Genomic DNA, 57,671 nt, shown 5'->3' with positions numbered 1-57,671 from the left:
GGGGCGCGATCCGTGCCGCCTCGCGCCCCTTTAGACATTTATTTGTTGGCAATGACCATGCGGCGCGCATCCTTGGCGATGACACGCATGGGCACGCCACGCTCCTGCAATTCCTTGTAACGGTTCAGGCTGATAATGGCCATGTCGTGCACGCCGGCGTTGGCATCGTTGGTCCACTGCGTGATGAAAGGCTCGATGCTCGGCATGGAAAGTTCGGGCTGCTGTTTCAGGCCAAACGTGAATTCATCCCAGTAATCGACGAGGATCACGGGCCGCTGCAGGTAATACGTCAGCGACTGTTCATAGATGCCGACGGAATAGAGCTTGGTATCGGCCGTCAATTCGGCCTGGATCTGCGGCAGCATGTCGGTGCCTGCACGGTTCTGGCCATACAGTTCGGAGCCGGCGAGGATGCAGTGCGTGGCCAGGAAGCCGGCGCCGGCGATGGTCAGCACGGTCATGTCGCGGCGCAGCTGGCGCGCATGCAGCAAGGCCAGGGCGCCGCCGGCCAGGGCGAAGAATCCGGCCGCCATCAGCCATGGCTGGTAGCCCTTGAGGGCGATCAAGGCGTCCGCGTCGCGCGCGCTGGCCTTGCCAAACGCGATCGGTCCGCCGATCAGGATGGCTGCGCCCAGCACGCACAGCAGGCCGGCGGCCAGCATGCGCTGGCGGCGCGAGGCCGATTCCAGATACAGCCCCACCAGCAATGCCAGCGCCGGGAAGATGGGCACGATATAGCCAGGCAGTTTCGAGGTCGAATAGCTGAAGAAGAAGAAAATGAAGACGGCCCAGACCAGCAGCATCAAGCGGGGCTGGAAGGCGCCTTCCTGGCGCTGGAAGGCGGCGGCCAGGCTTTGCGGCAGCACGCCTATCCATGGCAGCATGCCGGGAATGAGCAGCACCAGGAAGTAGTACCAGGCGCCTTCGCGCTTGTGGCCCTTCATCAGGAAACGCTGGAAATGCTCGTGGATAAAGAAGAAATGCGGCTGTTCTGGATTGCGCAGGGCGACCAGCACGAACCACGGCGTGGCGATGGCAAAGAACACCAGCAAGCCCTTGACCAGGTGCAGCCGCGTCCAGATGCGCCAGTCGCGCGCGCACAGCGAATACAGCACCAGCACGGCGCCCGGCAGCACGATGCCGATCAGGCCCTTGGCCAGCACGGCCAGCGCCATGGCGGCCCAGCAAGCGAGCATCCAGTTGCGCCGCTCAGTTGCCGTGGCGTCGTCGCGCTGGGCGATGAGCAGGCTGCCCAGGGTGAGGGTCATCATGCCCGACAGGCCCATGTCCAGCGAATTGATCTGGCCGGAAGCGAGCCAGAACAGGCTCGACGCCAGCACCAGGCCCGCATACAGGCCCACGCGCGGACCGAAGACCTTCTTGCCCGCGTAGGCCGTCATGCACACGCCGATGATGCCGCACAGGCCCGTCCACAGGCGTGCCTGCCACTCGCCCAGGCCGAAGGCGGCGAAGGTCAGCGCATTCATCCAGGTTTGCAGCGGCGGCTTTTCAAAGTACTTGATGCCGTTCAGGCGCGTGGTGATCCAGTCGCCCGTGACGAACATTTCGCGCGCCATCTCCGCGTAGCGGCCTTCGTCGGGCGGCACCAGGGTGCGCACACCGAGCGCATACAGGGTGACGACGATGAAGATGCCCAGCAGGGACCACATCAGCACCCGCGACGAGTGCAGCTCGTTGATATTGATTTTCATGCGGCCTTGCCTGCTGCCGGGGCCAGGATCAGGGCCAGGGTGACTTTGCGGCCTTCGCCCATGAGGATATTGTAGGTGCGGCAGGCAGCCTGGCTATCCATGCATTCGACGCCGATGCGGCGCATGGTCAGCGCGGCCGTCAGTTTCGGGTGCACGAAGCGCTGGCGCTCGCCCGTGCCGAGGATGACCACATCGGGCGCATCGGCCAGGATTTGCGCGAAATGCGCCTCGTTCAATTGTTCGAAACTGTCCACCTCCCACACCCGTGGCGGCATTTCCGGCATGACGATCAGGCTATAGTTGTACGGCTGGGCATTGATCTCGACGCCGTTTTCGTCATAGCCGGTGACAGTCTGGTATTGTTGGGTGCTGCTGGCGTGGAGTTTCATGGCGATATCGGGGGGGCTGGTCGTGTCGGTTGATCGGTGCGCGCGCGGCCACTTTGCGTGCCGCGGCCAAGGGCGTAAGCATGCCATAAATGACAGAAAAGAGCGACTGAAAAGCAACATCCTTTCCAAATTGCAATGTTCAGGGCCACAGTGGAAATGCCTGCCTGCGCCATGGTAATGCTGCAATATTAAGGGAAGATGAAGATGGCGCCCGGCCAATTGTCAAGCGGATGCGTCAGCGTGGCAGAATCGGCGTCAAATGCTGGGGTTCGCCATGTTTAATTTGATAAAATGGCCTGTTTTCGGCGAGAATGGTTGTTTTCGCCTTGCAGTCTTTCGTATCGCAGTTTCACGGGTTCATAGTTCTGGCGCGGCGACCACGCTGCAAGTTCTGGTCACCGCGCCGCATCACGACAGGGATTTATTTTGCGACCGATTCAGAAATCGAATAAATTGGCGGACGTTTGCTACGACATCCGCGGCCCGGTCCTGGAAAAATCCAGGCAAATGGAAGAAGAAGGCCACAAGATCACCAAGCTCAATATCGGCAACCTGGCCGTATTCGGCTTCGATCCGCCCGACGAGATCGTGCGCGACATGATGCTCAATCTGCAGAACGCGGCCGGCTATACGGATTCGAAAGGCATGTTCGCGCCGCGCAAGGCCGTCATGCACTACACGCAGGGCAAGAATATCGCCGGCGTGACCATCGATGACATTTACCTGGGCAATGGCGCTTCCGAACTGATCGTCATGGCAATGAACGCCTTGCTCAACAGCGGCGACGAAGTGCTGGTGCCGGCGCCCGACTACCCGCTGTGGACGGCCGCCGTCAGCCTGTCGGGCGGCAATCCCGTGCATTATGTGTGCGACGAGGGCAACGAATGGTATCCCGACATCGAGGACATGCGCCGCAAGATCACGCCCAATACCCGCGCCATCGTCGTCATCAACCCGAACAATCCCACCGGCGCGCTGTACCCGGTTTCCGTGCTGCTGCAGATCGTCGAACTGGCGCGCCAGCATCAATTGATCATTTTCGCCGACGAGATCTACGACAAGGTGCTGTACGACGAAGCCGAGCACGTGTCGATCGCCTCGTTGGCCGACGACGTGCTGTTCATCACCATGAATGGCCTGTCGAAAAATTACCGCTCCTGCGGCTACCGTTCCGGCTGGATGGTGGTCTCGGGCGAAAAGCGCCACGCAAAAGATTACATCGAAGGCCTCAACATGCTGGCCTCGATGCGGCTATGCGCCAACGCGCCGGGGCAGTTTGCCATCCAGACGGCGTTAGGCGGCTACCAGAGCATACAAGACCTGGTGGGGCCCGGCGGGCGCCTGTTGAAACAGCGCGACCTGGCGCACAAGCTGCTGACCGATATTCCGGGCGTCACCTGTGTCAAGCCGAAGGCGGCGCTGTACATGTTCCCGCGCCTGGACCCGGAGATCTATCCGATCGCCGACGACCAGCAGTTTGCCTATGAATTACTGGCCGAGGCCAAGGTCCTGATCGTGCAGGGCACGGGCTTCAACTGGATCGCGCCCGACCATTTCCGCGTCGTCTTCCTGCCCAACTCCGATGACCTGACCGAGGCCATGGGGCGCATTGCGCGCTTCCTCGAAGGCTACCGCAAGCGTCATGCCCGGGGCTGAAGCAGTCAATAGCAATACCGATCAACCTGGCGCCGCCCAAGGGGGCGCCACTTAATGAGCAGTCAAGCACAACTATGAAATCCATCAAGATCGGCCTGCTGGGCCTGGGCAATGTCGGTTACGGCACGTTCAGCGTCCTGAAACGCAACCAGGAAGAAATCAAGCGCCGCGCGGGCCGCGGCATTGAAGTGGTCGCCGTCGCCGTGCGCGACGTGGCGCGCGCCGAGGCGCTGGTCGCCGGCGGCTGCAAGGTCGTCAACGACCCGATGCTGATCGTCAACGATCCCGAGATCGACATCGTCGTCGAACTGATCGGCGGCTACGACCTGTCGAAAACCCTGGTGATGCAGGCCATTGCCAACGGCAAGCACGTGGTCACGGCCAACAAGGCCCTGCTGGCCGTGCACGGCAACGAAATCTTCGCCGCCGCCCAGGACAAGGGCGTGATGGTGGCCTTCGAAGCGGCCGTCGCCGGCGGCATCCCCATCATCAAGGCGCTGCGCGAAGGCTTGACGGCCAACCGCATCGAATGGATCGCCGGCATCATCAACGGCACCACCAATTTCATCCTGTCCGAAATGCGCGACAAGGGCCTCGATTTCGCCACCGTGCTGAAACAGGCGCAGGAACTGGGCTATGCGGAAGCCGATCCCACCTTCGACATCGAAGGTGTCGACGCCGCGCACAAGGCCACCATCATGTCGGCCATCGCCTTCGGCATCCCGGTGCAGTTCGACAAGGCCTACGTGGAAGGCATCAGCAACCTCAATGCCATCGACATCCGCTACGCCGAGCAGCTGGGCTACCGCATCAAGCTGCTGGGCATCACCAAGCGCGCCACCGTCAATGGCGTGGAAGGCATCGAGCTGCGCGTGCATCCGACCCTGATCCCGGCCAAGCGCCTGATCGCCAACGTGGAAGGTGCCATGAACGCGGTGCTGGTGCATGGCGACGCCGTCGGCGCCAGCCTGTACTCGGGCCGCGGCGCGGGCGCCGAGCCGACCGCCTCGTCGGTGATCGCCGACCTGGTCGACATCACGCGCCTGGCCACGGCCGACCCGGAACACCGCGTGCCGCACCTGGCGTTCCAGCCGAACGCGATGACCGATATCGCGATCTTGCCGATGTCGGAAATCACCACCAGCTACTACCTGCGCATGCACGTGGCCGACCAGCCGGGCGTGCTGGCCGACCTGACGCGCATCCTGGCCGAGCGCGGCATCTCGATCGACGCCATGCTGCAGAAAGAGCCGGCCGAGGGCGAGACGCACACGGACATCATCATGCTGACGCACCAGACGCAGGAAAAGAACGTCACGGCCGCCATCGAGAAGATGGAAGCCCTCAACAGCGTGGTGGGCACGGTCACCAAGATCCGCCTGGAAAACCTCAGCTGAGCGTTTTCAGCGATCCATGCAGAACGGCGCCCGCGGGCGCCGTTTTTTCATCCGATGATTGTCTTAATGCTGCGGCACTTCGGGGGCGCCGACCGGGCCCACGTCCATGCCGTCGTAGCTGGCCAGCTGGTTTTCCTGGGCAAATGTCATCAGTTCGCCATTGCGCGCGTGCAGGCTGTCGACGCTGTGCACTTCCGCCTTTTCCACGTGCAGCACCCACACGGGCGGTGCCGCCGGATCGTCGAGTTCCGGCTGGTACAGTTCCACCGGACGGTAGCCCTGCAGCGCCAGCAGGGTGGCGGCCTGCTCCAGCGGCTCGGAAGTGGGGTTGGTGAAGTAATAGCCCCACAGCAGCGGCTGGGACAGGTCCCATGGCGCGTTCTCGGCGATATTGGCAAACAGTTCGGTCACATCTTCTTTGGTCATCATGGCGGTGGGCCTTCCTTAAAATCTCAGGGCGCGATCTTAGCATCGACTGGCGCTGCGGCGAAATACACGCCGACTTTCAATCCATGCCCATTCGCCGCCGTCGCCAGTTCCAGGCGCGCGCCGTGCAGGGCCGCGATGTCGCGCACGATGGCCAGGCCCAAGCCGGCGCCGCCCGGGTTGCTCTCGAGCGCCGCGCCGACGCGGTAGAACGGCGTCAACACGCGCTCGCGTTCGGCCGGAGGAATGCCCTTGCCGCTATCCTCCACCTCCAGCACGGCGCCATGTCCGTTTCCTGCCTGTGCCGCGCGCACGCGCAGGATCACGCTGCCGCCCTGCGGCGTGTAGCGCAGGGCGTTGTCCACCAGATTCGCCACCAGTTCATGCAGCAGCAGGGCCTGGCCATGCACGGGCGCTTCGTCGGGCGCTTCCAGCGACAGGTCGATATGCTTGCCGACGGCAGCGATGGCCATTTCCAGTCCTACCTGCTGCGCCACGTCGCGCAAGGATACGGTGTCCATCGCCAGATTCTCGCCGCCATGCTCGATGCGCGCCAGGGTCAGGAGGCGGTTGGCCAGCAGCACGGTCGAATCGGTGGTGGCGGCGATCGAGCGCACGATGTCGCGCAGGGCGGCGATGTCCGGCGGCGCGCCCGCCTGGCGGTCGCACTCGCGCATGGCCAGTTCGGCCTGGGTTTTCAGCACCGTCAACGGCGTGCGCAGCTGGTGCGAGGCGTCGGCGATGAAGCGGCGCTGGCTGGCGATCAGCTGCTGCAGGCGCGACATGGCGCCGTTCATGGCACTGACCAGCGGGCGCATTTCCTTGTGCACCAGCGTGGGATCGACGTCGGACAGGTCGGACAGGGTGCGCGTCTCGACTTCCGTTTTCAAGCGCATCAGCGGGCGCAGCACCAGGCGCACGGCAAACCACACGAGGGCGCCCATCACCAGTATCATCGCCGCCTGCCAGCTCAGGGTATCGAACAGGATCTGGTTCGACAGGCCGCGCCGCGCGTCCAGCGTCTCGGCCACCTGGATCAGGGCGATGCCGCGCATCGAGTCGTCATACACGGGTTGCAGCAGGGCGGCGATGCGGATCGGCTTGCCGTGGTAGTCGGCATGGTAGAAGCGCACCAGGGCCGGATAATTCTGCGAACGGGGCACGTTTTTCGGCACGGGAGGCAAGTCGCCATAGCCCGAGACCAGTTCGCCATTGATGCCGGTGACCTTGTAGTAGATGCGGCCCAGGGTGTCGGTTTCGAAGCTGTCGAGCGCCACGTAGGGCACTTCGGCCACGACCTTGCCGCCGACGATGGAGACTCTTTCGGCCAGCGCCCGCGTTGACGCCAGCAAGGAGCGGTCGTAGGCCATGTCGGCCGCGTCGAGCGCGTTGCGGTAGACAAAGACGGCATCGAGCAGCACCAGCATCACCAGCGGGATGAGCAGCCAGCGCAGCAGCTGGCTGCGCAGGCTGCCCAGCGGCCGGCCCTGCGCCCGGCGCCGGCGCAGGCGCTCGAGCACGGGCAGGCGTGGGGCGTGCGCGCTCATTTTGGCGCGGCCGGCGCCATCGCGCTGCGCGGCTGCAGCAGGTAGCCGATGCCGCGCAGGGTGGTGATGACGGCGCCGTCGGGCGAGCCGCTGTCCACGCCGTTTTCGAGTTTCTTGCGCACGCGGTGGATATACAGTTCGATGGCGTCCAGGTTGGCGTCGTCGGCCAGCGCGAAGACTTCGTCGAACAGCTTTTCCTTCGACACGGCGCGCCCCGAACGGGTGATCAGCGCTTCGAGCACGGCGTGTTCGCGCGGCGTCAGGGGAAAAGGGGCGCCGGCATAGCTGAACATGCGCGTGACCGTGTCGAAACTGAGGGCGCCGCACGCGTGCACGAGGGCCTCGTTGCCCTGGCTGCGGCGCAGCAGGGCTTTTACGCGCGCTTCCAGTTCGGCCAGCTCGAACGGCTTGGCCAGGTAGTCGTCCGCGCCCAGGTTCAGGCCCTGCACTTTTTCATCGAGGCCGCCGCGCGCCGTGAGTATCATGACAGGAGTCTTGCCGCGCGTGCCGCCGCGCGCGCGCAGGCGGCGCAGCACGTCCAGGCCGTCCATCTTCGGCAGGGTCAGGTCGAGCAGCACCAAAGAATATTCCTGCGTATGCAGCAGGGCGTCGGCATCGGCGCCGTTATGGGCGGTCTCCACCGTCAGGTGCGCGTCGCGCAGGGCCTTTGCCAGCCAGTGCGACAGCTCCAGATGGTCTTCCACTAATAATATGCGCATGGTCTCCGCCATTCGTTTGAATGAGTGCAGTGTAAGCCTGCCGGCAGGGGAGGCGATGAATATGTTGATGTCCCTTGTGGCTGGCGGACGACACCTGTCAGTCTGAAAGCGAATTGAAAGGATCGCGCTCATATAGTGTGATCCTGATTCATGAAATGGATCAGGCATATCACCAATAACTATATCTAAGGGAGACACGTTACATGAAGAAAAATGCATTCTCGCTGGCCGCCATGGCGCTACTCGCCGCAGCCGGCAGCGCCCACGCCCAGTCGAACGTCACCCTGTACGGCCGCCTGGACGCCGGCATCAGCAACACCAGCAACGCCGGTCCGAACAAAAGCACGATGACGCAAGTGAGCTCCGGCGGCATGAACACGTCGCGCTGGGGCATCCTGGGCAGCGAAGACCTGGGTGGCGGCCTGAAGGCCGTCTTCAATCTGGAAGGCGGCATTCTGGTCGACACGGGCGCCGCCGATGGCGCGCTGTTCAAGCGCCAGGCCAACGTGGGCCTGCAAGGCGCGTTTGGCCGCGTCGTGCTGGGGCGCTCGTTTACCACCGTGTATGACTTCGTGCTGCCATTCGATCCGATGGCCTATGCGCCGTTCTACTCGTGGGCCACTTCGGCCAACGCGACGGGCCCGAGCAAATACGGCATGACGACGGCCTTCGACAACATGGTCAAGTACTCGGGCAAGACGGGCGGCTTCGGCTACGGCGCATCGTACGGCTTCGGCGAGCAGTCGACGGGCAACTCGGACAGCGCCAAGCTGTCCACGGCCGTCACCTACAAGACGGGTCCTGTCAGCCTGCTGGCTACATATGAACAGGTGAACGGCAACACCATCGCCGGCGGCGCGCGCGACAAGACCACCGTGTACCACCTGGGCGCCATGTATGACGACGGCCCGTGGAAAGTGCAGGCGGCGGCGCGCGACTACAAGCTCGATCCGGCGGCAGCCGGCAAGGCCGACGTGCGCGGCACCCTGTACTGGGGCGGCGTCAGCTACAAGACCACGCCGGTGATCACCCTGACGGGCGTGATCTACTACCAGGATGTGAAAAACGTGGCCGCCAACCTCGATGCGGATCCGATCATGTACGTGGCGCGCGTGCGCTATGCCCTGTCCAAGCGCACCGACCTGTATGTGGCCGGCGCGTATGCCAAGGCCAAGCACAATCAGCTGGTCAGCCTGTCGCGCGACGACGCCGGTTTCGGCGATACGCAGCGCGGCCTGATCGCCGGCATCCAGCATCGCTTCTAAGGCATGACCATGCTGCGCACCGCGTTCCTGTCGCTGCTGCTGTTGTTGTCGGCGCTGCTGCCCGCGCTGGCAAACGCCGCCGCGCCTGAAGTCGACTGCGTGGTGCCGTCCAAGCCGGGCGGCGCCATGGACCTGACCTGCAAGCTGGCGCAGAAAGGGCTGCTGCAGCCCGATCCAGTGGCGGCAGAACCGTTCGCGTCCTCGGTGCGCATCAGCTATCTGCCGGGCGGCATCGGCGCGGTGGCGTGGCGTTCGATGGGCTCGCAGCGCAGGCGTGCCGAAGCCAACACCCTGGTGGCGTTTTCAGGCGGCTCGCTGCTGAACCTGGCGCAAGGCAAGTTCGGCAATGCGAAGACGGGCGACGTGCGCTGGGTGGCAGCGCTGGGCGCCGACTACGGCATGATCGCCGTGCGCAGCGACTCGCCCTACAAGACCCTGGCCGACCTGATCGCCGCGCTCAAGCGCCACCCCGACAAGGTGCTGATCGGCGTGTCTGGCACCATCGGCAGCCAGGACTGGGTGAAGATGGCGCTGGTGGCGCGCCAGGCCGGCATCGACCCGAAAGTGCTGCGCTTCGTGGCATTGGAAGGCGGCGGCGAGATCTTCACGGCGATGCAGGCCAATTACGTGCAGGTGATGTCGGGCGACACGTCCGAAGCGACCCTGAACGCGGGCGACAGCCATGCGCGCGTGCTGGCGGTGCTGTCGGAAAAGCGCCTGCCCGGCGTGCTGGCCAGCGTGCCGACGGCGCGCGAGCAGGGCATCGACGTGGTATGGCCCATCATCCGCGGCCTGTGGATGGGGCCGCAAGTACCGGAAGCGGATTACCAGCGCTGGGTGGCCAGTTTTGAGCGCGCCATGGCCACGCCGCAGTTTGCCCAGTGGCGCACGCAGGCGGGCATGTATCCGTTCGCGCTGACGGGCGACAAATTGACGCAGTACGTGAACCAGGCAGTCGAACGCTACTCCAGGCAGGCGGCCGAATTGGGCCTGATGCGCTGAATCCAATAGCAAACCATATAACAATCACAGACGGAGACAAACCATGCAAACCAAGACCATTCTCGCCATCGCACTGGCCGCCGCTTTCGCCGGTGCCAGCGGCGCCGCTTTTGCCCAGGTACCGGCAGGTTATCCGGCCGACTACCAGAAGATCATCGACGCGGCCAGGAAGGAAGGCAAGGTGGTGATCTACAGCGCCACCGACAGCAAGGCCGCCGCGCCGCTGATCAAGGATTTCAGCGCCCTGTATCCGGGCATCTCGGTCGAATACAACGACATGAATTCCACGGAAGTGTACAACCGCTTCATTTCCGAAGTGGCCGCCGGCGGCAACACGGCCGACGTGATGTGGTCGTCGGCGATGGACCTGCAGATGCGCCTGGCCTCCGATGGCTACGCCCTGAAATACAAATCCGTGGAGGCGTCGAAGATCCCCGGCTGGGCCATGTGGGACGACCAGGCTTACGGCACCACGTTCGAGCCGGCCGCCATCGTCTACAACAAGCGCTTGCTCGATCCGAAGGAAGTGCCGAAGAACCACGACGACTTCGCCAAGCTGATCGCCACGCCAAAGTTCAAGGACAAGGTCACCACCTACGACATCGAAAAGTCGGGCGTGGGCTTCATGTTCATGGCGCAGGATGCCAAGGAATACCCGCAATTCCTGGCGCTGGAAAACGCGTTTGGTGCGGCCAAGGTCCGCGTGCAGTCGTCGACGGGCACGATGATGGAGCGCATCTCCTCGGGTGAAAATCTGATCGGCTACAACGTGCTGGGCTCCTACGCCCTGGTGCGCGCCAAGACCGATCCGTCGATCGGCGTGGTGCTGCCCAAGGATTACACCCTGATTTTGTCGCGCGTGCAGTTCATCAACAAGAACGCGAAGAACGTCAACGCCAGCAAGCTTTGGCTCGACTACATCCTGTCGCACCGCGGCCAGACCATCATCGCCAACGGCGCCAAGCTGTTCGCGATTCGCGCCGACGTCACGGGCGAGACCACCTCGGCCGACCTGATCAAGGTCATCGGCGCGGCCAACGTCAAGCCGATTCCCGTGCATCCGATCATCCTGCAATTTTTGGGACCTGCCAAGCGCATGGCCTTCCTGAAGCAATGGAAAGAAACAGCCGGCAAAAAATAATGCCGTCCTGGCCGTCCGCAGGCGCGTGCCCGCGGACGGATGCCGCACCCTTCATTCATTGGATTCATCATGCAAACTGCTATCTTGCCGCTGCCTGCACGGTCGCGCTCCCCCTTGTCGCGCCTGAACTGGCCGCGCGGCGTGGTCGTGGCGATCACGCTGGTCGCCATTTTCCTGCCGCTGTTCCTGATTTTTTACCAGAGTTTTCTGAGCGCGCCGTTTTTCATGCCGGTGCGCGAATTCGGCTTCGACTCCTATCGTTTCATCTTCGATGATCCCGATTTCTCGATGGCCTTCAAGAATGGCCTGATGCTCGCCTGCGGCCTGACCTTGATCGCCGTGCCGCTGGGCGGCATGCTGGCCTTCCTGATGGTGCGCACGGATTTGCCGGGTCGCGGCTGGGTGGCGCCCATGCTGCTGGTGCCGATCTTTGTCTCGCCGATGGTGATGGGCTTTGGCTACGTCGTCTCGATGGGGCCCGTGGGCTTCTACTCGATCTGGGCCAAGGAGCTGCTCGGCTTCGTGCCCTGGAATATCTATTCCTTCACCAGCATCGTCATCATCGCCGGCCTGACGCACGTGCCGCACGTCTACCTGTATGCCTCGTCTGCGCTGAAAAGCCTGGGCTCGGACGTGGAAGAGGCGGCCCGCGTGGCCGGCGCTTCCCCGATCCAGGTGATGCTCAATGTCTCGCTGCCGATGATCATGCCGGCGCTCGCGTATGCGGGCGTGCTGGTGTTCTTCCTCGGCTTCGAGGTGTTCGGCCTGGTGCTGGTGCTCGGTGATCCGGAAGGCCATCTGGTGCTGCCGACCTATCTGTACAAGCTGACGAATAAACTGGGCACGCCGTCGTACCACCTGATGGCGGCCGTCGCCGTGTGCCTGGTGATGGTGACCATGCCGCTGGTGATGATACAGCGCTGGCTGCTGAAATCGGCCAACAAGTATGTGTCGATCAAGGGCAAGGGCGCGCGCAGCAAGGCCATGCCGCTGGGCCGCTGGAAGTGGCTGGCGTTTGCCTTGCTGGCCGGCTGGCTGATCTTCACCATCATCCTGCCGTTGACGGGCATCGTGCTGCGCTCCTTCGTGCAGTACTGGGGCGAAGGCGTGCGCCTGGCTGACGTGCTGACCCTGCAGCATTTCCGCGATATCTTCGACCAGCCATCGCTGGTGCGCGGCATCGTCAACACCATCCTGATCGGCGTCGTCGGCGGTGCGCTGGCCGTGGGCTGCTACAGCTTCATCGCGCTGGCCATGCACCGCAAGCAGGACGGCATCACGCGCCTGCTCGATTACAGCGTGCTGGTGCCGCGCGCCGTGCCGGGCCTGCTGGCCGGCCTGTCGTTCCTGTGGGTGTTCCTGTTCGTGCCGGCCTGGCTCGACGGCATATTGAAGGGCATGGACAACGGCGTGGCCCTGTGGCTGAGCGGCCATGTGATCCCCGTGCTGCGCGAAGTGCGCTCGACCATCTTCGCCCTGTGGCTCGCGTATTCGGTGGTGTGGATGGCCTACGGCATGCGTTTGATTTCCACCGCGCTGCTGCAAGTGGGGCCGGAACTGGAAGAGGCGGCGCGCGCCGTCGGCGCCAACCGCGGCCAGGTGACGCGCGACGTCACGCTGCCGCTGATCAAATACGGCTTGCTGGGCGCCTGGCTGATGGTGTTCCTGATCTTCGAGCGCGAATATTCGACGGGCGTGTACCTGCTCTCGCCGGGCACGGAAGTGATCGGCGCCATGCTGGTGTCGCTGTGGGCGGGCGGCTCGACCGACCTGGTGGCGGCGCTGTCCTTCATCAACATCACCCTGGTGGCCATCGGCCTGGGCATCGCGCTGCGCTTCGGCGTGAAGTTACATAACTAAATACAAAGACTGAGACCACATCATGAATGAATTGACCGTCAATGAATTGCACCTGGACTACGGCACCGGCGCTGCCGCCAACCAGATCCTGAAGGGTGTCTCGATGCACCTGCAAAAAGGCGAAGTGGTTGCCCTGCTGGGGCCTTCGGGCAGCGGCAAGACCACCTTGCTGCGCGCCGTCGCCGGCCTGGAAAGCCCGAAGGCGGGCACCATCCAGATCGGCGAGCGCAATGTCTTCGACGGCGCGAAGCAGTTCGAAATGCCGGCCGAGCATCGCAACCTGGGCCTCGTGTTCCAGTCGTATGCGCTGTGGCCGCACAAGACCGTCTTCGACAACGTCGCCTACGGCCTCAAATTGCGCAAGATGGGCAGCACGGAAATCGCCGCGCGCATCAAGGAAGTGCTGACGCAGCTGGGCCTGGGCCACCTCGGCGAGCGCTATCCGCATCAGCTGTCCGGCGGCCAGCAGCAGCGCGTGGCGATCGCTCGCGCGCTGGTGTACAACCCGCCCGTGATCCTGCTCGACGAACCGCTGTCGAACCTGGACGCCAAGCTGCGCGAGGAAGCGCGCGCCTTCCTGCGCGAACTGATCGTGCGCCTGGGCCTGTCGGCCCTGATGGTGACGCATGACCAGGGCGAGGCGATGGCCATTTCCGACCGTATTTTGCTGCTCAATAACGGCAAGATCGAGCAGCAGGGCACGCCGCAAAGCATGTATGAAACGCCGGACACCCTGTTTACGGCCGAATTCATGGGCAGTAACAACCGCCTGCCCGGCAAGGTGGTGCAGCGCGAAGGCAATCAGGTGCGCCTGCTGGTCGATGGCGCGTCCATGCAGGGCGTGGCGCGCGGCGCCAACGTGGGCCTTGACGTGACCACCATGATCCGCGTCGAGGAGGTGAAGATCAGCGCCACGCAGGTCGACAACGCCATCGAGCTGCCGCTGCTGACGTGCATGTACCTGGGCGACCGCTGGGAATGCCTGTTCGAGCGCGCTGGCGCCGAGAACATCAGCCTGCGCGCGTACTCGCGCCACAAGCTCGAGGCGGGCAAATACTGGCTGCACATGCCGGCCGATAAACTCTGGGTGTTTTAACGGTGCCTTGGTGGCCATCCTGGCGCGCAGTTTGTGCCGTGCTGGCCGTTCTCACTCTCTATATGCCGTGAATTGCCGGCGCCGTGCTGTTCGCGCTGGCGCTGGGGAATCAGGCGCCATGCCACCGCCTTCTTTGCCATGGCCGTGGATGGCGCATGGTGGCGCTTTGCTGGCCGGTTCATTCTTTTCCCTGCTGACAAGACAAAGCCGCCAGAGTTGAATCGGCGGGCTGGAGCTGGCATAAAGCAAACGCTCTGTATTGTCCTTGCAGCGCACCGGCTTTCATCCTCGCGGCCGCCATGGAGGGTAATATGGCGGCCCTTTTTTTCTGGACCTTTCCATCTCGGCGGCGCGCTGGTCAGTCATGCTCGATGACTGCGTTTGCCGTGCCGTTGCGCCATGCTGCGCGTGTCATTTAAAAACAACGCCCTTATGTGTGGCATGCGCAGCCTGTTTTGACCGTGTATAAAAAACGCCAGTTTCGAGAATGCCGATGTTTTGCCGGAGAATGTCGATTTTTCCATCGGAAGATAATGGCTGGGAGCGCTATGAATAGTAACTAGGACGGCCCATTCTTTAAAGACGGGTTTGTATTCATATTTAAAAAGTTGCCTCACGGCCATTTATTTTAGTTATTTTTACTTCCATCGTTTATAATTTGAAAAGAACGCCGGCGAGGCTTTTTGCGCAGTTTTGACGTGAGTTCGCCCTTTTTTGAACTCAGGAAAATGCATATGCGCACCGATGGTGTCCGTTTTTCAATTGTCAGACATGCCGCATGGGCGCCAGGCCTGGAAACGCCGCAGCAATGGCACGCGTGGGCGCAAAGCGACTTTCCCATCGCGCCGATTGCCGCTGCCGGCGAGCCGGGCGTGCGTGCGATGGCACCGATGCTGCGCCGCCGCGCCGGTCAGCTGGGCAAGATGGCGCTCGAAGTGGCGTACGCCTGCCTCGGCGACCAGCGCGATATTCCGCTCGTCTTTTGTTCCCGCCACGGCGAGGTGGCGCGCGCCGTCGAACTGTTGTCGGCGCTGGCCCAGGGCGAACCCCTATCGCCGACGGCGTTCGGCATGGCCGTGCACAATGCCAGCGCAGGCCTGTTTTCCATCGCCCGCGCCGATACGGCGAATCAACTGGCCGTCGCCGCCGGTGCGGCTAGCCTCGAGGCCGCAGTGATCGAGGCGTGTGGCTTGCTGGCCGATGGTGCGGAACAGGTACTGCTGGTGCTGGCGGAGTGTCCCTTGCCAGTGCCATTCGAAGCCTTTGAAGACTGTCATGAGCAATCGCATGCGTTTGCCTGGCTGCTGCAGGCCGAGGCTGGCCCGGGAACCGTTTTCAGCCTGACGTGGTGCGCCCGCGGCAGTGATGATGCGTTGGCAGTTGCCGCCAGCGCCATGCCGGGCAGTCTGGCCGTGTTGCGATTCATGCTCGGTGAGGCCTGCACGTTCGAGCATGCGGCCAACCGCCAGACATGGTTCTGGAGCCGGCATGCATAGGCTGGCGGCTGTCCGCACCGGCATATCGATAGGCTGGCGCACCATCGCGACCGCGCTCAGTTTTGCCGCCTTCGGCCTCGGTGGCTTGCTGTTGCGTGTGCTGGTGTTCCCTGTGCTGCAGGTGCTGGTGTGGCGGCGCGAGACGCGCATTGCCTGCGCGCGCGCCGTCATCCGCTGGAGTTTTCGCTTGTATATCGGCCTGATGCGTTTTCTCGGCGTGTTGCGCTATGACTTGCGCGGTCTCGACAAGCTGGAGCGCGGCGGCTTGCTGATCCTGGCCAATCATCCGACCCTGATCGACACGATTTTCCTGATGGCGTATGTCAAGCAGGCCGATTGCATCGTCAAGTCCGATTTGTGGAATAACCCGTTTACGGGCGGTCCCGTGCGCGCGGCAGGTTATATCAATAACACGGGCGGCGCCGCACTGGTGGACGCCTGCCTGGCATCGCTGGAGCGCGGCAATAACCTGATCATTTTCCCGGAAGGCACGCGCACGCCGCGCAGTGGCGAAGTAGTCCTGAAGCGGGGCGCGGCCAATATCGCCGTGCGCGGCCGCCGCGACGTGACGCCCGTGCTGATACGTTGCCTGCCCAGGACCCTGGGCAAGGGTGAACCATGGTGGCGCGTGCCGGCTTGCCGTGCGCATTTCGAGATCGCCGTGCAGGACGACCTGGCGATCGGCGAGTTTACCGGAGGTGGCGCCAGCGACGTGATGGCGGCGCGTACCTTGACTACTCATTTGCAACATTACTTTAGCGGGAAACAGGAACAACATGCTTGAACAAGAAGTGAAAGAACTGATCATCGAGGCGCTGCAACTGGAAGACGTGAGTGCTGCCGATATCGATACGGATGCGCCTCTGTTTGTCGAGGGCCTGGGACTCGATTCGATCGATGCGCTGGAACTGGGCGTCGCCTTGCAAAAAAAATACGGCATTTCCCTGTCGGCCGATTCGGCCGATACGCGCCGCCACTTTGCCTCGGTACGGGCGCTGGCGGCGATGGTTGACACTCACAGAAAGAAGTAAGGAGCAGCAAAATGGTAGATATGAGCGCAATGAGCCGCGATGAACTGTATGCATGGGTGGTGCAGCTGCTGGCCGAAATGTTCGAGCTTGATCCGGCGGCGCTGACGCCTCAGTCGAATCTGTACGCCGAACTCGACATCGACAGCATCGACGCGGTCGACCTGGCGGTCAAGCTGAAGCAGCTGACGGGCAAGCGCCTGCAGCCGGAAGTATTCAAGACCATCCGTACGATCGACGATGTGGTCGAGGCGCTGCGTGCGATGTCGGTGTCGGAACAGGCGGCATAACGCGTGCTGCTCAATGCCGTCGCGTTGCTGCTGACCGTACTGTATCCGCTGGCGATCTGGCTCGGTCACGGCCAGCTCGAGCCGCGCTGGCTGGCGCTGCTGCTGTTGCTGGCCGTGGCATGCCGCATGCCCGCGCTGAAGCTGCAGCGCGCCGCGCGCTGGTCGGTGGCTGCCGCGCTGCTGCTCGTCGCCATCGCCCTGTGGAGCAATCTGCTGCTGCCGCTGAAACTGTATCCGGTACTCGTCAACGCCGTCTTGCTGGCCACCTTCGGCTACAGCCTGTGGGCGCCACCGTCGGTGGTGGAACGCCTGGCGCGTCTGCGCGAGAAGGATTTCCCACCTGCGGCCGTGCGCTATACGCGCCGCGTGACGCAGGTCTGGTGCGGCTTTTTCATCGTCAATGGCGGTATCGCGCTGGGCACTGCGCTGTGGGCCAGCGAGGCTGTCTGGTCGCTGTATACGGGCGTCATCGCCTATATCCTGATGGCCCTGTTATTTGGTGGCGAGTATCTCGTCCGCCTGCGTTTTAAACGTTTGCACCATGCCTGAATCTTTCTTGCCGGAAGTACCCGTATCTGCAGCATATCCGCCGATTTCCTCTCTGGCGCGCCTTGCGCTGTCCATGCATGACCGTCCGCCAGCCACGCCGGCCGGCTGGCGCGATGGCGAGGTGCTCGATTACACCCACTTTGCCGCGCGCATGTCCGCCTGGGCCGGCTTGCTGGAGCGCCAGGCAGGCCGCCATTTCGCCTTGTACCTGGATGACAGCATCGAGTTTGGCGCCGCCTTGCTGGGCGCCTGGCAGGTGGGCAAGACCATCTGGCTGACGGCCGATACGCTGCCGGCCAGCTGCGCCTCGCTGGCTGCGTCCGTGGACGGTTTCCTGGGGCAGTTCCCGGCCGCGCATGCGCCGCTGCCTCTGCCTGCCGACAGCCTGGCCGAGCGCGCATGGACCGTGCTCGCTGACGATTTTCCGGCGCTGGTGGTGCATACCTCCGGCAGCACGGGCGCGGCGCAAGCCGTGCCGAAAAAAATCTCGCAGCTGGCCAGCGAGATAGCCACGCTGGAGCAGCTGTTTGGCGGACACGCCGATGGCGCAGCCGTCGTCGCCACCGTCACGCACCAGCATATCTACGGCTTGCTGTTCAAGGTCTTGTGGCCGCTGGCCGCCGGGCGTGCCGTGCATGCGCACAGCGTGGATTACCCGGAACAGCTGGCCGCCTTGCTGGCGCGCGGTCCGTGCGTGCTGGCCGCCAGTCCCGCGCACCTGAAGCGTTTGCCGGAACACATCGACTGGTCCGGCGCACGCGCGCAGCTGCGCGCCGTGTTTTCCTCGGGTGGGCCGCTGGCCCTGGACAGTGCGCTGGCGGCGGGCAAGCTGCTTGGCCGCGTGCCGCGCGAAATCTATGGCAGCTCGGAGACGGGCGGCGTGGCCTGGCGCCAGCGCGTGCCAGAGTGTCCTGACGACGAGAGCTGGCAAGGCTTTCCCGGCGTGGACTGGCGCCTGCTGGACGACGGCGCGCTGGAAGTGCGTTCGGCGCATCTGGCCGATGATGGCTGGCTATGTTTGGCCGACCGCGCGCGGCAAACGGCGCCAGGACGCTTCCAGTTGCTGGGGCGTAGCGACCGCATCGTGAAGATCGAAGAAAAACGCATTTCCCTCAATGCCATCGAAGCGGCATTGCTGGCCACGCCGCTGGTGCAGGACGCGCGCGTCCTGTTGTGCGATGCGCCGGCTGGCGAGCGTCAGAAAGTGGCCGCCTTTATCGTCTGCAGCGCTGCCGGCCGCGCGCTGCTCGACGCCGAAGGCAAGCTGGCCCTGAACCGCCAGCTGCAAACGGCGCTGGGCGGCCAGGTCGACCCCGTTGCCTTGCCGCGCCGCTGGCGCTACCTGGAACAACTGCCCATCAATGCGCAGGGCAAGACGACGCAGGCGCTGTTGCTGGCATTGCTGGAGAAACCCCGCTTGCCGTTTGCGCAGTTGATCGAGCGTGCGGCCGAAGGCGAAACGCCACGGCTGCTGTTCGAACTGTACGTACCCGCGAATCTGTTCTATTTCGATGGCCATTTTACGGGCGCCCCCCTGCTGCCAGGCGTGGTGCAAGTGGAGTGGGCGCTGCACTTTGCGCGCCAGCACCTGGCGCTGCCCGCGCAGTTCCGCGCCATGCATGCCCTGAAATTCCAGCAGCCGGTGCTGCCGGACCGGCCCGTGCGGCTGGCGCTGGAGTATGACGCGCTCAAGGCCAGTTTGCAGTTTCGTTATCTGTCGGACGCCGGCCAGCATGCCAGCGGCCGCATCCTGTTCCACCCGAATGCCGCTGCCGTTCCCGGTAGCGGCGCCGATACACCCATTCCAGCAACGAGCGCATGTTAGATAAAAAATTCTCACCCGAACGCCAGACCGCCTTTGCCGCCCGTTTCGAGGCACAAAAAATCGCTTTCGGTCCCGTCGTCTTTCAATGCGTGCGGTATGCCTGGAAGCGCGGCATGCTGCAGGCGCTGGCCGACACGGGCCACAGCGGCCTGACGATTTCCGACATGTCCGCCAGCGGCCGCTGGACCGAGTATGCGCTGAAGGTGGCGCTCGAATCGTGCCTGTCGGCCGGCGTCGTTTCGCTGCGCGACGGTGCGTATGTGCTCGACAAGATAGGTTTTTGCATGCTGACGGACAGCATCACCCAGGTCAACCTGGACTTCATGCATGACGTCTGCTACCAGGGCTTGTTTGACCTGGACCGTTCGCTTGACGCCGAGCAGCCATTGGGACTGGCCGCGCTGGGCGATTGGCCCACCCTGTACCAGGGTCTGTCGGCGCTGTCGGAACCGGCCAAGGGCAGCTGGTTCGCCTTCGACCACCACTATTCGGACACCTCGTTCCCCGAGATTTTCCCGGACGTCTTCGCCACGGCACCGCGCCGCATCATGGATATCGGCGCCAATACGGGCAAGTTCGCCAGTGCGGCGCTGGCCTACCATGCGGGCGTGGAACTGCACCTGGTCGACCTGGAGCGCCAGCTGGCGGTGGCCGACCGCACATTGACTGATGCTGGCGTGCGCGAACGGGCCCATTTGCACGCCTGCGACCTGCTCGACGACGCGGCGGCGCTGCCGGCCGGCATGGACCTGATCTGGATGAGCCAATTCCTCAGCTGCTTTTCCGAGCCGGCCATCGCCAGCATCCTGCGCCGCGTGGCGCTGGCGCTGGGGCCGAACGGGCAGGTGCTGATCATGGATACCTTCTGGGACCGCCAGCAGTACGATATCGCTGCCTACTGCCTGATCAACACTTCGCCGTACTTCACGGCCATGGCCAGCGGTAACAGCAAGATTTACCAGAGCGCCGACTATATCCGCCTGGCGCAAGCCGCCGGCCTGGAGTTGCTGACCACGCGCGACGGCATCGGCTATTGCCATTCGCTGCTGCGCTTTGGCCGTGCCGGAGCCCGCAGTGACTGAAGTGCGTTTTCACCCTTGCATCGTGATCCCCGTGTTCAACCATGAACACGCGATCGGCGCCGTGGTGCAGCGCCTGCTGCCGCATGGCGTGCCGCTGATCCTCGTCGACGACGGCAGCGCCGGTCCCGGCGCGCGCACCCTCGATGAGCTGGCCGCCGCGCACCCGTCGCGCGTGACCTTGCTGCGCCATGCGCACAACCAGGGCAAGGGCGGGGCGGTGCTGACCGGCTGCCGCCACGCGCATGCGCACGGCTACAGCCATGCGCTGCAGGTCGATGCCGACGGCCAGCACGAAACGGACGATGTGCCGCGCTTCCTGGCGCAGGCGCAAGCCACGCCGGCGGCCGTGGTGATCGGCTATCCCGTGTACGACGCGTCGGTACCGAAGGTGCGCTACTATGGCCGCTATGCGACACACGTCTGGGTATGGATCAATACCCTGTCGCTGCAGATTCGCGATTCCATGTGCGGTTTTCGCGTCTATCCGCTGGCGTCGCTGACGGCGCTGGCCCAGCGGGGCGTGCTGGGACAGCGCATGAATTTCGATACCGATGTGCTGGTGCGCCTGTACTGGGATGGTTTGTCGATGGAAAATCTGCCCACGCGCGTGGGTTACCCCAGCGACGGCGTCTCGCATTTTCAGCTGTGGCGTGACAACGTGCTCATTTCGCGCATGCACGCGCGCCTGTTTTTCGGCATGCTGTGGCGCGCACCGCGCCTGCTGGCCCGCCACTGGCGCGCGCGATGACGGCTACGCCGCAGCCGCCGCGCGGACATTGGTCCGGCTTCAATGAAGTCAGCTTCGTGGCCGGCATGCGCCTGCTGTTCTGGATCTGCCGCGTCTTCGGCCGCTGGCCTTTTCGCATCGTGCTGTACCCGGTGCTGGCGTGGTACGTGCTGACGAAGCCGCGTGCGCGCCGCGTGTCGCGCAACTACCTGCGTCGCGTCGCGGCCTGCGGCGGCCCCGCAAACCTGAGCGTGCTGCGGCACTTCGCCACGTTTGCCGAAACAATCCTCGACAAGATGCTGCTATGGGGCGGGCTGTACGACACGCGCAGCGTGAGCCTGCACGGCGTCGATGGCGACGATGGCGTCAACCGCTGCCTGGACGAGGGGCGTGGCGCCTTGCTGATCTGCGCCCACCTGGGCAACCTGGAGTTGTGTCGCGTGCTTTCGCAGCGCAATGCGCGCCTGAAGCTGACGGTGCTCGTGCACACGCGCCATGCGCAGGCGTTCAACCGCATGCTGGAGCGCCTCAATCCCGACAGCCAGCTCAATCTGATGCAGGTGACGGAAATCACGCCTGCCACGGCCATGCTGCTGGCGGAAAAGGTGGCGCAAGGCGAGTTCGTGGTGATCGCTGGCGATCGCGTTCCCGTCTCGCCGCAGCCGCGCGTGGCCGTGGCGCCGTTCCTGGGCCAGCCGGCCGCCTTTCCGATCGGCCCGTATGTGCTGGCCAGCGTGCTGCAATGCCCGGTGTATCTGCTGTTTTCCATGCGCATCGGCCAGCGCTCCGAAATACACTTCGAACTGTTCCGCGAGTCGTTGCATTTGCCACGCAAGTCGCGCGAGCCGATGCTGGCCGAACTGGCGGGCGCCTATGCGGCGCGCCTGCAGTACCACTGCCTGCGCGCGCCGCTCGAATGGTTCAACTTCTACGATTTTTGGCAACTCCCCGATACTTCAAGACTGGATACTCCCGATGCATCTCGCTGACCTGAAAAACACCCGGCGCGCCGTCCGCTTCGACCGCGAACGCCTGCGCATCGAAGACATTACCGACATCGCGCATGGCCGGGCCAGCGCCGAACTGTCCAGCGACCCCGTTTTTCTGGCGGTGATCGCGCGCGGCGCCGATTTCCTCGACCGCCTGCTGCGCGAGGACGGCACCATCTATGGCGTGACCACGGGCTACGGCGATTCGTGCACGGTGACCGTGCCGCCGGAACTGGTGGCCGAACTGCCGCACCACCTGTACACCTATCACGGCTGCGGCCTGGGTGAATTCTTCACGCCGGCGCAGACGCGCGCCATCATGGCCGCGCGCCTGGCGTCGCTCTCCAAGGGCTTTTCCGGCGTCAGCGTGGAACTGCTGGCGCAGATCGCGCGCCTGCTCGATGCGGGCCTGCTGCCGTTGATCCCGTCGGAAGGTTCGGTCGGCGCCAGCGGCGACCTGACGCCGCTGTCCTACCTGGCGGCGGTGCTGTGCGGCGAACGCGAAGTCTGGCGCGACGGGGTACAGGTGCCGGCGCAACAGGCGCTGCGCGAAGCGGGCATCACGCCGCTGCGCCTGCGTCCGAAGGAAGGCCTGGCGATCATGAACGGCACGGCCGTCATGACGGCGCTGGCCTGCCTGGCGTATGAACGCGCCGAGTATCTGACGCGCCTGACGACCCGCATCACGGCCATGGCCTCGTTTGCGCTCGATGGCAACGCGCACCACTTCGATGAAACCCTGTTCTCCGTCAAGCCCCATCCCGGCATGCAGCAAGTGGCAGCCTGGCTGCGTGCCGATCTGCCCACCGATTCCTGGGAACGCAATGGCAAGCGGCTGCAGGATCGCTATTCGATCCGCTGCGCGCCGCACGTGATCGGCGTGCTGGCCGACGCCTTGCCGTGGCTGCGTTCATCGATCGAGAATGAACTCAATAGCGCCAACGACAATCCCATCATCGACGCCGAAGGCGAGCGCGTGCTGCATGGCGGGCATTTCTACGGCGGCCATATCGCCTTCGCCATGGACAGCATGAAGAATACGGTGGCCAACCTGGCCGACTTGCTGGACCGCCAGATGGCCTTGCTGGTCGACAGCCGCTACAACCAGGGCTTGCCGGCCAACCTGTCGGGCGCCACCGGCCCGCGCGCGGCCATCAACCACGGCCTGAAGGCATTGCAGATCAGCGCCTCCGCCTGGACGGCTGAAGCGCTGAAGCTGACCATGCCAGCTTCGGTGTTTTCACGCTCGACCGAATGCCACAACCAGGACAAGGTCAGCATGGGCACCATCGCCGCGCGCGACTGCCTGCGCGTATTGGAACTGTGCGAGCAGGTGGCCGCAGCCCTGCTCATTACCGTGCGCCAGGGCGTCTGGCTGCGTTGCAAGGTCAATCCCGACGTGCCGCCGCAAGCGGCGCTGGCGGCGATGATGGCGGCGCTGGCCGCCGATATCGCGCCCGTCGAGGAAGACCGCCGGCTCGACCCGGAACTGCGCGTGCTGCTCGAACGCATGCGCGCACAAGCCTGGCCGCTGTACGGAGCCGGGAATGATTGAGACGCATAAAGTGCGCGGCAAGAAAGCCACGCCGAGCCGCTGGCACGCCGAAGTGGAGATGCAGGTGCAGTTCTTCGACCTGGACCCGATGGAGATCGTCTGGCATGGCCGCTACGTGAAATACCTCGAAGTGGTGCGCTGCGCGCTGCTCGACAGCATCGGCTACAACTACGTCGACATGAAAGCGTCCGGCTATGCCTGGCCCGTGATCGACATGCACTTGCGCTACGTGGCGCCGGCCACCTTTGGCCAGCGCCTGACCTTGCGCGCCGACCTGGTGGAATGGGAAGACCGCTTGAAGATCGAGTACCTGGTCAGCGACAGCGCGACGGGCAAGCGCCTGAACCGCGCCAGCACGACGCAGGTGGCCGTCGATATCGCCAGCGGCGAGATGTGCTTTGCCTCGCCGCCCATCTTGTTTGAAAAATTGGGATTGAAGGCCGTATGAAAAAACAATTCAAAGTCCTGCTGGCGGGCCTGTGCCTGCTGGCGATGGCGCCGCTGCACGCGGCCGCACCGGTGGCGAAGATCGAGGCCATGCTGGCCAAGCCGCAGCAGCTGTGCGGCCGTTTCGACCAGAGCAAGCAGCTGGCGGGCATGAAGAAGGCGCTGGCCTCGAATGGCCGCTTTTGCGTGGTGGCCGGCAAAGGCGTCTTGTGGCGCACCTTGCAGCCGTTTCCGAATACCTTGCGCCTGACGCGCGACGAGATCGTGCATTTTCAGGGCGAGCGCGTGGCCATGCGCCTCGACGCGAAGACGGAGCCGGTGGTCAAGATGATCAACAGCGTGCTGTTTTCGCTGCTGGCCGGCGACCTGGCGCAACTCGATACACTGTTTGAAGTGGACGGCAGCATCGACGGCGGCACCTGGCAAGTGGCGCTGAAGGCGCGCCAGCCGGCGCTGGCCAAGGCCATCGGCAGCATCCGCCTCGATGGCGGCGCCTTCGTGAAAAACATCAGCATCAGCGAGGCCAGCGGCGACCGCACCAGCATCGTGTTCTCGGCGATTGAAACGGGACCGTCCGCCATCACGGCACAAGAGGCGGCCCTGTTTTGACTTCCCTGACGAACCGAGGCCGCAATGCCGGGCGCCTGCTCGCCATCGCCTGGGCGCTGGTGGTGGCGCTGCTGCTGGCGCATAACGCTTATCTGTGGCTGGGCAAGCGCATCGCGCCGGAAACGGACATTCTCGCCTTGCTGCCGGTGCAGGAGCGCGACCCGGTGCTGCAGGCGTCGTTTACGCACATGGTCGACGCGGCGCAGCAGCGCGTGGTGGTGCTGGTCGGCGCTGCCGAATGGAGCGATGCGAAGCGCGCGGCGGACGCCTACGGCGCCGTGCTGGCGCGCCATGCGGGCCTGTTCCAGTCCACCCCGCTCGACGAGCAGACGCAGAACGACTGGCTGGCGCTGTTCCAGCAGCATCGACTGACCTTGCTGACGGCGCAGCAGGAAACGCAGCTGCGCCAGGAGACGCCACAGTTCTGGCGCGATTCGGCGCTCAGTCAGCTCTACAGCCCCTTCGGCGGACCGAAGCTGGGCGCCTGGCAGGACGATCCGTTTGGCCTGTTTGGCGGCTGGGTGCAGGAGCGCGCGCAGGAAACGCCCGTGCGACCGCGCGACGGCCATCTGTTCGTCGCCGGCGGCGAGCGCCAGTATGTGCTGCTGCCGATGACCTTGAGCCTGCCGGCCTTTTCGCTGGGCGCGCAGGAAAGCGTGTTGCCCGCGCTGGCGCAAGCCGAAGCGGCGGCGCGGCAGGCCGTGCCCGGCGTGGAAATCATCAGCGCCGGCGTGATCCTGCATGCGGCGGCGGCCAGCAGCCAGGCGGCGGGCGAAATGTCGACCATCGGCCTGGGCTCCCTGGCCGGCATCATCCTGCTGACGTGGTTCACCTTCCGCTCGTTCAAGCCGATCTCGCTGATCCTGCTGTCGATCGGCATCGGCTGTCTGGGTTCCCTGTCCGTGTGCTGGCTGCTGTTTGGCAAAATACACCTGATGACATTGGTCTTTGGCGCCAGTCTGATCGGCGTGGCGCAGGATTACGGCATTTATTTTCTATGCAACCGCCTGGGCGCCGATCCGGCGCTCGATTCGCGCACCTTGCTGCGCCGTCTGCTGCCGGGCCTGTGCCTGACCTTGCTGGCCGCCGTCATCGGCTACATGGGCCTGGCGCTGACGCCATTCCCCGGCTTGCGCCACATGGCTGTGTTTTCCGCCCTGGGCCTGGTGTTTGCCTGGCTGACGGTGGTGTGCTGGTTCCCCGCGCTGATTGGTGGCGGCACCTTGAAGAGCGGCGCCCTGGTCGCGCGCTACGGCGCGGCGCGCGCGCGCTGGCCGCTGCTGCGGGCCAACCGCGCCACCCTCGTTGGCGGCGTGCTGTTTGCCCTGTTTGCGCTTTTCGGCATCAACCGCCTGGGCGTCAACGACGATATCCGCTTGCTGCAAACGCCGCCCGCGCACCTGCTACGCGACCAGATCAAATTGAGCAAATTGCTCGATGGGCCCACGCCGGTGCAGTTCTACCTGGTGCGCGGCGACAGCGCGGAAAGCGTGCTGCAGCGCGAGGAAGCGTTGAAGCAGCGCCTGCTGCCGCTGATCGCGCAAAAGCACATCAGCGGCTACCAGGCCATGTCGAACTGGGTGCCGTCGCTGCAAACGCAGGCGGCGCGCCGGGCCTTGCTCGACACGGCCATCCTGCACCCGGGCGCCGCGCTCGACTTGCTGGCGCAGTCGGTCGATGAAGGTCCCGAGTGGGCCGGCAAGGTACGCGCGCAGTTGGCGCAAGCCGGTGCGCCGCTGTCGATCGATGCCTTCCTGAAGGTGCCGGCCAGCGAACCATGGCGCCATCTGTGGCTGGGCAAGGTGGAAGGCGGCTATGCCTCCATCGTCGCCTTGCGCGGCATGCAGTATGCGGCCATTCCCCTGCTGGCGCAGGCGGCCGAGGGCATGCCAGGCGTGCAGTGGGTCGACAAGGTGAGTGAAATTTCATCGGTGCTGGGCCGCTACCGCGTCTATATGGGCGCCGTGGTGCTGGGCGCCTACCTGGTGGTCTTCGGCTTGCTGCTGCCACGCTACCGGCGCCGCACCTGGCGCGTACTGGCACCCACGGCGCTGGCCAGCGTGGCGGCCCTGGCCTTGCTGGGCTATTTGAACCTGCCGCTGCAGCTGTTCCACGTGCTGGCGCTGATGCTGCTGCTGGGCGTGGGCGTCGATTACGGCATCTTCATGCAGGAGCATCCTGACCGCCGCAACGACACGCCATGGCTGGCCGTTGGCCTGTCGGCGGCGAATACCATTCTGTCTTTCGGCTTGCTGGCGCTGAGCAAGACGGCCGCCTTGCAGGCATTCGGCCTGACCATGCTGATCGGCACGGCGCTGGTATGGCTGCTGTCGCCGTGCTTTGCCGAAGCCGATCCTCGTAGCGCGGCCGATGCCGCAGGAGAAATCTGATGTTTTTGCACTGTCAACGATGGGCGCCGGCACTGCTGCTGGCACTGGCCGGCTGCGCCAGCGTGCCGCCTTCGGCACCCGCGCGCCTGGGCCTGAAACTGGCGCCGCAGGCGCTGGGCGCCACGGTCAGCGTGCAGCAGCACCTGGTCGTCGAACGGGCGGGCCGCATCGACGAACTCGATGCGGCGCTGGAAGTGGAGCCATCGCATCTCGACCTGGTGGGACTGGCATTTGGCCAGCGCGTGCTGTCGCTGCATTACGACGGCAAGGAGATGACCTCCTGGCGCCACCTGATGCTGCCGGCGCAGGTGCGCGCCGAGGACGTGCTGGAAGACATGCAGCTGACCCTGTGGCCGCGCGAGGCGATCGCGCAAGCCCTGCCGGCCGGCTGGCGCATCGAGGACAGCGGCTTGCGCCGCACCCTGTTCCTGCATGACGAGGCGGTGACGGTGATCGACTACAGCGGCATGCCGCGCTGGAGCGGCACGGTGGTGCTCGACAACCTGCGCTACCGCTATCGCCTGACGATACAGAACGCCCCGGAAGGAAGCTGAATGACTGGCTTGACTGTGTACCTGAATGACTGCGGCATCGTCTGCGCGCTGGGCGCCGGCCGCGAAGAAGTGCGCGCGCGCCTGTTCGCCGCGCACAGCGGCGTGGTGCCCGTTGACACCTACACGCCGGGACGCCTGCTGCCGCTGGGCGTGGTCGATGCGGCCTTGCCATCGGTGGCGCGGCACGGCATCGCCGCGCGCAGCCGCAACAACCGGATGGCGCTGGCGGCGCTGGCGCAGATCCGCCCCGCCGTGGAGCAGGCCATCGCCCGCTACGGCGCGGACCGCGTCGCCGTGGTGATCGGCACGAGTACGTCGGGCATCGCCGAGACGGAAGGCGCGATCGGGCAGCATGTGGCGGGCGACGGCTTGCCGGATGCTTTTCACTATGGCCAGCAGGAGATGGCGTCGCCGGCATTGATGCTGGCCGGGGAACTGGGCATTGACGGCCCGGCCTTGGTGCATTCGAGCGCCTGTTCGTCGAGCGCCAAGGCGATGGCCAGCGCGGCGCGCCTGATCCGCATGGGCCTGTGCGACGCCGTGCTGGCGGGCGGCGTCGATACCCTGTGCGGCTTTACCGTGGCAGGCTTTTCCGCGCTGGCGTCTGTCAGCGCACGGCGCTGCAATCCGTTCGGCGCGAACCGCGACGGCATCAATATCGGCGAGGGCGCGGCCCTGTTCCTGATGACGGCGCAGCCGGCTTGCGTGGCCTTGCGCGGCTGGGGCGAATCGTCCGACGGCCACCATATGTCGGCGCCCGATCCCGCAGGCGGCGGCGCGCGGCTGGCCATCGCCCAGGCACTGGCGCGCGCGGGCATCGCGGCGTCGCAAGTCGACTATGTGAACCTGCACGGCACGGCCACGCCGCAAAACGATGCGATGGAAGCGCGCGTGGTGTCCGACCTGTTCGGCAGCACGGCGATGAGCAGTTCCACCAAGCCGCTGACAGGCCATGCGCTGGGCGCGGCGGCCGCCATCGAGGCCGCGCTGTGCTGGCTGGCGATGCAGGACGATAACGCCGAAGGGCTGCTGCCGCCGCACCTGTGGGATGGCGTGCCCGATGCGTCCCTGCCGCCGCTGCGCCTGGCCTTGCCCGGCGCGCGGCTGGGGCGCCCGCTCGACTGGGCGCTGAGCAACTCGTTTGCCTTCGGCGGCTCGAACGCCGCCTTGCTGTTCGGGAGGGGAGCATGAGTTTTCCAGGTATCGGCGAGCTGGTGCCCCATTCCGGTGCCATGGTACTGCTCGACCGGGTGTTGTCGGCCGATGCGGAAAACCTGTGCGCCGAAGTGACCATCCATGCCGGCAGCGTGTTTTATGACGCGTCGTCGGCAGGTGTGGGCAGCTGGGTCGGCATCGAATACATGGCGCAGGCGATCGCCGCGCATGCGGGCTACCTGGCGCGGCTGGCCCGCGCGCCCGTGAAGATCGGGTTTTTGCTGGGGGCGCGGCGCTACGAAGCGCAGCTGCCCCTGTTTGTGGATGGCAGCGTGCTGCAGGTACATGTGCAGCAGGCCTTGCAGGGCGAGAATGGACTGGGCGCGTTCGAATGCCGTATCGAGATAGCGGGCGCCGTGCTGGCGCAGGCGACGATTACGGTATTCCAGCCCGAGGATGCAAAGCAATTTTTGCAGGAGAGTATGAATGGAGCGCAGCATGAGTAAAAGTGTATTGGTGACGGGGTCGTCGCGCGGCATCGGCAAGGCCATCGCCTTGCGACTGGCGCGCGACGGGTTTGACGTGGTGCTGCATTGCCGCAGCGCGCGCGGCGAAGCCGACGCGGTGGCGCAGCAGGTGCGGGCGCTGGGACGCGCGGCGCGCGTGCTGCAGTTCGATATCGGCGACCGTGCCGCGGCAGCTTGCGTACTGGAAGCGGACATCGCAGAACATGGCTGCTATTACGGCGTCGTGTGCAACGCCGGCGTGGCGCGCGACAATGCGTTTCCGGCCATGTCGGGTGAGGACTGGGACATCGTCCTGCAGACCAACCTCGATGGTTTCTACAATGTGCTGAATCCTCTGGTGATGCCGATGGTACAGCGCCGCAAACCGGGACGCATCGTCACCATGGCGTCTGTCTCTGGCCTGATCGGCAACCGGGGGCAAGTCAATTACAGCGCGGCCAAGGCCGGCATCATCGGCGCCACCAAGGCGCTGGCGCTGGAACTGGCCAAGCGCGCCATCACCGTGAACTGCGTGGCGCCGGGCCTGATCGAGACGGACATGATCAGCGAGGTGCCGCTCGACGAAGCGCTGAAGATGATCCCCGCGCGCCGGGTTGGCACGCCGGACGAGGTGGCCGCCGCCGTCAGTTTCCTCGTCGGCGAGGAGGCAGGCTACATTACGCGCCAGGTCATCTCCGTCAATGGAGGCATGGCTTGAGCCGCCGGGTAGTCGTGACCGGCATGGCCGGCATTACCCCGATCGGCAATGACTGGCCGGCCATTCGCCAGCGCCTGGGCGAGTACCGCAACGCCGTCGTGCGCATGAACGAATGGGCCGATTACGAAGGCTTGAATACGCAACTGGGCGCGCCGGCCGCGCCGTTCGCGCTGACGGAGCGCTACAACCGCAAGGCCGTGCGCAGCATGGGACGCATCGCGCTGATGGCCACGCGCGCCAGCGAACTGGCGCTGGAACACGCGGGCCTGGCCGGGCACCCCGTGGTGAAAAGCGGGCAGATGGGTATTTCCTTCGGTTCGTCCGCCGGCACGCCCAGCGCCATCGGCGACTTTGGCCGCATGATGGAAGAGCGCACCACCAAGGGCATCAACGCCACCACCTACATCAAGATGATGGCGCATACGGCGCCCGTGAATATCGGCGTGTTTTTTGGCGTTACGGGAAGGGTCATCACCACCTCGAGCGCCTGCACCTCGGGCAGCCAGGGTATCGGCTATGCCTACGAGGCGATCGCCGGCGGCAAGCAGCTGGCGATGATCGCCGGCGGCGCCGAGGAGCTGTGCGCCACCGAGGCGGCCGTCTTCGACACCCTGTTCGCCACCAGCACGCGCAACGACGCGGGCCACACGACACCGCGTCCTTTCGACGCCAGCCGCGACGGCCTGGTGATCGGCGAGGGCGCCGGTTGCCTGATCCTGGAAGAGTTCGAACACGCGCAGGCGCGCGGCGCCACCATCCATGCGGAACTGGTGGGCTTCGGCACCAACAGCGATGGCTGCCACGTGACCCAGCCGAACGCCGCCACCATGCGCCAGGCGATGTTGCTGGCGCTGGCCGACGCGGGCTTGCAGCCGTCCGATATCGGCTACATCAATGCGCATGGCACCGGCACGCAGCAGGGCGATATCGCCGAGTCGCAAGCCACGTTCGAGGTGTTTGGCAACAGCACCCCCATCAGCTCGCTGAAAAGCTACATGGGCCACACCCTGGGTGCCTGCGGCGCGCTGGAAGCATGGATCAGCATCGAGATGATGCGCGAAGGCTGGTTTGCCCCCACCATCAACTTGCAGCAGGTCGACGCGCAATGCGCGCCGCTCGATTACATCACCGGCGAAGGCCGGGCCATCGAATGCGAGTACGTAATGTCGAACAATTTTGCCTTTGGCGGCATCAACACGTCGCTGATTTTCAAGCGTTACCGGCCGTGAAGCACGCTTGTGCTGGCGCAAACGGCGGAGGCGCTTCTTTTTGTACCATCTCTATCTTATCGAGGAAAACAGCATGAAAAAAATGATGATCCTGGCGGCAATGAGTGCAGCGCTGACAGTTGTCTTGCCGGCACAGGCAGGCGATACCAAACACATGATGCCGATCACCAATGCGATGTCCGCCAACGATGCACAGGCCCGTCTTGGCGATACCGTCAAATTCTATTTTGGCGACCAGGCAACGCCCCCGATTGCCACGCGCATCAGCAGCGACAAGACCAGCCAGAAAACCAATGGTGTCGGCAAGTCGGCAGAAACCTCGTGCAACTGGGCCTTCCTGTCGGCCATGCTGGCGCTGCAAAAGCGCGCCCAATCGGTGGGCGCCGACGCTGTCGTCAATATCGTCAGCAACTACAAGAATGTCGAACATTCCAGCGCTACGGAATTCGAATGCCACGAAGGCACGATGATGACGGGCGTGGCCTTGAAGGGCGAGTTCGTAAAGTTGAAAGCAGGTAAGTAAGTAGCAGGGAAATCGTCCATATCGCTCACCGGTGCCAGCTTGCAGGAAGGCTGGCCCGTGGAAGCCATTCGAATAAAAAGAGAAAGAGAACATGCAAAAAGTATCGAAAACGGTCATCCTGGCTGGCGCATTGCTGGCGATGTCCATGCTGCAAGGCTGCGCCACGCGCGTCAAGGCTTCGTCAACAAGCAATCCGGCACCGAGCGAGGCCTTCTCGTCGTTTGGCCGCATTGAAGTCAAGCCGACGGTGTTTGCCGAGGGTTACAAGGGTAACCAGGCTGGTCTGACGAAGATTGACGAGAATATCCGCAAGGACCTGGCCGAATCGCTGACCAGCTGGAATGCCGCCCCGGCCAACGGCCGCGTGCTGATCATCGAGCCTATCGTCGAAGAGATGCAGTTCAAGAGCGGCGCCAAGCGTGTATTCCTGGGCCCATTGGCCGGCAGCTCCGGCGTGCGCATGCGCGTCAAGATCCGCGACAACAAGGGCACCCTGGTCGCGACGCCAGAATTCTTCCAGCGCGCGGACGCAATGGCGGCCGGCTTCACGTTTGGCGTGCACGATAACCTGATGCTGACCCGCATCGCCAACCTGACCAGCGCTTACATCAAGGCCAACTATGTACGTGCCGAAGGCGGCCCGACTGGCGCCGATAGTAAAGCGGTCGAAGCAGCGATGACGAACTAAGGCTGGCGCGGCGCACAAGCGCCTGCAGACCTGCTGAGAATGGCAGCGATGGGCAACCGCGCTGCCATTTTTTTGCCGCATACGTGCTGGCAATGTGTGGCAGACTGCGCCTTTGTCTATCGATTCGCTTTCATGTCCTCAGCCCTGCCCAGCACCGGCGCCAGCATTTGGCTGCTCGATTCCCGCAGCATTGATCTCGCGCAGCTGGCTCAGTATGAAACGTGGCTCGGGCCAGCGGAAACGGCCCGCTACGCGCGCTTTGCGCGGCCGCTGCGCCGGCGCCAGTTCCTGCTGGGGCGCGCCTTGCTGCGCGCGGCCATGGGGAAAATGCTGGAAGTGGCGCCGGAATCGATCGCGCTGGAAGAGCGCGCCGGCCAGGCGCCGCTGCTGCTGTCGCCTGTCGAGGGGGCGCATTTCAGCATTTCGCACAGCGGCCACTGGGTTGCCTGCGCGCTGAGCAGTACGACGCCGCTGGGACTTGATATTGAGCTGCGCGACCCGCGGCGCGACGTGCTGGCGCTGGCGCGCCAGGCGTTTGGTGCTGCTGTGCTCGCCGAGCTGCAAGGCTTGTCGGAGAATGCGCGGCTGGCCCAGTTCTACCAGCGCTGGAGCGAGGCGGAGGCGCGCTACAAGCTGGGCATGGACGCGGGCGCTTGCGTGACCTTGGCGCATGCCGAGCTGTCCATCGTGCTATGCAGCGCGGCGCCGCTGGCGCAGGCGCCCGCCTTGATAGTGCAGGGTCTGGCGGCAGACTAATTCCCCCGCACGACGATTTCCTGCGCCTTCGGTTCGCGCTGGCGCATGAAGCGCACGATGGAGTCGACGGTGACGACGTCGATCTGGCGCGTCATGCGGCGCTCGAACGGGTGATCGTCAAAGGCGATATTGGCGCGGAACATGCGTGCGCCCAGGCGCGTGGCGGCGGGTATGCTGAGCGTTTGCGGCGCGTAGCTGGCGCCGCGCAGCCAGCCTTGCGCTTCGGCGCGCGTTTCGATCTTGCCCGGCTCGTTGCTGGCGGCGGCCAGGGTTTCCAGCACCCACTGGTTCGAATTCTGGTACTTGGTGGAAAACGGGTAGGCCAGCATGTTGTAGTGCGGCTCATGCAAGCGCTTGGGCGTGTTCGACGTCAGCAGGCGCACCAGTTGCTGCTGCGTATCCTGGCCGGGAATCAGGATCAGGGTTTCATACATGAACACATCATCCATGAAGAAATTGCCGAGTCCCTCGTTGTACAGCGACGATTGCGCCGTGCCGCACTCATTGAGTTCATGCACCACCAGCCAGCGCCCTTTCGGGTGGTCGCGCCAGGCCAGCGCCATGTGCGAATAGCGCAAATGGTACTTTGACAGGTCTTGCCCGGCGCGCGCCACCAGCGCCACCTGCGCGCCCGAGCCATCGAGCGCCTGCAGGGTCTTTTGCGCCAGGTCCATCGATTTGACGAGGGTGCTGGCATCCGTTTGCTTTTCCTCGCACGAGCGCCCCGCATGGGCGGCGCCGGCCAGGGCCAGGCTGATGACAATCACGGTCAGGCGTTTCATGGGGTTCACGCTTTCGAATGGTGGAGGATGGCCTGGCCGGCCGCATTCGGCACATAGGCGATGGCCTTGCCCGACAGTACCAGCATGTGGCCCGTCGAGACGGCCACCACGTCGACAGCCGTGCCGGCCGCCAGCGACAGGCCTTGCGTGGCCTTCTGGCTCAGCTTGACGGAGGCCGTGGCCGCCTGCGAGGCCCCCTTCGCCACGCTCTTCAGCACGAGGACGCTGCCGTCGGCCACGTCTTCCACCTTGTCGATGACGATGTCACCGGCGGCGGCCAGCGCCGACATGGAGCCGACCAGCACGATGGCCGAGGCCATGCTGGCGTTGTCGGAGGCGTTGGTCGTGTCGGAGTTGGCGGCCTGGGCCAGCGGCGCCATGGTGGCGGCGCACAGCAGGGCGGTGGCGAGCAACTGTTTCATGGGATGTCCGTTCTTCATTGGTGGTTACACTTTGGAGTGGTGCAGCAGCGCCTTGCCCAGTTCGTTCGGGATGAAGGCGATGGCCTTGCCGGACATGACCAGCATGTGGCCGGTGGACAGCGCCACCACATTGACCACGGTGCCGGCCGCCAGCGACAGGCCCTTGGCCGCTTGTCCACTCATCTGGATGGATGCGCCGCCCGCCTCGGAAGCGCCCTTGAGCACGATGACGATGCCTTCGCCCACCGTTTCCACGCTGGCGACCACCACCTGGCCGGAGGCGACCAGCATCGACATGGAGCCTGCGACGACGACGGCGGAGCCCTGGCTGAGGTTTTGCGAGCCTTTCGACAGGTTCTCGGAGGCGGCGGCATGGACCAGGCCGGGAGCGGCCACGCAGAGCGTCAACAGCGACAGGGACAGGCAGAGGGGCAGCAGGCGTTTCATGTGTTTCTCCTTCAAGTGTGCCAAGTGGCAACGTCATCATTGTAGACTGTGGGCAATTGGTCAATGAAAACGCTACTCGTAGCGGGCAGGCATACCGCAGGTAGCGTATTGCGCTACTTTTTTGCCGCTGGAACCGATGCTATTTATATAAAGGAAGTGCATGCCGCAAACCCACGCCTTGATCGAAGCCTTGAAACGCCTGTTGAAAGCGCGTTCCGTCACGTATGCCGAGCTGGCCCAGCGCATCGGCGTGTCCGAAGCCAGCGTCAAGCGGATGTTTTCGCAGAAGCAATTTACGCTGCAGCGCCTGGATCAGATCCTGGTGGCCATCGGCAGCGATTTCCAGCAGCTGGCGCTGGCCGTGCAGTCCGCCCAAGCCGCGCCCACCCTGATCACGGGACTGACGTATGCGCAGGAAAAGGAAATCATCGAGGACACGCGGCTGTTCGTGGTTGCCGTGTCCGCTCTGAACCTGCTGCCGCTGGAACAGATCGTCGCCATCTACGACATCAGCGAAGCGCAAGCCGTGAAATATCTGCTGCGCCTCGACAAGATCGGTTTTCTGGAACTGCTGCCGAACAACCGGGTCAAACTGCTGGTGGCGCGCACGTTTGCGTGGATACCGAATGGCCCGATTCATACCTATTTCAAGAAGGAAGCCTATGGCGACTACCTGAATTCGCAATTCGATGGCGAAACGGAATTGCTGCGCCTGGTGAACGTGATGTTGTCGAAAAAATCCACGGCAGCCTTGCTGGAGCGCCTGAAGCAAGTGGCGGTGGAATTCTCGCAGCAGCACCAGGAAGACGCGCGCCTGCCTGGCGACGAGCGCCTGGCCATCAGCTTCATGCTGGCGGCACGGCCGTGGATGCCGCAGACGTTCAAGGCGTTGCTGCGGCAGTAGCGGTGGCGATGTCGGGGCCAGGCTAGTGCTCCTGCTTGTCGGCACTGCCTTGTTCCTCTTTCATCTGCGATAGCAAACGCCAGGCAAAAAAGCCCAGCACGGCCACGCCCAGCAAGAGCGCGGCCCACAGCGCGGCCAGGCGCAAGCCTGCGCCGTCCGGTGTCTTCTCGATGGGGGCGTCGCTGGTCAGCGCCACCACCCTGGCCGCCGTGGCGACAGGCAGCGCCAGCAATTCCTCCTGCGTGAAGCCGGGCGCGACCTGCGACAGCGGCAGCGCTGCCGGCGTTGCGCCATTCCTGCCGAAGACCAGTTGATATGGCCCCTTGCCGCTGGCCAGGAATACCAGGCTGGCCGGTGTCCAGCCCAGGCGCAAGACGGAGTTGAGGTTCGGGTTCGTGCCGCTGTGATATTGCGGTCGCAGCACCCATTGCGCCGTTTGCACGACGGGCATGGCCAGGTCGCCGGAGACGCGTTCCCTACCATCCATGCTGATACGATAGAACGTCGTGTTGAGCAGTGGTTCAAAGTAGGCCGCTTGCGTGCTGCGCGCTTGCGGGCGCAGGCGCAGGCGCTGGCGCGGCGCCTCGCTTGCCGGGTGATACACGCCCAGGGTAACGGGCATGGATGTGTTGCCCTCAGCTAACTGCAAGCCGATGCTGTCGGCGGGAATGGCGATCGGCGTGGCATACAGGCGCTCGTCGACGTTCTTGCCCGCCGTCCCTTTCAAGGCGATGGTGGTGCGCGGCGCGGCAACGGCCGTGACGCTGACCTGCTGCGCGGCGATGCCTGCGAAAGTGATGGGATCGCCGTACTGCCAGCTCAGGCGCGCATAGCGGAAGGCGCGCGGCGCGAATTCGATGCGGTCGTTGGCCAGGGTTTGCGTGTCGCTGTTGCGCAGCCAGTGCAGGGTAGTGGTGGCGATGGCGTCCCACTGCTTCAAGTCGTCGCTCACTTCCAGCAGCACTTGCGCATTGTAGTTGTCGGTTCCAGGCGGCAAGGTAAAACGCAAGGCGTCGATGCGGCTGTCCTTGGCGGGCGGACCCGCGTCGAGGATCAGCCCCTGCAAGCCCGGCGTTGCATCGTGCGCACTGCCGCCACGCGCCGTCACGGACAACAGGCGGCCGTCATCGCCGGTGCGGATATCCACGTTGTCCAGTTCGTAGTAGCCGATGTCTCTGCCGGTGACGGGAAAGATGCGCATGGCAAGCGTGTCGCGCTGCGTGCGCGATCGGGTGGCCGGGGCCGTCAGGGCGAAGGCCAATGGCTTGCCCGTTGCGTCAAACAGGCGCACGTCGGCCAGGCTGGCCGAGCGCGCATGCAGGTACACGTCGGTGGGGACGCTTATGCGGCTCAGGCCGGCACCGGGCTGCGGCGTTAACGCGATGCTCCAGCGATAGTCCTGTGGCCTGTCCTGGCCAGGCGCCGCCAGCGCGGCGCCTGCCATCAACATCATGCCGAACATGAGTGCGGTTTTCATGCTGCTCCTTGTTGCGGTTCGGCCGGCGCTGGCGCGGCAGCCTTGGGAAACGGCGCCAGGTAGCCGATCAAGACCATCAGCAAGCCGGCGCCGACAAAGGAGACGATGCGTTCGATGCCGCCCACGTTCGACAAGTCGATGGCGAACAGCTTCAGGACGACCAGCCCCAGCAGCACGGCGCCCATGCTCCATTGCTGGCGCCGTTGATGGCGCGCCGCGTGGCGCATCAGCAGCAGGGCCGTGATGCTCCACACCAGCGACAGCATCGCTTGCACGAATTGCGAGGCCATCATGTCCTCCACCGTATAAGGCACGCCCATGTAGTTCGACACCGTGCGCAGCAGCATCAGGTTGAACCAGCCATACACGCAGCAGGCGGCCACGACGGGCAAGCGCGCCTGCCACAGGGCCGGCAGCGGCAACTGGCCCGCCGGCAGCAAGCGGTAGCTGGCAATGGCCAGCAGGACGGCAAAGCCGGTGCTCAAGTCCAGCGGATTGAGCAGCGGCAAGTAGGGCAGCGGCGCCATGGCGCCATCGTCGAGGAGATTCCAGGCGGCAATCAGCAGCAGCGACCATAGCGCGCCCAGCGGTATCAGGGTGTGCCGGTACCACGCGGCAATCGGCGCCACCGGCCAGGCATCCGCGCGGCAGCGGCGGATCAGCCAGGCCAGTGCCAGCATCATGGCCCAGGCCGGCAAGTAGCGGGCCCAGGCGGGGCTGACGCTGTCTTCATGCTGTGCCAGCCAGGCGTTGACATGCATGGCGCCCACGGGCCACAGCATCAGCCATGGCGCGGCCGTGCGCAGCGTATGCAGCAGGCGCAGCGCGCGCACGTCGGGTTGCCAGCCCGCTTGCGGCCAGGCACGCAGCAGGTATTCGCCGGCAGCCAGCGTGCCGGCCAGGGCCAGCCAGCTCAAGCCCGTCGGCAGGTAGTCGCGCAGATACAGCGCCAGCAGCATGTTGGCGCTCCACAAGCCCAGACCGAGCCAGGTGGCCACGGTGAACCAGCGCAGCTGCGGCCAATCGAGGCGCCGCGCCAGGAGGGCGAACGCGGGCGTCGTGACGCACACGGCGATCAGGTACAGGGCCAGCCAGTGCTCGCCCGCGTGCGGCTGCATGGCGAGGTCGCCGTCGGTCAGGCGCAGCAGCCAGCTCGTGAAGGGCACGAGGATGGCGGCAAACCACAGCAAGCCGCTCCAGACCAGCAGGGGCCGTGCGACCAGGGCCAGCAGCGCATCGCCGCCGCGCGCGCGCGCAGCGCCAGGAAACGGGCGCTGGCAAAGGCGGCGGCACCCAGCAGCAGCGCGCTGAGGAAGGAACCGTCGAACAGGCTGGCCGGGTGCTGGTCCCAGGCCCAGCTGGCGCGGCTGAGCATGACCATGCCGGCCAGCACCTGCACGGCCAGCAGCAGCGCGCGCGGCGCATGCCATTGTTCGCGCCGCGCCAGCGCCGCCAGCAGGGCTGCCACTGCCAGCGCGCTGACAGTCAGCAGGTTCAGTTGCGTGGCGGCATCTGTGCGCAGCAGGATTTCGCTCCAGAGACCACCCAGCAGCCAGGCCGTGGCGGCCGTCAGGAAGAGCACGGACAGGCTGCGCATGAACTCCGGATGCAAGTGGCTGCCGTGGCGGCGGAAATTGTAGGCCATCACCAGCGCGGCGGCGGCCAGCAGCGCGCAGCCGAGCCAGATGTTGGCGTGCAGGGCAGTTGCCGTATCGAGTTCCTGCATGGCGACGAGGAAGGCGATCCAGGCGGCCGCCTGCACCAGCAGGCCGAAAGCCCAGGCCAGGGTCTGGCGCTGGCGCAAGCCGACCCAGACGATGCCCGCGCCTTCCAGCGCCCAGGCGGCCGACGTCCAGCGGCCATCGAGGGCGAACGGGATGGCCAGCGTGCCGAAGACGATGCCCAGGGCGAGGAAGGCTTCGGCCAGCATTTTGAAACCGTCCCTGCGCCAGAGAGCCACGGCCAGTCCCGTGTAGCCCAGGCCGGCAATCAGCGCGGAAAACGCCAGGCCAAAGTGAAAGTGCTGGACCAGGCCATATTGCAAGCCCATGGCCGCCAGCGGCGTGCCGAAGACGAGGGTGCCGTCCACGTAATGCTTGAGGCGCGGCGCCTGGCGCGCGCAGTAGGCAATCGCGATGCCGATATAGAACAGCACGAACAGGATCAGGAACAGCTGCGTTGAAAGGTAATGCTCGGGCGTGTAGCGCAGCAGGCCCCAGGTGGTGGCGACGACAAAGGTGAAGCCAAAGCTCAGCACATTCAGCACGCGCCAGGCGCGCTGCAGGGCGATGGCGAAGACGCCCGCATTGAGCAGCGCGTAATAGCTGAACAGGCCGATATGGTTGCCGCTGCCTGTCGACACGAGCAGGGGCACGGCAAAGCCGCCGACGATGCCGAAGACGGCCAGCCAGACGGCGTTTTGCAGCACGGCCAGCAAACACGTGAACGCCGTCAGCACGAACAGCACGGCAAACGCCAGACCGGCCGGAATCAGTTCATACAGGCGGAAAGCGCCAAACGTCACCAGCATCAATATCGCCAGCGCCGTGCCTTGCAGCGGCAAGCTGATGCCGGGGCGTTTGATGCGGATGCGCCAGGCCCAGGCCAGCAGGGCGATGTCGGCCAGCGCGATGGCGGCCAGGCGCAGTTCGATCGGCAGCGTGACCTGCGCCGACACATAGCTGAGCAGGAAGCTGACGCCGAGGAACAGGATCAGCAAGCCCAGCTTGGCAACCAGGTTGCCGGTGAATAGCCAGTTCTTCGCCTTGGCAACGAGGCCGTCCGGGCGCGCGATCCAGGAGGGTGTGCTGGAGACGGCAGGGGCTGGCCTGGCGGGAACCGGCGGGGCCGGTTGCGGCGGTACGGGTGCGGCTGGCGCGGACACTGCTGCCGGCGCGGCTGGCGGCGCGGCTGCGGGCGTCGGCACTGCCACTGGCGCCACGTTCGCGGGCATGGCGGGCTCGGCAACAGGCGCTTCGGCCTGGCCCTCCAGCGCGCGCAGGCGCTGTCCGATGCTGTCCACTTCCTTGCGCAGGCGCGCCGTCAGCAACTCCAGATCCGCGACCTTTCGGCGGTGCTGCAGCACCAGCACGAAGGCGGTGACCAGCAAGGCCAGGATGGTCAATGTCGTCAATCCAAACATGGGGCAGCTTTCCGGGAGGGCGGGCAGGGGCGCCAGCGGTATGCGCACATTACCTTATTATCAAGAAACAGGCGATTTCTGTCGTGCCGGGGACGGCATCGGGAAGACCTGGCCAGCATGGCGCGTCGCGGCGCTTTCGGTATTGATACCAAGCAAGATGACGACATTCAGATTGTCGTGCGCAAGATAGTGCTGTATTTTAGCAATTCCTTAATTGCCAGTTCCCCATGCCATGAGTCAAAGCAGCCAGTTTTCCCTATTGTCGCAGCGCCGTTTCGGGCCCTTCTTCTGGACCCAGTTCTTTGGCGCCTTCAACGACAATCTGTTCAAGACGGCCCTGATGGTGATCCTCGCCTACGATGCGCTGAGCTGGACCACGCTCGATCCGTCCACCATCACCAACCTGATTCCCGGCCTGTTCATCCTGCCCTACGTCGTGTTTTCGGCCACGGCGGGCCAGCTGGCCGACAAGTTTGAAAAGGCGGGCCTGGCGCGTTTCGTCAAATGGATGGAGCTGGCCATCATGGCGATCGCTGCCGCCGGCTGGATGACGCATACCCTGTGGCTGCTGGTGGCCGCCGTGGTGGGCATGGGCGTGCATTCGACCCTGTTCGGCCCCGTCAAGTATGCGTATCTGCCGCAGCAGCTGAAACCCGAGGAATTGGTCGGCGGCAATGGCCTGATCGAGATGGGCACGTTTGTCGGCATCTTATTGGGTGAAATCCTCGGCGCCGTCTTGATCGTGCATAAGCCGCTGGGCGTGGAACTGGTGGCCGGCGCGACGATTGCCGTGGCGCTGTTCGGCCTGATTGCCAGCTACCGCGTGCCGCGCACGCCCGCGCCCGAGCCGGACTTGAAAGTGAGCCTGAATTTTGTCGCCGAATCGTTCCGCAACCTGAATTTCTCGCGCAAGAACCGTCCCGTCTTCCTGGCCATGCTGGGCAACTCCTGGTTCTGGTTTTATGGCGCCCTGATCCTGGCGCAGTTCCCCGTGTACTCGAAGGATTTCCTGCATGGCGACCACAGCGTGTTCGTGCTGCTGCTGACTGTGTTTTCCGTCGGCATCGGCACGGGCTCGCTGCTGTGCGAGCGTTTGTCGGGCCACAAGATCGAAATCGGCCTGGTGCCGTTCGGCTCCATTGGCCTGTCGCTGTTCGGCATCGACCTGTATTTCGCCAGCAATGCGTATGCGAATACGCAAGTGGTCGATGCGCTGGCCTTTGTGGGCCAGGCGGGCGTGCCGCGCATCTTGCTCGACATCGTCATGATCGGCGTGTTCGGCGGCTTCTTCATCGTGCCCCTGTTCGCCCTGATCCAGACGCGCTGCGACCCGAAGCACATTTCGCGCACCATCGCCGGCATGAATATTTTGAACGCGCTGTTCATGGTGGCGGCGGCCGGCGTGGCCATCGTGCTGCTGGGACGAGGATTTACGATCCCGCAGTTGTTCCTCGTCACGGCCATCCTGAATGCGCTGGTGGCTGCCTACATCTTCTCGCTGGTGCCGGAATTCCTCATGCGCTTCCTCGCGTGGATCCTGATCCAGACCGTGCACCGCGTGAAAGTCGTCGATGGCGAGCGCATCCCGACGGAAGGCGCGGCGGTGCTGGTGTGCAACCACGTCAGCTATGTCGACGCCATCGTCATCATGGCGGCCAGCCCGCGCCCCATCCGTTTCGTCATGGACCACCGCATCTTCAAGATGCCGCTGATGGGCTGGATTTTCCGCACGGCGAAGGCCATCCCCATCGCGCCAGCCAAGGAAGACCCGTTCCTCATGGAAAAGGCCTTCATCGATATCGCGCAAGCGCTGCATGAAGGCGAACTGGTGTGCATTTTCCCCGAAGGCAAGCTGACGCGCACGGGCCAGATCAGCGAATTCAAGGGCGGCATCGCGAAGATCGTCGAGCGCAGCAAGGTGCCCGTGATTCCGCTGGCGCTGCGCGGCTTGTGGGGACATCTGTTGAGCCATCGCAACGGCCACTTGTTCGAGCGCGCCTTCAAGGCGGGCTTGCGCTCGCGCCTGTCGCTGGCCGTGGGCATACCCGTGGCGCCCGAGGCTGCCACGCCGGAACTGTTGCAGCAAAGGGTGCAGGAATTGCGCGGCAAGTGGAAGTAAGGGCTATTTTTCCCACGTAGCGGCCCCCGCCCGCTGCGCCAGGTGCTGTTCCAGCAGGGTGGCGATGGCGGTGAAATCCACCGGTTTCGTCAGGTGATGGTCGAAACCGGCTTGCTCCGTGCGCGAGCGGGCCTCGCCCTGGCCCCAGCCCGTCAGGGCGATCAGCAGCACCGCGCGTCCCTGCGCGCGCTGGCGTATCCGGCGTGCCGCTTCATAGCCATCCATGTCCGGCATCCCCAGGTCCATCACGACCAGTTGCGGCCACGCCATATCCACGGCCGCCAGGGCCTGCGCGCCGCCATACGCGACCCTGGCGGCATAGCCTTCCAGCTGGAACAAGGCTTGCAGAGAATCGGCCGCATCGCGGTTGTCATCGACCACCAGCACTTGCACCGGCTGGCCCGCGCCGGTGGGCGCATCACCGCTGGCGGCGGCCGACGTGGCCGGGGTGGCTATTTGGGCGTCGCCGGCGCAGGCCGGCAAGGTGACGATGAAGCGGCTGCCACGCCCGGGACCGTCGCTGTACGCGTCGATGCTGCCGCCATGCATCTCGGCAAACTGGCGCGCCAGGCTCAAGCCGATGCCCAGGCCGCTGGCCATCTGGCCGGCCACCGTGGGCCCCTGTTCGAACATGGAAAAGATGCGCGCGATGGCGTCCGGTTCGATGCCGATGCCATTGTCTTCGACCGTCACCTGCAGCTGCCCCTGCGCCTGGCGCGCCGTAATATGGATGTGCCCGCCGTCCGGCGTGAACTTCACGGCATTCGAAACGATATTGGCAAAGATCTGCACCACCCTGGCATAGTCGGCGTGCAATGTTACGGCATGCGGCGGCAACGCCTGCGTGATGCTGATGTGCCGGCTGTCGGCAGCGGGCTGGCACAGTTCGATCACATGCTCGAGCACTTGCTGTAATTCAATATTCTTGCGCTGCAGCAGTATTTTTCCGCTGGAGATGCGCGCCACGTTGAGCAAATCATCCACCAGCCGCGTCAGATGCGTAACCTGGCGCTCGATCACGCCGCTCACTTTGCCGACCTGCTCCGATGCCGGATACAGGTGCTTGAGCAAGGCCACCGAAGTCTTGATGGGCGCCAGCGGGTTGCGCAGTTCATGCCCGAGGCTGGCAAGGAACTCGTCCTTGCGCCGCTGCGTCTCGCGCACCTGGTACTGGCGCTGGCGCGCGCGCAGCATGGCGTGGGCCGAGGTGATCAGGGTCAATATGCGCACGGGGCGTTCCAGCAGGGTCAGGTTGCCCAGGGTGGCGACGGCTTGCCGCAAAGGCAGCGAATCGAGTCCCGCGTGCGTCAGCAGGATGATGGGCAAATCGGACCAGTCCGGTTGTTGGCGGGCGTAGGCGTCGAGCACGGAGTAGACGCCTGCATGCAGGGCCTCGTCCACCGTCAGCACGCCGCCGGCGCCCAGCGCCAGCTGCTCGGCCAGCTCGTCTGCGGAGCGGCAGGCGTGGCTGGCGATGTTTGCGCTGGCGAACACCCTGGCGGCGAGGGTGGCGTCCTGGCCGCCAGGCGTGTAGATCAGGATGCGCTGCTCCATGGCACTCCTAAGGGAATGGCGTGCCGCCGATGGTGGGCAAGCCCGACAGGATGCCGTGAAAGCCGGCCAGGGCGGGGCCGATGCGGATGCCCTGGGAGCTGATCTCGAAGCGGCGGATGCTGCGCTCGTGTGCGCTGCCGCGCTTCTTGAAGACGGAAATGGCTTGCCGCACCTCGCCTTCCGTTTCGTAATAGCGCAGCATGATGACGCTGTCGGCCAGGTAGCTGGCGTCGGCCGCGGTCGTCATCGACGTGCCCAGCATGTTTTGCTGTACGCCGACGAGCAGGGTGGCCACGCCGCGCTGGCTCAGGTAATTGAGCAGTTCGTGCAGATAGGTGCTCTGGAAGCGCTCGTCGGGCACGGCGTGCATGTAGCCGTTCAGGCTATCGATGACGATGACCCGGGCGCCCCGTTCCGCCGCGTCGACCACGGCCTGGGCGAATTCTCCCGGCGTCAGCTCGGCCGGATCGATTTGCTGCACGCTCAACAGGCCTGAGTCGAGTGCCGCCTGCAGGCGCATGCCCACGTTGTCGGCCCGGTTCAGCAGCTTGCTGCGCGCTTCCTCGAACAGGAACATGGCGCACGGTTCGCCGCGTGCCGTGGCCGCGTGCACGAATTGCGCCGCCAGGGTGGATTTGCCGCTGCCGGCGGGGCCGGAAATGAGCGTGCTCATGCCTTCTTCCAGACCACCCCCTATCATGGTGTCGAGTTCGGGCACGGCGCTCGACAGGCGCCGATGGTCGCCGTCGCGGCGCGTGTCGGCCGCCACCAGGCGCGGAAAGACGATCAGGCCGTCATGGGCGATCTTGTAGTCATGCGTGCCGCTGCGAAACGGCACGCCCCGGTATTTCACCACCCGCACGCGGCGCCGGTCATTGCCGTAGGCCTGGTTTTGCAGCTCCAGTGAAATGACGCAGTGGGCCACGCTACGCACTTGCAAGCCGTCGTCCAGCGCGGAACGGTCATCGATCAGCAGGGTGGTGCAGTGCCGGCTGGCCAGGTATTGTTTCAACGCCACGACCTGGCGCCGGTAGCGCAGGGGGTTTTCCGCCAGCAGTTGCAGTTCGGACAGCGAGTCGAGCACGAGGCGGGCAGGGCGGTGCTTTTCGATGGCGGCAAGGATGCGCTGGTTGGTCGAGGCCAGTTCGATTTCCGACGGGTGGAAGAGACTGTACTGGCGCTCGGGGTCGAGCATGTCGTCGCTGGGCGCCACCTCTTCGATGGCGATGCCGGCCAGGTCCCAGCCGTGCGACAGGGCGGCGCAGCGCAGCTCGGTCTCGGATTCCGCCAGCGCGATATACAGCACGGGCACGCCGCTGCGCGCGCCTTCGGCCAGAAATTGCAGTGCCAGCGTAGTCTTGCCCGTGCCGGGGACGCCTTCGACCAGGTACAGGCGCTCGGCCAGCATGCCGCCGGTGAGTATGGTGTCGAGGCCGGCGACGCCGGTCGACAGCAGTGGTGGCCTGTCCGGGCCACTTGCGCCATCTTGCTGTTTTATGTTTCGCGCCTGTGCTGTCATCGTTGCGCCCCCGCTTTGCCACGCTGTGGACAATATACTAGCGCGTCCGCCGCAGCATGTCTTTTCGATACCATTGGTAAATATTCACGGCGGCCGGGTGTTGGCGCGCGGACAGTGTTGCGTACGCGATCACGGCTTCAGCAAAAAACGCATTACCCTGCTACAGTAATCACTCAATCCAACTTTCCGCATTGCCGTTTTGCCATCGCCCGCCAGCTTTCTGTTCGAATTGGCTGGCGTGCCGACGCTGTCGCTGTCTTCATTTTATTGCTTCATTGATAATTCAACTCGCTTGATAGTTACTATGTTTCAATTGTAACGATGCTTGACGATTTTAGAATGATCGTTCATTCTTTGATCTGCGTTAATAAATTTAGTCATTTCTAACGACACTAGCCAGCTTCTTTTTCAGAAAGTCCAAGATGCAACCAACCTTTTCCCTGACGTCGCCGCGTACGAGCGGCGCTATTGCCGTTCTGTGCGCCACTGTAATCATGGCCGGCTGCAGTAAAAAACAGGAAGCACCTCATGCGCAGCAAGCGCCACAGGTGGTCGTGTTTACTGTTAATCCGGCCGCGTTGCCGATGAGTGCCGAATTGCCCGGCCGCACGAATGCCTACCAGGTCGCCGATGTGCGCCCGCAAGTCGGTGGCTTGATCCAGAAGCGCCTGTTCGTCGAGGGTAGCGATGTGAAAGCGGGCACGGCCCTGTATCAGATCGACTCCGCCACCTACCAGGCTGCCGCCAATTCGGCCAAGGCCGCCCTGTCGAAAGCCAAGGCCAACCTGCTGACGGCTGGCCCGAAAGCGTCGCGCTACAAGGAACTGGTCGCCATCGAAGGCGTGAGCCGCCAGGAATACGATGACGCCATCGCTGCGTTCGAGCAAGCCAAGGCCGATGTCGAATCGGCCACCGCGGCGCTGGAATCGGCGAATATCAACCTGAGATACAGCACCGTGACGGCGCCGATCAGCGGCCGCACCAGCCGTTCGAGCGTGACGGCCGGCGCGCTGGTCACGGCGGGCCAGGCGGAAGCCTTGACGACCGTGCAGCAACTCGATCCGATCTATGTCGACGTGACCCAGTCGAGCACGGATTTGCTGCGCCTGAAGCGCCAGATGGCCGACGGCTCGCTGAAAAAAGTCGGCGAAGGCCAGGCCAAGGTCGATCTGATCTTGCCGGACGGCAGCAAGTACGGCGAATCGGGCAAGCTGCAGTTTTCTGGCGTGACGGTCGATCCCACCACCGGCAACGTGGTCTTGCGCGCGCTGTTCCCGAACCCGAAAGGCGAATTGCTGCCTGGCATGTATGTACGTGCCCAGCTGGAAACGGGCGTCGATGAAAAAGCCATCACCGTGCCGCAAGTGGGCGTGACGCGCAACCAGAAGGGCCAGGCCACCGCCCTGATCCTGAACAAGGAAAACAAGGTCGAGCAACGCGTGCTGACCACCAGTGGCACCGTCGGCACTGACTGGCTGGTGACGTCCGGCCTGGCCGCAGGTGATCGCGTGATCGTGGAAGGCTTGCAAAAAGTCAAGCCAGGCGCACCAGCCGTTGCCGTGCCAGCCAAGGCTGCCGCCGCGTCTGCCGCTGCCGCCTCTGCCGCAGCATCGGCTGCCAGCGCCCACTAATTCAGGAGAATATTAATGGCCCGTTTTTTCATTGACCGCCCGATTTTTGCCTGGGTGGTCGCGATCGTCATCATGCTTGCCGGCGTGATTTCGATCCTCAGCCTGCCGATCGCGCAGTACCCGAGCATTGCTCCGCCGTCGATTTCGATCAGCGGCTCCTATCCTGGCGCCTCCGCCAAGACCGTGGAAGACGCCGTCACCCAGGTCATCGAACAAAAGATGAAGGGTATCGACGGCTTGCGCTACATGGCCTCGTCGAGCGATGCCACCGGCGGCATCAGCATTACGCTGACGTTTACCAGCGGCACCAATCCCGACATCGCCCAGGTGCAGGTACAGAACAAGCTGCAGCTGGCCACGCCACTGCTGCCGACGGCTGTCACGCAACAGGGTCTCGTTGTGTCGAAAGCGACGAAGAACTTCCTGATGGTGTTCGGCTTCATTTCCGAGAACGGCAAGATGGACCAGACCGACTTGAGCGACTATGTCGCCGCCAACGTCGTCGATCCGCTCAGCCGTGTTGCCGGCGTGGGCGATGTGACGCTGTTCGGTTCGCAGTACGCCATGCGCATCTGGCTCAATCCGGCCAAGCTGCAAAGCTTCAACCTGACCCCGGCGGACGTGATCACGGCCGTGCAGGCGCAGAATGCGGAAGTGTCGGCCGGTGAGCTGGGCGGCACGCCGTCCATCAAGGGCCAGCAGCTGAACGCTACCGTGTCGGCGCAAAGCCGTCTGCAAACGGTCGAACAGTTCGGCGCCATCTTGCTGAAAACCACCACCGACGGCGCCATGGTGCACCTGAAGGACGTGGCCACCATGGAACTGGGTCGCGAGAATTACAACACCGTGGCCCGCTACAACGGCCATGCGGCAACGGGCGTGGCGATCAAGCTGGCGACGGGCGCCAACGCGCTCGACACGGCCAACGCGGCGAAAGCCATGCTGGGCAACCTGAGCAAGCAATTCCCTGAAGGCATGAGCTACCAGGTGGCGTTCGACACGACCCCGTTCGTGAAACTGTCCATCGAAGAAGTGGTCAAGACCCTGGTCGAAGCGGTCATCCTGGTATTCCTGGTGATGTATCTGTTCCTGCAGAACTTCCGCGCCACCCTGATCCCGACCATGGCCGTGCCGGTCGTGCTGCTCGGTACCTTCGGCATCCTGAATGCGTTCGGCTATTCGATCAACACCTTGACCATGTTCGCCATGGTGCTGGCCATCGGCCTGCTGGTCGATGATGCCATCGTGGTGGTGGAAAACGTCGAGCGCGTGATGAGCGAAGAGGGCTTGTCGCCGCTGGAAGCGACGCGCAAGTCCATGACGCAGATCACGGGCGCGCTGGTCGGTATCGCCATGGTGCTGTCGGCCGTGTTCGTGCCGATGGCCTTCTTCGGCGGCTCGACGGGCGTGATTTACCGCCAGTTCTCGATCACGATTGTCTCGTCGATGGTGCTGTCCGTCATCGTCGCGCTGGTGTTTACGCCAGCCTTGTGCGCCACCTTGCTGAAACCGGTCGAGAAGGGCCATCACGCGACGAACAAGGGTTTCTTTGGCTGGTTCAACCGCAGCTTCGATAGCAGCAGCAACAAGTACCAGGGCCTGGTTGGCGCCATGATCCGCCACCGCGCCCGCTCGATGCTGCTGTACGTGCTGTTGCTCGCTGGCCTGGTGTTCATTTTCATGCGCCTGCCGACCTCCTTCTTGCCGGAAGAAGACCAGGGCATCCTGTTTACGCAGATTCAATTGCCGACGGGCGCCACGCAAGAGCGCACCCTGAAAGTGATCGAGCAGGTGGAAGACCACTTCATGAACAGCGAGAAAGACAACGTCGCTTCCGTGTTTGCCGTCGCCGGTTTCAGCTTCGGCGGTAACGGTCAGAATACGGGTATTGCCTTCGTGCGCCTGAAAGACTGGTCGCTGCGCAAGGACGTGGCGCAAAAAGCGCCGGCAGTAGCCGGCCGCGCCATGGGCAAGTTGTTGCAGATCAAGGATGCGATGGTGTTTACGTTTGCCCCGCCTGCCGTGCTGGAACTGGGTAACGCCACCGGTTTCGACATGCAGCTGCAGGATATCGGCGGTGTCGGCCACGACGCCCTGATGGCGGCGCGTAACCAGCTGCTGGGCATGGCGTCGCAGAATCCGGCCATGGTCGGCGTGCGCCCGAACGGCCAGGAAGATACGCCGCAGTACAAGATCGACATCGACCAGCAGAAAGCCACCGCGCTGGGCTTGCAGATATCGGAAATCAACCGCGTGCTGAGCGTGGGCTGGGGTAGTTCGTATGTCAACGACTTCCTCGACCGTGGCCGCGTGAAGAAAGTGTTCATCCAGGGTGACGCCAGTTCGCGCATGCTGCCGGAAGACTTGAACAAGTGGTTCGTGCGCAATGCCGCCGGCCAGATGGTGCCGTTCTCGGCCTTTGCCACCGGCAAGTGGATTTACGCGTCGCCACGCCTGGAACGCTACAACGGCTTGCCGTCGGTCGAGATCCTCGGTACGCCGGCGCCGGGCCAGAGCACGGGCGCCGCCATGAACGCGATGGAAGAGATGGTGGCCAAGCTGCCACCTGGCATCGGCATGAGCTGGACCGGCGTGTCGCTGGAAGAGCGCGAATCCGGTTCGCAGACGCCGCAGCTGTACGCGCTGTCCCTGCTGATCGTGTTCCTGTGCCTGGCCGCGCTGTATGAAAGCTGGTCGATTCCGTTCTCCGTGCTGCTGGTGGTACCGCTGGGCGTGATCGGCGCCGTGCTCGGTACGTGGATGTTCGGCCTGTCGAACGACGTGTACTTCCAGGTGGGCTTGCTCACGGTGGTGGGCTTGTCGGCGAAGAACGCGATTCTGATCGTCGAGTTTGCCAAGGAAATGCAGGAATCGGGCATGTCGCTGCTGGACGCGACCTTGCATGCGGTGCGTCTGCGTCTGCGTCCGATTCTGATGACCTCGATTGCTTTCGGCCTGGGCGTGTTGCCACTGGCTATTTCCAGCGGCGCCGGTTCCGGCAGCCAGAACGCTATCGGTATCGGCGTGCTGGGCGGCATGTTGACGGCCACCTTCCTCGGTATCTTCTTCGTGCCGGTGTTCTTCGTGCTGGTGCGCGGCTTCTTCTCGAAGCAGGACGCGCCCGCCACGCCGGCGACGCCTGGCTCGCCAGCCGTCACGCTTTCTAAGGATGCGCATTAATATGAAAAAAACGCTACTCTCCATGGCGGCACTGGCCTTGCTGGCCGGTTGCAGCCTGGCTCCCACGTACGAGCGTCCGGCAGCGCCGGCGCCCACGGCGTGGCCGACCGGTCCTTCCTACAAGGCCGACACGGCCGCCGCCGACGCCAAGCCGGTGGCGGACGTCGCCTGGCGCGCGTTCTTTGCCGATGCGCGCCTGCGCCAGGTACTGGAACTGGCGCTGGCCAACAACCGCGACCTGCGCGTCTCGATCCTGAACATCGAGAAGGCGCGCGCCACGTACGGTATCGAACGCGCCGCGCTGATCCCGACCCTGTCCGCTTCCGGCGGCCAGTCGGCCAGCCGCGTGCCGAAGAACGCCAGCGCCAACGGCGAAGCGTCCATCAACCGCCAGTACACGGCGAACCTGGGCGTGTCGGCGTACGAGCTGGACCTCTTCGGCCGCGTGCGCAGCCTGTCCGACAGCGCGCTGGAGCAATACCTGGGCACGGAAGAAGCGCGCCGTGCACAGCAGATCAGCCTGGTGGCCGAAGTGGCCAGCACTTATCTGAACCTGGTGGCCGACCAGCAGCGCCTGCGCGTGGCGCAAGACACTCTGAAGAGCCAGCAGTCGTCGTATGACCTGGCGGTGCGCCGCTTCAGTGCCGGTGCTACTTCCGGCCTGGACAAGTACGATGCCCAGACCAGCGTCGAGTCGGCCCGTTCCGACGTGGCTGTCTATACGAGCCAGGTGGCGCTGGATCAAAACGCGCTGGTCTTGCTGGTGGGCGGCCCCGTGCCGGCCGACCTGCTGCCGCAAGGCGAGTTTGGCGCCGTGACGGCGCTGGCGGACATTCCGTCCGGCCTGCCGTCGGACGTGCTGCAACGCCGTCCCGACGTGCTGGCGGCCGAGCGCACCTTGCGCGCTGCCAACGCCAACATCGGCGCGGCGCGCGCGGCCTTCTTCCCGCGCATTTCGCTGACGGCCACGGCCGGTTCGCTGAGCGACAACCTGTCGGGTCTGTTCAAGGCGGGCAGCGGCACGTGGAGCTTCCTGCCGCAGATCAGCTTGCCGATCTTCGATGGCGGCGTGAACCGCGCCAACCTCGATATCGCCAAGGTGCAGCGTGAAATCTCCGTGGCGCAATACGAAAAGGCGATCCAGGTCGCCTTCCGCGAAGTGTCCGATGCACTGGCCCAGCGCGGCACCATCGACGAGCGCCTGCAATCGCAGGTCTCGCTGGTCGAGGCGTCGACGAAGAGCTATGCCATCCACGACGCGCGCTACAAGCAGGGCGCCGAGTCCTACCTGAACGCCCTGGTGGCCCAGCGCGCGCTGTACACGGCGCAGCAAAGCCTGATCACGGCGCGCCTGGCCAAATCGACCAACCTGGTGACCTTGTACAAGGTACTGGGCGGCGGTTGGCAGCCTGAGCAGACAGCCGTCGCGGCGGCTGGCGGCGTCCAATAATCACGGGGACGCCGACGCCGGCCTTGCCCGCAGGGGCAGGGCCGGCGCGCTACTGGAAAATCATGAACCAAGTTGAAAAGAAGCATCCGGATCCCGAGCGCGCCAACACGCGGCGCAAGCAGGTGCTCGATGCGGCCGAAAGCTGTTTCAGCCGCCGCGGCTTCCACGGCGCCAGCATGGCCGAGATATCCAAGGCGGCCGGCATGAGCGCGGGCCACATCTATAATTATTTTGACAGCAAGGATGCGATCATCGCCGCCTTCGTCATGCAGAATACGGAGCGGGTCTCGAACCTGATGCAAGACCTGGCGCAGCGCGAAGACCCGCTGCAGGCCGTGATCGATAATGCGGGCGAGCATGTGCTGGAAAGCCTGGACCCGAAAACGTGGGTTATGCCGCTGGAAATTTTCGCCGAGGCCTCGCGCAATCCGGCCATCGCCGAAATGCTGCGCTGCGCGGACGTGCGTTCGCGCAAACAGCTACTCGCCATCATCCGCGACGCGCGCATCAAGCGCGGCTTGCCGGCCGGTGAGGAGATGCTGGAAGGGCGCCTGAACGCCATGATCGCCATGTATCAGGGTTTGCCCGTGCGGGTGGTGCACAATCCCGACGTCAAGGTCGAACCGCTGATCGCCGGTTTCCGCATCGTCCTGACGGCGCTGCTGCTGAGCGAATAGGGCGCCCGGCGGAGGCCTGCAAAAAAGTTTGCGCAGTTCGATATGAATCATGCGCAAAGCATGGCAAAAACCTAAAAGTGTCTGCTATAATTCTCACCTCGTCGGGGCGTAGCGCAGCCTGGTAGCGTACATGCATGGGGTGCATGGGGTCGGAAGTTCGAATCTTCTCGCCCCGACCATTAGATTCAAGGACTTAGGCCACTCTTCGGAGTGGCCTTTTTCTTTTTGCGCGACGTTGCCATGACGGCATGCATTATCCGCTCTACCTTTCATTCCCCGTTTCCCCCATCCTGTCCCCCGATTTCCGTCCCCTGTCGCGTCGTCAACCTGGCAATACCGCTTTGGCCTATGATTGGCTGGCACATGTATGTGTGATGTTTTCCCTTCATTCATCAACCATGAGGTGTCCATGATTCGCTATGTCCTGCCTGTCCTGTTGTTCGCCAGCGCAATGCCGGCGCACGCCCAAGCCCCTGTCAAGGAAGCGCCGCTGATCGAGCGGGCCAAGCTGTTCGGCAATCCCAGCAAGGCCGGTGGCAAGCTCAGTCCCGACGGGCAATGGCTGTCGTGGATCGCGCCGCGCGATGGCGTGCTCAATGTGTGGGTGGCGCCGGCCACCGACCTGGCGCAGGCGCGCCCGCTGACGGAAGAAAAGGTGCGGCCCATCCGCGGCAGCTTCTGGTCGCCCGATTCCAAGACCCTGCTGTTCATCCAGGACAAGGGCGGCGATGAAAACTTCCTGCTGTACGGCGTGAACGTGGCGAGCGGCAAGCAGATCAACTACACGCCGTTCGAGAAAACGCGCGTGCGGATCGTCCAGATCAGCAGCAAGGTGAAGGACCGCATCCTCGTCGGCATCAATAACCGCGATGCGCGCTGGCATGACGTGTACAGCCTGGACCTGGCCAGCGGCAAGCTGACGCTGGTGCTGCAGAACGATGGCTATGGCGGCTATGTCGCCGATGAACTGCTCCACTTGCGTATCGCCAGCAAGGCGCGCGCCGATGGCGGCATGACGTATTTCCGCCTGGCCGATGGCAAGGTCGACAGCATGCCGCTGGCCGAAGTGGGCCTGGAAGATGCGCAGACCACGTCGCCGCTGGCGTTTACGGTCGATGGCAAGACCTTGTACTGGACCGATTCGCGCGGCCGCAATACCTCGGCGCTGCTGGCGCAGGACGTGGCCAGCGGCAAGACCACGCTGGTGGCGCAGGACCCGCGCACCGATATCGCCGATGCGCTGTACGACACGCGCACGGGCCGGGTGCAAGCCTATACGGTCAATTTTCTGCAGCAGGAATATCTGCCGCTGACGGACGACCTGAAAGCCGACCTGGCCTTCCTGAAAAAAAATATCCGCGGCCAGTTCACGGTGACGTCGCGCACGGATGCCGACGATAAATGGCTGGTGGCCGTCGATGCCGTCACGGCGCCGCCATCGAACTGGCTGTATGAACGCAAGAGCAAAAAGCTGACGCGTTTATATGTTACCCGGCCCGAACTGGAAGGCGCGCCGCTGCTGCCCATGTATCCGCAGCAAATCAAGGCGCGCGACGGCCTGACCCTGGTGTCCTATCTGACCCTGCCGCAGGCATCGAAGGCAAACGCCGGCGGCACGCCGTCGCAGGCGGTGCCGATGGTGCTGCTGGTGCACGGCGGTCCGTGGGCGCGCGATACGTATGGCTACAATGGCTATCACCAGTGGCTGGCCAACCGCGGCTACGCCGTGCTGTCGGTGAACTTCCGCGGCTCGACGGGCTTCGGCAAGCAATTCATCTCGGCCGGCGACCTGCAGTGGGGCCGCAAGATGCATGACGACTTGCTCGACGCCGTGCAGTGGGCGGTGAAGAGCGGCGTGACCACGGCCGACAAGGTGGCCATCATGGGCGGCTCGTATGGCGGCTACGCCACCCTGGCCGGCATGGCGTTCACGCCGACCACGTTTGCCTGCGGCGTCGACATCGTCGGCCCGTCGAACCTGTTTACCTTGCTGCAAACCATCCCGCCGTACTGGGAAGCGGGCAAGCAGCAGTTCTACAAGCGCATGGGCGACCCGACCACGGAAGAGGGCAAGGCGCTGCTGAGGGAACGTTCGCCGCTGAACTTTGCGCAGAATATCCAGCGCCCGCTGCTGATCGGCCAGGGCGCCAACGACCCGCGCGTGAATGTGGCGGAATCGGACCAGATCGTGGCGGCCATGGCGGCGAAGAACATCCCCGTCACGTATGTGCTGTTTCCTGACGAAGGCCATGGCTTTGCCCGGCCCGTGAACAACATCGCCTTCAATGCGGTGACGGAGAACTTCCTGGGACTATGCCTGGCTGGCCGCGCCGAGCCGATCGGCGCCACCCTGAAGGCGTCCACCGCACAGGTCAAGCATGGCGCCGAGTTTGCGCCGGGCTTGCTGGAGGCGCTGCAGTAAAGCTGCCCGCATGCGCCGCCCGCTATCAGGAAATGCTGCGCGGGCGGCTTGCAAGATGCTAGCTTGCGGCGTGGCGTGCGTACAACTGATAGTCGGGCTCATCACGCCAGTTCGATGCGGCCGCTGCCAACGTGGCGGCAGGTACGTGCCGCCGAAGCTTTGCCATGCCATGCCGGTTTTCTGCTCAGGATGCCGCTTGTGCTGAACGAGAGAGCGGGCGGCAAGCTGCATGTTTCCTATGCAAAACGTTAGGCCGCCACGCCAGCATGGCTCACGGCGGATTGGTCGTTGCAGGCGTCAACACGACGGTCTTTTTTCAATTCAGTTGCTAAATAAATACACTTTTTAGACAATAGTTGATTTTCGTTAAATATTCCCCTGTTTGAAAATATTCAACAATTGCTTTCTTTGTAATGCGTAGTAGCATTGATTGACGTAAAGCAAGCTTTAATCATGCTGGGGAGCCATCTTCAGCCTTGTGGATGGTAGTTGTGAGCGGTGTGCAGGTTGGCCATGACCGCTATCCATACAAGGCCCAGCGCCAAGATAAATGTATCGAGGGAAGACGAATGTTTCTAAATTTCACGAAATTTGGATGGCTGCCTGCGCCTGTCTGCGGCGTCGATGTGTCCATAGCCTGCGCGGATAGTGCGCCGACCGGAGGGATCTGGCGCTCGCCCTGGCTGATGCGGCTGGTGGCGGCCTCGCTGTTTGCCTTGCTTTCCCTGTTTTCCCTTCAGGCCTCCGCCGTCAGCGCCTGCCCGAGTCCGCGCAATATCAGCGTGGTGGCGGGACAGGAGTATTACGAGGATTATTCCAATTCGGCTTGCTCGCCCTTCGGCTTGACGGGTACCCTGGTGGCGCCGCTGCATGGCACGCTCGAGGATTCGAACCAGACGAATGCCGTGCGCTACCGGAACACGAATCTCAGCGCGACCTCGGATACCTTTACCGTCAAGGATGATGTGGCGCAACCCATCGTGTACAACGTCACGATTACGTCCGCCATCACGCTGTCGCCGGCCAGCGTGCCGAATGCGACGGTGGCCCAGGCTTACTCGGCGACGGCCTTGACGGCGACGGGTGGCGCGGCGCCATATACGTACGCGGTCACCGCCGGCGCCTTGCCTGCGGGCATGAGCTTGAGCGGTGCCGGCTCGCTGTCGGGTACGCCGACGGCGGGCGGTACTTTCAACTTCACCGTGCGTGCCACCGACTCGCTGGCCGCCAATGGCACGCGCGCCTATACGCTGACGGTCAGCGCGCCCACCATCACCATCGCGCCGCCGACCCTGCCGGCAATGACAGTTGGTCTTGCCTACAGCCAGGGCATTACTGCAGCGAACGGTACGGCGTCGTATACCTATGCCGTCACTGCCGGCAGCCTGCCCGCAGGTTTGAGTCTGGCGGCGAACGGCAGCATGTCCGGCACGCCCACGGCGGCGGGGCCATACAACTTCACCGTCACGGCCACCGACAGCAGCACAGGCAGCGGCCCGTACACAGGTTCGCGCGCCTATTCCGTCACGGTGGCGGCCGGTGCGCCCGTGGCCGGCGCCGTCAACGTCACGGTGGCGTATGGCAGCAGCGCCAATCCGATCACCCTGAACCTGAGCGGCGGCGCGGCAACGTCGGTGGCGGTGGCGTCCGCCGCCAGCCACGGCACGGCGACGGCCAGCGGCACCAGCATCACGTACACGCCGACGGCAGGTTACGGCGGACCGGACAGCTTTACCTACACGGCCAGCAACGGCGTCGGCACGTCGGCGCCGGCCACCGTGACGGTCACGGTCAGCGGACCCACCATCACGATTGCGCCGAGCACCGTGCCTGCGGCAAGCGTCGGGACGGCTTACAGCCAGAGCGTGACGGCGGCGAACGGCGCCGCGCCATACACGTACGCGATCAGTGCCGGCGCCTTGCCCGCAGGCCTGAGTCTGTCCAGCGGCGGTGTGCTGTCGGGCACGCCGACGGCGGGCGGCGTCTTCAACTTCACGGTGCGCGCCACGGACAGTTCCACGGGCAGCGGCCCGTATGCCGGCGCGCGCGCCTACTCGCTGACGGTGTCTGCACCAACGCTCACGGTAGCGCCATCGGTCTTGCCGGCGATGACAACCGGTGTCGCCTACAGCCAGGGCATCACCGCCGCGAATGGCACGGCGCCCTATACCTATGCCGTGACTGCCGGCAGTCTGCCTGCGGGCCTGAGCCTGGCGGCGGACGGCAGCTTGTCCGGCACGCCCACGGCGGCGGGGCCATACAACTTCACCGTCACGGCCACCGACAGCAGCACAGGCAGCGGCCCGTACACAGGTTCGCGCGCCTATTCCGTCACGGTGGCGGTGGCGCCCCCAGTGGCCGGCGCCGTCAGCGCGACAGTGGCGTATGGCAGCAGCGCCAATCCGGTCACTCTGAACCTGAGCGGCGGCGCGGCGACGTCGGTGGCCGTGGCATCGGCACCTGTGCACGGCACGGCGACGGCCAGCGGCACCAGCATCACTTACACGCCGGCGGCAGGTTATTCCGGGCCAGACAGTTTTACCTATACGGCCAGCAACGCCGGCGGCACGTCGGCGGCGGCCACGGTGACGATCAATGTGACGCCCGGTGTGCCCATTG

Annotated in this window: 49 protein-coding genes and 1 tRNA gene; 37 read left to right on the top strand and 13 right to left on the bottom strand. The window is 64.3% G+C overall.

Going from position 1 to position 57,671, the window contains the following annotated elements; translation table 11 throughout:
• Positions 1-38: 38 nt before the first annotated feature.
• Both AC54AF_RS19790 and AC54AF_RS19785 read right to left on the bottom strand, forming a co-directional pair.
• Positions 39-1,712, bottom strand: a complete 1,674-nt coding sequence (locus AC54AF_RS19790) for a glycosyltransferase family 39 protein (RefSeq protein WP_496637894.1) — start codon at positions 1,710-1,712, stop codon at positions 39-41.
• Positions 1,709-2,101 carry an Mth938-like domain-containing protein gene (locus AC54AF_RS19785; protein WP_496637893.1) on the bottom strand — a complete coding sequence of 131 codons (393 nt, stop codon included), beginning with the start codon at positions 2,099-2,101 and terminating at the stop codon, positions 1,709-1,711. The genes AC54AF_RS19790 and AC54AF_RS19785 overlap by 4 nt, the downstream gene beginning before the upstream one ends.
• A gap of 426 nt (positions 2,102-2,527) precedes the next feature.
• Between AC54AF_RS19785 and AC54AF_RS19780 the strand changes: the two genes are divergently transcribed.
• Positions 2,528-3,757, top strand: a complete 1,230-nt coding sequence (locus AC54AF_RS19780; protein WP_131688565.1) for an aminotransferase class I/II-fold pyridoxal phosphate-dependent enzyme — start codon at positions 2,528-2,530, stop codon at positions 3,755-3,757.
• A gap of 74 nt (positions 3,758-3,831) precedes the next feature.
• Positions 3,832-5,154 (top strand): homoserine dehydrogenase, encoded by a 1,323-nt coding sequence (locus tag AC54AF_RS19775; protein WP_131688566.1) that lies wholly within the window; start codon positions 3,832-3,834, stop codon positions 5,152-5,154.
• Between the two features lie 63 nt (positions 5,155-5,217).
• On the opposite strand, the gene AC54AF_RS19770 is transcribed toward AC54AF_RS19775, so the two are convergent.
• From AC54AF_RS19770 to AC54AF_RS19760, 3 genes are read right to left on the bottom strand one after another with little or no spacing between them, the layout of a single operon-like run.
• Positions 5,218-5,583, bottom strand: a complete 366-nt coding sequence (locus tag AC54AF_RS19770; protein ID WP_131688567.1) for a ribonuclease E inhibitor RraB — start codon at positions 5,581-5,583, stop codon at positions 5,218-5,220.
• 23 nt (positions 5,584-5,606) lie between these two features.
• Complete coding sequence (locus AC54AF_RS19765; RefSeq protein ID WP_496637892.1) at positions 5,607-7,127, bottom strand: sensor histidine kinase N-terminal domain-containing protein; 1,521 nt, start codon at positions 7,125-7,127, stop codon at positions 5,607-5,609.
• Entirely contained in the window at positions 7,124-7,846 is a 723-nt protein-coding gene (locus AC54AF_RS19760; protein WP_131688569.1) for a response regulator, read from the bottom strand. Before AC54AF_RS19760 ends, AC54AF_RS19765 begins: the two co-directional genes overlap by 4 nt.
• 203 nt (positions 7,847-8,049) lie before the next feature.
• Here AC54AF_RS19760 and AC54AF_RS19755 point away from each other — a divergent pair, with 203 nt between their 5' ends.
• From AC54AF_RS19755 to AC54AF_RS19630, 26 genes are all read left to right on the top strand, one after another.
• Positions 8,050-9,111, top strand: a complete 1,062-nt coding sequence (locus tag AC54AF_RS19755; protein WP_496637891.1) for a porin — start codon at positions 8,050-8,052, stop codon at positions 9,109-9,111.
• A 3-nt stretch (positions 9,112-9,114) separates the two neighbouring features.
• On the top strand, positions 9,115-10,113 hold the full coding sequence (locus tag AC54AF_RS19750) for a Bug family tripartite tricarboxylate transporter substrate binding protein (protein WP_496637890.1): 999 nt from the start codon (positions 9,115-9,117) through the stop codon (positions 10,111-10,113).
• Between the two features lie 43 nt (positions 10,114-10,156).
• Positions 10,157-11,254 carry an ABC transporter substrate-binding protein gene (locus tag AC54AF_RS19745; protein WP_496637889.1) on the top strand — a complete coding sequence of 366 codons (1,098 nt, stop codon included), beginning with the start codon at positions 10,157-10,159 and terminating at the stop codon, positions 11,252-11,254.
• A gap of 69 nt (positions 11,255-11,323) precedes the next feature.
• Positions 11,324-13,114 (top strand): ABC transporter permease, encoded by a 1,791-nt coding sequence (locus AC54AF_RS19740; protein WP_496637888.1) that lies wholly within the window; start codon positions 11,324-11,326, stop codon positions 13,112-13,114.
• Between the two features lie 22 nt (positions 13,115-13,136).
• The gene (locus tag AC54AF_RS19735) at positions 13,137-14,210 is read left to right on the top strand and encodes an ATP-binding cassette domain-containing protein (RefSeq protein WP_131688574.1); all 1,074 of its coding nucleotides are present in this window, start codon (positions 13,137-13,139) and stop codon (positions 14,208-14,210) included.
• Between the two features lie 734 nt (positions 14,211-14,944).
• Entirely contained in the window at positions 14,945-15,706 is a 762-nt protein-coding gene (locus AC54AF_RS19730; protein ID WP_496637887.1) for a beta-ketoacyl synthase chain length factor, read from the top strand.
• On the top strand, positions 15,699-16,490 hold the full coding sequence (locus AC54AF_RS19725) for a lysophospholipid acyltransferase family protein (RefSeq protein WP_496637886.1): 792 nt from the start codon (positions 15,699-15,701) through the stop codon (positions 16,488-16,490). The genes AC54AF_RS19730 and AC54AF_RS19725 overlap by 8 nt, the downstream gene beginning before the upstream one ends.
• Positions 16,483-16,737, top strand: a complete 255-nt coding sequence (locus AC54AF_RS19720; RefSeq protein ID WP_034750401.1) for a phosphopantetheine-binding protein — start codon at positions 16,483-16,485, stop codon at positions 16,735-16,737. Before AC54AF_RS19725 ends, AC54AF_RS19720 begins: the two co-directional genes overlap by 8 nt.
• Positions 16,738-16,757: 20 nt before the next feature.
• The gene (locus tag AC54AF_RS19715; RefSeq protein WP_374106831.1) at positions 16,758-17,024 is read left to right on the top strand and encodes an acyl carrier protein; all 267 of its coding nucleotides are present in this window, start codon (positions 16,758-16,760) and stop codon (positions 17,022-17,024) included.
• 3 nt (positions 17,025-17,027) lie between these two features.
• On the top strand, positions 17,028-17,573 hold the full coding sequence (locus AC54AF_RS19710) for a COG4648 family protein (RefSeq protein ID WP_496637885.1): 546 nt from the start codon (positions 17,028-17,030) through the stop codon (positions 17,571-17,573).
• Complete coding sequence (locus tag AC54AF_RS19705) at positions 17,566-19,398, top strand: ApeI family dehydratase (protein WP_496637884.1); 1,833 nt, start codon at positions 17,566-17,568, stop codon at positions 19,396-19,398. The genes AC54AF_RS19710 and AC54AF_RS19705 overlap by 8 nt, the downstream gene beginning before the upstream one ends.
• The gene (locus AC54AF_RS19700; protein WP_496637883.1) at positions 19,392-20,480 is read left to right on the top strand and encodes a class I SAM-dependent methyltransferase; all 1,089 of its coding nucleotides are present in this window, start codon (positions 19,392-19,394) and stop codon (positions 20,478-20,480) included. Before AC54AF_RS19705 ends, AC54AF_RS19700 begins: the two co-directional genes overlap by 7 nt.
• Complete coding sequence (locus tag AC54AF_RS19695; RefSeq protein WP_496637882.1) at positions 20,473-21,228, top strand: glycosyltransferase family 2 protein; 756 nt, start codon at positions 20,473-20,475, stop codon at positions 21,226-21,228. Before AC54AF_RS19700 ends, AC54AF_RS19695 begins: the two co-directional genes overlap by 8 nt.
• The gene (locus AC54AF_RS19690) at positions 21,225-22,196 is read left to right on the top strand and encodes a lysophospholipid acyltransferase family protein (protein WP_496637881.1); all 972 of its coding nucleotides are present in this window, start codon (positions 21,225-21,227) and stop codon (positions 22,194-22,196) included. Before AC54AF_RS19695 ends, AC54AF_RS19690 begins: the two co-directional genes overlap by 4 nt.
• Positions 22,183-23,751 carry an HAL/PAL/TAL family ammonia-lyase gene (locus tag AC54AF_RS19685; RefSeq protein ID WP_496637880.1) on the top strand — a complete coding sequence of 523 codons (1,569 nt, stop codon included), beginning with the start codon at positions 22,183-22,185 and terminating at the stop codon, positions 23,749-23,751. Before AC54AF_RS19690 ends, AC54AF_RS19685 begins: the two co-directional genes overlap by 14 nt.
• The gene (locus tag AC54AF_RS19680) at positions 23,744-24,199 is read left to right on the top strand and encodes an acyl-CoA thioesterase (RefSeq protein ID WP_496637879.1); all 456 of its coding nucleotides are present in this window, start codon (positions 23,744-23,746) and stop codon (positions 24,197-24,199) included. The genes AC54AF_RS19685 and AC54AF_RS19680 overlap by 8 nt, the downstream gene beginning before the upstream one ends.
• Positions 24,196-24,807: a LolA family protein gene (locus AC54AF_RS19675; protein ID WP_116745174.1), complete on the top strand. Its 612-nt coding sequence runs from the start codon at positions 24,196-24,198 to the stop codon at positions 24,805-24,807. Before AC54AF_RS19680 ends, AC54AF_RS19675 begins: the two co-directional genes overlap by 4 nt.
• 5 nt (positions 24,808-24,812) lie before the next feature.
• A complete protein-coding gene (locus tag AC54AF_RS19670; protein WP_496637903.1) occupies positions 24,813-27,197 on the top strand; it encodes an MMPL family transporter in 2,385 nt (794 codons plus the stop codon).
• Positions 27,197-27,751: a DUF3261 domain-containing protein gene (locus AC54AF_RS19665; RefSeq protein WP_496637878.1), complete on the top strand. Its 555-nt coding sequence runs from the start codon at positions 27,197-27,199 to the stop codon at positions 27,749-27,751. Before AC54AF_RS19670 ends, AC54AF_RS19665 begins: the two co-directional genes overlap by 1 nt.
• The gene (locus AC54AF_RS19660) at positions 27,752-28,942 is read left to right on the top strand and encodes a beta-ketoacyl-ACP synthase (protein ID WP_496637877.1); all 1,191 of its coding nucleotides are present in this window, start codon (positions 27,752-27,754) and stop codon (positions 28,940-28,942) included. It begins immediately after the preceding gene.
• Positions 28,939-29,412, top strand: a complete 474-nt coding sequence (locus AC54AF_RS19655; RefSeq protein ID WP_496637876.1) for a hotdog family protein — start codon at positions 28,939-28,941, stop codon at positions 29,410-29,412. Before AC54AF_RS19660 ends, AC54AF_RS19655 begins: the two co-directional genes overlap by 4 nt.
• On the top strand, positions 29,405-30,130 hold the full coding sequence (gene fabG / locus AC54AF_RS19650) for a 3-oxoacyl-ACP reductase FabG (protein WP_496637875.1): 726 nt from the start codon (positions 29,405-29,407) through the stop codon (positions 30,128-30,130). The genes AC54AF_RS19655 and fabG overlap by 8 nt, the downstream gene beginning before the upstream one ends.
• Positions 30,127-31,359 carry a beta-ketoacyl-ACP synthase gene (locus AC54AF_RS19645; RefSeq protein WP_496637874.1) on the top strand — a complete coding sequence of 411 codons (1,233 nt, stop codon included), beginning with the start codon at positions 30,127-30,129 and terminating at the stop codon, positions 31,357-31,359. The genes fabG and AC54AF_RS19645 overlap by 4 nt, the downstream gene beginning before the upstream one ends.
• A gap of 73 nt (positions 31,360-31,432) precedes the next feature.
• A complete protein-coding gene (locus AC54AF_RS19640; protein WP_496637873.1) occupies positions 31,433-31,882 on the top strand; it encodes an excinuclease ATPase subunit in 450 nt (149 codons plus the stop codon).
• 91 nt (positions 31,883-31,973) lie between these two features.
• Positions 31,974-32,570, top strand: a complete 597-nt coding sequence (locus AC54AF_RS19635; RefSeq protein WP_496637872.1) for a hypothetical protein — start codon at positions 31,974-31,976, stop codon at positions 32,568-32,570.
• A gap of 132 nt (positions 32,571-32,702) precedes the next feature.
• On the top strand, positions 32,703-33,326 hold the full coding sequence (locus AC54AF_RS19630) for a 4'-phosphopantetheinyl transferase family protein (protein WP_496637871.1): 624 nt from the start codon (positions 32,703-32,705) through the stop codon (positions 33,324-33,326).
• Here AC54AF_RS19630 and AC54AF_RS19625 read toward each other — a convergent pair.
• The 3 genes from AC54AF_RS19625 to AC54AF_RS19615 are packed head-to-tail and all read right to left on the bottom strand — an operon-like array spanning position 33,323 to position 34,977.
• Positions 33,323-34,108 (bottom strand): DUF2145 domain-containing protein, encoded by a 786-nt coding sequence (locus AC54AF_RS19625; protein ID WP_496637870.1) that lies wholly within the window; start codon positions 34,106-34,108, stop codon positions 33,323-33,325. The two genes, AC54AF_RS19630 and AC54AF_RS19625, sit on opposite strands and share 4 nt — an antisense overlap.
• A 5-nt stretch (positions 34,109-34,113) precedes the next feature.
• Positions 34,114-34,530, bottom strand: coding sequence for a hypothetical protein (locus AC54AF_RS19620; RefSeq protein WP_496637869.1), 417 nt, complete (start codon positions 34,528-34,530; stop codon positions 34,114-34,116).
• 24 nt (positions 34,531-34,554) lie between these two features.
• On the bottom strand, positions 34,555-34,977 hold the full coding sequence (locus AC54AF_RS19615; protein ID WP_131688577.1) for a hypothetical protein: 423 nt from the start codon (positions 34,975-34,977) through the stop codon (positions 34,555-34,557).
• A 160-nt stretch (positions 34,978-35,137) separates the two neighbouring features.
• Between AC54AF_RS19615 and AC54AF_RS19610 the strand changes: the two genes are divergently transcribed.
• Positions 35,138-35,881, top strand: a complete 744-nt coding sequence (locus tag AC54AF_RS19610) for a helix-turn-helix domain-containing protein (protein ID WP_070219154.1) — start codon at positions 35,138-35,140, stop codon at positions 35,879-35,881.
• 22 nt (positions 35,882-35,903) lie between these two features.
• Here AC54AF_RS19610 and AC54AF_RS19605 read toward each other — a convergent pair whose 3' ends face one another.
• Genes AC54AF_RS19605 through AC54AF_RS19595 form a run of 3 tightly spaced genes read right to left on the bottom strand, consistent with a single transcriptional unit; the run spans position 35,904 to position 40,500 of the window.
• Positions 35,904-37,358 carry a DUF3999 family protein gene (locus AC54AF_RS19605; RefSeq protein ID WP_496637868.1) on the bottom strand — a complete coding sequence of 485 codons (1,455 nt, stop codon included), beginning with the start codon at positions 37,356-37,358 and terminating at the stop codon, positions 35,904-35,906.
• Entirely contained in the window at positions 37,355-38,548 is a 1,194-nt protein-coding gene (locus AC54AF_RS19600; protein ID WP_496637867.1) for a DUF2339 domain-containing protein, read from the bottom strand. Before AC54AF_RS19600 ends, AC54AF_RS19605 begins: the two co-directional genes overlap by 4 nt.
• Entirely contained in the window at positions 38,494-40,500 is a 2,007-nt protein-coding gene (locus AC54AF_RS19595; protein WP_496637866.1) for a DUF2339 domain-containing protein, read from the bottom strand. The genes AC54AF_RS19600 and AC54AF_RS19595 overlap by 55 nt, the downstream gene beginning before the upstream one ends.
• A 232-nt stretch (positions 40,501-40,732) precedes the next feature.
• Here AC54AF_RS19595 and AC54AF_RS19590 point away from each other — a divergent pair, with 232 nt between their 5' ends.
• Positions 40,733-42,619, top strand: a complete 1,887-nt coding sequence (locus AC54AF_RS19590; RefSeq protein WP_496637865.1) for an MFS transporter — start codon at positions 40,733-40,735, stop codon at positions 42,617-42,619.
• A gap of 3 nt (positions 42,620-42,622) precedes the next feature.
• On the opposite strand, the gene AC54AF_RS19585 is transcribed toward AC54AF_RS19590, so the two are convergent.
• Complete coding sequence (locus AC54AF_RS19585; protein ID WP_496637864.1) at positions 42,623-44,173, bottom strand: ATP-binding protein; 1,551 nt, start codon at positions 44,171-44,173, stop codon at positions 42,623-42,625.
• A gap of 7 nt (positions 44,174-44,180) precedes the next feature.
• A complete protein-coding gene (locus AC54AF_RS19580) occupies positions 44,181-45,692 on the bottom strand; it encodes an ATPase domain-containing protein (RefSeq protein ID WP_496637863.1) in 1,512 nt (503 codons plus the stop codon).
• A 422-nt stretch (positions 45,693-46,114) separates the two neighbouring features.
• Here AC54AF_RS19580 and AC54AF_RS19575 point away from each other — a divergent pair, with 422 nt between their 5' ends.
• The 7 genes from AC54AF_RS19575 to AC54AF_RS19545 all read left to right on the top strand — a co-directional run.
• On the top strand, positions 46,115-47,323 hold the full coding sequence (locus AC54AF_RS19575) for an efflux RND transporter periplasmic adaptor subunit (protein ID WP_496637862.1): 1,209 nt from the start codon (positions 46,115-46,117) through the stop codon (positions 47,321-47,323).
• Between the two features lie 15 nt (positions 47,324-47,338).
• Positions 47,339-50,503 carry an efflux RND transporter permease subunit gene (locus AC54AF_RS19570; protein WP_496637861.1) on the top strand — a complete coding sequence of 1,055 codons (3,165 nt, stop codon included), beginning with the start codon at positions 47,339-47,341 and terminating at the stop codon, positions 50,501-50,503.
• Position 50,504: 1 nt separating this feature from the next.
• On the top strand, positions 50,505-51,953 hold the full coding sequence (gene adeC / locus AC54AF_RS19565) for an AdeC/AdeK/OprM family multidrug efflux complex outer membrane factor (RefSeq protein ID WP_496637860.1): 1,449 nt from the start codon (positions 50,505-50,507) through the stop codon (positions 51,951-51,953).
• A gap of 62 nt (positions 51,954-52,015) precedes the next feature.
• On the top strand, positions 52,016-52,630 hold the full coding sequence (locus AC54AF_RS19560) for a TetR/AcrR family transcriptional regulator (RefSeq protein ID WP_496637859.1): 615 nt from the start codon (positions 52,016-52,018) through the stop codon (positions 52,628-52,630).
• Positions 52,631-52,732: 102 nt separating this feature from the next.
• Positions 52,733-52,809, top strand: a tRNA-Pro gene (locus tag AC54AF_RS19555).
• Positions 52,810-53,039: 230 nt separating this feature from the next.
• On the top strand, positions 53,040-55,052 hold the full coding sequence (locus AC54AF_RS19550; RefSeq protein WP_496637858.1) for a S9 family peptidase: 2,013 nt from the start codon (positions 53,040-53,042) through the stop codon (positions 55,050-55,052).
• 626 nt (positions 55,053-55,678) lie between these two features.
• A partial coding sequence (locus AC54AF_RS19545) for a beta strand repeat-containing protein (protein WP_496637857.1) occupies positions 55,679-57,671 on the top strand: 1,993 nt, incomplete at its 3' end.

This window comes from Janthinobacterium sp. JF4 (genome assembly GCF_059617925.1).
This window is presented reverse-complemented; position numbering and strand designations above follow the sequence as displayed.

What these genes read in the sequence shown, in the direction of transcription:
- AC54AF_RS19765 (WP_496637892.1), bottom strand. Translation starts at nt 7,127, where the DNA reads ATGAGCGCGCACGCCCCACGCCTGCCCGTGCTCGAGCGCCTGCGCCGG.
- adeC (WP_496637860.1), top strand. Translation starts at nt 50,505, where the DNA reads ATGAAAAAAACGCTACTCTCCATGGCGGCACTGGCCTTGCTGGCCGGT.
- AC54AF_RS19675 (WP_116745174.1), top strand. Translation starts at nt 24,196, where the DNA reads ATGAAAAAACAATTCAAAGTCCTGCTGGCGGGCCTGTGCCTGCTGGCG.
- AC54AF_RS19685 (WP_496637880.1), top strand. Translation starts at nt 22,183, where the DNA reads ATGCATCTCGCTGACCTGAAAAACACCCGGCGCGCCGTCCGCTTCGAC.
- AC54AF_RS19760 (WP_131688569.1), bottom strand. Translation starts at nt 7,846, where the DNA reads ATGCGCATATTATTAGTGGAAGACCATCTGGAGCTGTCGCACTGGCTG.
- AC54AF_RS19595 (WP_496637866.1), bottom strand. Translation starts at nt 40,500, where the DNA reads ATGTTTGGATTGACGACATTGACCATCCTGGCCTTGCTGGTCACCGCC.
- AC54AF_RS19585 (WP_496637864.1), bottom strand. Translation starts at nt 44,173, where the DNA reads ATGGAGCAGCGCATCCTGATCTACACGCCTGGCGGCCAGGACGCCACC.
- AC54AF_RS19750 (WP_496637890.1), top strand. Translation starts at nt 9,115, where the DNA reads ATGACCATGCTGCGCACCGCGTTCCTGTCGCTGCTGCTGTTGTTGTCG.
- AC54AF_RS19730 (WP_496637887.1), top strand. Translation starts at nt 14,945, where the DNA reads ATGCGCACCGATGGTGTCCGTTTTTCAATTGTCAGACATGCCGCATGG.
- AC54AF_RS19665 (WP_496637878.1), top strand. Translation starts at nt 27,197, where the DNA reads ATGTTTTTGCACTGTCAACGATGGGCGCCGGCACTGCTGCTGGCACTG.
- AC54AF_RS19770 (WP_131688567.1), bottom strand. Translation starts at nt 5,583, where the DNA reads ATGATGACCAAAGAAGATGTGACCGAACTGTTTGCCAATATCGCCGAG.
- AC54AF_RS19655 (WP_496637876.1), top strand. Translation starts at nt 28,939, where the DNA reads ATGAGTTTTCCAGGTATCGGCGAGCTGGTGCCCCATTCCGGTGCCATG.
- AC54AF_RS19575 (WP_496637862.1), top strand. Translation starts at nt 46,115, where the DNA reads ATGCAACCAACCTTTTCCCTGACGTCGCCGCGTACGAGCGGCGCTATT.
- AC54AF_RS19790 (WP_496637894.1), bottom strand. Translation starts at nt 1,712, where the DNA reads ATGAAAATCAATATCAACGAGCTGCACTCGTCGCGGGTGCTGATGTGG.
- AC54AF_RS19605 (WP_496637868.1), bottom strand. Translation starts at nt 37,358, where the DNA reads ATGAAAACCGCACTCATGTTCGGCATGATGTTGATGGCAGGCGCCGCG.
- AC54AF_RS19630 (WP_496637871.1), top strand. Translation starts at nt 32,703, where the DNA reads ATGTCCTCAGCCCTGCCCAGCACCGGCGCCAGCATTTGGCTGCTCGAT.
- AC54AF_RS19720 (WP_034750401.1), top strand. Translation starts at nt 16,483, where the DNA reads ATGCTTGAACAAGAAGTGAAAGAACTGATCATCGAGGCGCTGCAACTG.
- AC54AF_RS19690 (WP_496637881.1), top strand. Translation starts at nt 21,225, where the DNA reads ATGACGGCTACGCCGCAGCCGCCGCGCGGACATTGGTCCGGCTTCAAT.
- AC54AF_RS19700 (WP_496637883.1), top strand. Translation starts at nt 19,392, where the DNA reads ATGTTAGATAAAAAATTCTCACCCGAACGCCAGACCGCCTTTGCCGCC.
- AC54AF_RS19660 (WP_496637877.1), top strand. Translation starts at nt 27,752, where the DNA reads ATGACTGGCTTGACTGTGTACCTGAATGACTGCGGCATCGTCTGCGCG.
- AC54AF_RS19740 (WP_496637888.1), top strand. Translation starts at nt 11,324, where the DNA reads ATGCAAACTGCTATCTTGCCGCTGCCTGCACGGTCGCGCTCCCCCTTG.
- AC54AF_RS19625 (WP_496637870.1), bottom strand. Translation starts at nt 34,108, where the DNA reads ATGAAACGCCTGACCGTGATTGTCATCAGCCTGGCCCTGGCCGGCGCC.
- AC54AF_RS19755 (WP_496637891.1), top strand. Translation starts at nt 8,050, where the DNA reads ATGAAGAAAAATGCATTCTCGCTGGCCGCCATGGCGCTACTCGCCGCA.
- AC54AF_RS19715 (WP_374106831.1), top strand. Translation starts at nt 16,758, where the DNA reads ATGAGCGCAATGAGCCGCGATGAACTGTATGCATGGGTGGTGCAGCTG.
- AC54AF_RS19620 (WP_496637869.1), bottom strand. Translation starts at nt 34,530, where the DNA reads ATGAAACAGTTGCTCGCCACCGCCCTGCTGTGCGCCGCCACCATGGCG.
- AC54AF_RS19560 (WP_496637859.1), top strand. Translation starts at nt 52,016, where the DNA reads ATGAACCAAGTTGAAAAGAAGCATCCGGATCCCGAGCGCGCCAACACG.
- AC54AF_RS19590 (WP_496637865.1), top strand. Translation starts at nt 40,733, where the DNA reads ATGAGTCAAAGCAGCCAGTTTTCCCTATTGTCGCAGCGCCGTTTCGGG.
- AC54AF_RS19550 (WP_496637858.1), top strand. Translation starts at nt 53,040, where the DNA reads ATGATTCGCTATGTCCTGCCTGTCCTGTTGTTCGCCAGCGCAATGCCG.
- fabG (WP_496637875.1), top strand. Translation starts at nt 29,405, where the DNA reads ATGAGTAAAAGTGTATTGGTGACGGGGTCGTCGCGCGGCATCGGCAAG.
- AC54AF_RS19570 (WP_496637861.1), top strand. Translation starts at nt 47,339, where the DNA reads ATGGCCCGTTTTTTCATTGACCGCCCGATTTTTGCCTGGGTGGTCGCG.
- AC54AF_RS19775 (WP_131688566.1), top strand. Translation starts at nt 3,832, where the DNA reads ATGAAATCCATCAAGATCGGCCTGCTGGGCCTGGGCAATGTCGGTTAC.
- AC54AF_RS19680 (WP_496637879.1), top strand. Translation starts at nt 23,744, where the DNA reads ATGATTGAGACGCATAAAGTGCGCGGCAAGAAAGCCACGCCGAGCCGC.
- AC54AF_RS19705 (WP_496637884.1), top strand. Translation starts at nt 17,566, where the DNA reads ATGCCTGAATCTTTCTTGCCGGAAGTACCCGTATCTGCAGCATATCCG.
- AC54AF_RS19735 (WP_131688574.1), top strand. Translation starts at nt 13,137, where the DNA reads ATGAATGAATTGACCGTCAATGAATTGCACCTGGACTACGGCACCGGC.
- AC54AF_RS19745 (WP_496637889.1), top strand. Translation starts at nt 10,157, where the DNA reads ATGCAAACCAAGACCATTCTCGCCATCGCACTGGCCGCCGCTTTCGCC.
- AC54AF_RS19635 (WP_496637872.1), top strand. Translation starts at nt 31,974, where the DNA reads ATGCAAAAAGTATCGAAAACGGTCATCCTGGCTGGCGCATTGCTGGCG.
- AC54AF_RS19580 (WP_496637863.1), bottom strand. Translation starts at nt 45,692, where the DNA reads ATGACAGCACAGGCGCGAAACATAAAACAGCAAGATGGCGCAAGTGGC.
- AC54AF_RS19610 (WP_070219154.1), top strand. Translation starts at nt 35,138, where the DNA reads ATGCCGCAAACCCACGCCTTGATCGAAGCCTTGAAACGCCTGTTGAAA.
- AC54AF_RS19615 (WP_131688577.1), bottom strand. Translation starts at nt 34,977, where the DNA reads ATGAAACGCCTGCTGCCCCTCTGCCTGTCCCTGTCGCTGTTGACGCTC.
- AC54AF_RS19640 (WP_496637873.1), top strand. Translation starts at nt 31,433, where the DNA reads ATGAAAAAAATGATGATCCTGGCGGCAATGAGTGCAGCGCTGACAGTT.
- AC54AF_RS19725 (WP_496637886.1), top strand. Translation starts at nt 15,699, where the DNA reads ATGCATAGGCTGGCGGCTGTCCGCACCGGCATATCGATAGGCTGGCGC.
- AC54AF_RS19785 (WP_496637893.1), bottom strand. Translation starts at nt 2,101, where the DNA reads ATGAAACTCCACGCCAGCAGCACCCAACAATACCAGACTGTCACCGGC.